At 64.2% G+C, this 44793-nt stretch carries 41 protein-coding genes, 2 tRNA genes and 1 pseudogene (1 of these 44 only partly in view); 17 read left to right on the forward strand and 27 right to left on the reverse strand.

Annotated features, from left to right (window positions below):
• Positions 1 to 750, forward strand: the 3' portion of a protein-coding gene (locus tag HF690_RS03765) for an EAL domain-containing protein (RefSeq protein WP_168608471.1). 4020 nt of this gene lie to the left of the window's left edge; the window shows 750 of its 4770 coding nt (coding positions 4021-4770); its start codon lies beyond the left edge, outside the window; it ends in the stop codon at positions 748 to 750.
• Positions 751 to 811: 61 nt separating this feature from the next.
• Here HF690_RS03765 and HF690_RS03770 read toward each other — a convergent pair.
• Together HF690_RS03770 and uvrB are read right to left on the reverse strand one after the other, a co-directional pair.
• Positions 812 to 886 (reverse strand) — tRNA-Val (locus HF690_RS03770).
• Between the two features lie 46 nt (positions 887 to 932).
• Positions 933 to 2951 (reverse strand): excinuclease ABC subunit UvrB, encoded by a 2019-nt coding sequence (uvrB, locus tag HF690_RS03775; RefSeq protein ID WP_168608472.1) that lies wholly within the window; start codon positions 2949 to 2951, stop codon positions 933 to 935.
• A 149-nt stretch (positions 2952 to 3100) separates the two neighbouring features.
• Between uvrB and HF690_RS03780 the strand changes: the two genes are divergently transcribed.
• Positions 3101 to 3631 carry a GspH/FimT family pseudopilin gene (locus HF690_RS03780; RefSeq protein ID WP_168608542.1) on the forward strand — a complete coding sequence of 177 codons (531 nt, stop codon included), beginning with the start codon at positions 3101 to 3103 and terminating at the stop codon, positions 3629 to 3631.
• 222 nt (positions 3632 to 3853) lie between these two features.
• Here the strand turns inward: HF690_RS03780 and HF690_RS03785 are convergent.
• The 7 genes from HF690_RS03785 to grxD form a co-directional block, all read right to left on the reverse strand.
• A tRNA-Asn gene (locus HF690_RS03785) sits at positions 3854 to 3930 on the reverse strand.
• A gap of 37 nt (positions 3931 to 3967) precedes the next feature.
• Positions 3968 to 5383: a nucleotide 5'-monophosphate nucleosidase PpnN gene (gene ppnN, locus HF690_RS03790; protein ID WP_168608473.1), complete on the reverse strand. Its 1416-nt coding sequence runs from the start codon at positions 5381 to 5383 to the stop codon at positions 3968 to 3970.
• 188 nt (positions 5384 to 5571) lie between these two features.
• Positions 5572 to 8814: a TonB-dependent receptor gene (locus HF690_RS03795; RefSeq protein ID WP_168608474.1), complete on the reverse strand. Its 3243-nt coding sequence runs from the start codon at positions 8812 to 8814 to the stop codon at positions 5572 to 5574.
• Positions 8815 to 9038: 224 nt separating this feature from the next.
• The gene (olsF, locus tag HF690_RS03800) at positions 9039 to 10754 is read right to left on the reverse strand and encodes a bifunctional ornithine lipid synthase OlsF (RefSeq protein ID WP_113066018.1); all 1716 of its coding nucleotides are present in this window, start codon (positions 10752 to 10754) and stop codon (positions 9039 to 9041) included.
• Positions 10755 to 10914: 160 nt separating this feature from the next.
• A complete protein-coding gene (locus tag HF690_RS03805; RefSeq protein ID WP_113066019.1) occupies positions 10915 to 11514 on the reverse strand; it encodes a YhgN family NAAT transporter in 600 nt (199 codons plus the stop codon).
• Between the two features lie 97 nt (positions 11515 to 11611).
• On the reverse strand, positions 11612 to 12403 hold the full coding sequence (locus HF690_RS03810; RefSeq protein WP_338042869.1) for an SDR family NAD(P)-dependent oxidoreductase: 792 nt from the start codon (positions 12401 to 12403) through the stop codon (positions 11612 to 11614).
• Positions 12400 to 12741, reverse strand: coding sequence for a Grx4 family monothiol glutaredoxin (gene grxD, locus HF690_RS03815; protein ID WP_113066020.1), 342 nt, complete (start codon positions 12739 to 12741; stop codon positions 12400 to 12402). Before grxD ends, HF690_RS03810 begins: the two co-directional genes overlap by 4 nt.
• A gap of 131 nt (positions 12742 to 12872) precedes the next feature.
• Here grxD and HF690_RS03820 point away from each other — a divergent pair, with 131 nt between their 5' ends.
• Positions 12873 to 13451, forward strand: coding sequence for a superoxide dismutase (locus HF690_RS03820; protein ID WP_113066021.1), 579 nt, complete (start codon positions 12873 to 12875; stop codon positions 13449 to 13451).
• A gap of 76 nt (positions 13452 to 13527) precedes the next feature.
• On the opposite strand, the gene HF690_RS03825 is transcribed toward HF690_RS03820, so the two are convergent.
• A complete protein-coding gene (locus HF690_RS03825) occupies positions 13528 to 14682 on the reverse strand; it encodes a 5-(carboxyamino)imidazole ribonucleotide synthase (RefSeq protein ID WP_168608475.1) in 1155 nt (384 codons plus the stop codon).
• On the reverse strand, positions 14679 to 15185 hold the full coding sequence (purE, locus tag HF690_RS03830; protein ID WP_113066023.1) for a 5-(carboxyamino)imidazole ribonucleotide mutase: 507 nt from the start codon (positions 15183 to 15185) through the stop codon (positions 14679 to 14681). Before purE ends, HF690_RS03825 begins: the two co-directional genes overlap by 4 nt.
• Positions 15186 to 15219: 34 nt before the next feature.
• Between purE and HF690_RS03835 the strand changes: the two genes are divergently transcribed.
• From HF690_RS03835 to HF690_RS03850, 4 genes are all read left to right on the forward strand, one after another.
• Positions 15220 to 15483, forward strand: coding sequence for a Trm112 family protein (locus HF690_RS03835; RefSeq protein WP_113066024.1), 264 nt, complete (start codon positions 15220 to 15222; stop codon positions 15481 to 15483).
• Positions 15484 to 15608: 125 nt separating this feature from the next.
• Positions 15609 to 17924, forward strand: a complete 2316-nt coding sequence (locus tag HF690_RS03840) for a DUF1631 domain-containing protein (RefSeq protein ID WP_168608476.1) — start codon at positions 15609 to 15611, stop codon at positions 17922 to 17924.
• Positions 17921 to 18790 (forward strand): carboxylating nicotinate-nucleotide diphosphorylase, encoded by an 870-nt coding sequence (nadC, locus tag HF690_RS03845; RefSeq protein ID WP_168608477.1) that lies wholly within the window; start codon positions 17921 to 17923, stop codon positions 18788 to 18790. Before HF690_RS03840 ends, nadC begins: the two co-directional genes overlap by 4 nt.
• A 40-nt stretch (positions 18791 to 18830) precedes the next feature.
• Positions 18831 to 19205: a DUF3301 domain-containing protein gene (locus HF690_RS03850; protein WP_168608478.1), complete on the forward strand. Its 375-nt coding sequence runs from the start codon at positions 18831 to 18833 to the stop codon at positions 19203 to 19205.
• Between the two features lie 36 nt (positions 19206 to 19241).
• Here HF690_RS03850 and HF690_RS03855 read toward each other — a convergent pair whose 3' ends face one another.
• The 5 genes from HF690_RS03855 to petA all read right to left on the reverse strand — a co-directional run bounded on the left by HF690_RS03855 (position 19242) and on the right by petA (position 23034).
• Complete coding sequence (locus HF690_RS03855) at positions 19242 to 19676, reverse strand: ClpXP protease specificity-enhancing factor (protein WP_113066028.1); 435 nt, start codon at positions 19674 to 19676, stop codon at positions 19242 to 19244.
• Between the two features lie 31 nt (positions 19677 to 19707).
• A complete protein-coding gene (locus HF690_RS03860) occupies positions 19708 to 20331 on the reverse strand; it encodes a glutathione S-transferase N-terminal domain-containing protein (RefSeq protein WP_168608479.1) in 624 nt (207 codons plus the stop codon).
• Positions 20332 to 20400: 69 nt separating this feature from the next.
• On the reverse strand, positions 20401 to 21144 hold the full coding sequence (locus tag HF690_RS03865; protein WP_113066030.1) for a cytochrome c1: 744 nt from the start codon (positions 21142 to 21144) through the stop codon (positions 20401 to 20403).
• Positions 21137 to 22429 (reverse strand): cytochrome b, encoded by a 1293-nt coding sequence (locus tag HF690_RS03870; RefSeq protein ID WP_113066031.1) that lies wholly within the window; start codon positions 22427 to 22429, stop codon positions 21137 to 21139. Before HF690_RS03870 ends, HF690_RS03865 begins: the two co-directional genes overlap by 8 nt.
• The gene (gene petA, locus HF690_RS03875) at positions 22429 to 23034 is read right to left on the reverse strand and encodes a ubiquinol-cytochrome c reductase iron-sulfur subunit (protein ID WP_168608480.1); all 606 of its coding nucleotides are present in this window, start codon (positions 23032 to 23034) and stop codon (positions 22429 to 22431) included. The genes HF690_RS03870 and petA overlap by 1 nt, the downstream gene beginning before the upstream one ends.
• A gap of 188 nt (positions 23035 to 23222) precedes the next feature.
• Between petA and HF690_RS03880 the strand changes: the two genes are divergently transcribed.
• Complete coding sequence (locus HF690_RS03880; protein ID WP_113066032.1) at positions 23223 to 24458, forward strand: S1C family serine protease; 1236 nt, start codon at positions 23223 to 23225, stop codon at positions 24456 to 24458.
• An 8-nt stretch (positions 24459 to 24466) separates the two neighbouring features.
• Here HF690_RS03880 and HF690_RS03885 read toward each other — a convergent pair whose 3' ends face one another.
• On the reverse strand, positions 24467 to 25306 hold the full coding sequence (locus HF690_RS03885; protein WP_240151539.1) for a lytic transglycosylase domain-containing protein: 840 nt from the start codon (positions 25304 to 25306) through the stop codon (positions 24467 to 24469).
• Between the two features lie 314 nt (positions 25307 to 25620).
• Between HF690_RS03885 and miaB the strand changes: the two genes are divergently transcribed.
• A complete protein-coding gene (gene miaB / locus HF690_RS03890) occupies positions 25621 to 26967 on the forward strand; it encodes a tRNA (N6-isopentenyl adenosine(37)-C2)-methylthiotransferase MiaB (RefSeq protein ID WP_113066033.1) in 1347 nt (448 codons plus the stop codon).
• Between the two features lie 151 nt (positions 26968 to 27118).
• Here miaB and HF690_RS03895 read toward each other — a convergent pair whose 3' ends face one another.
• The 4 genes from HF690_RS03895 to HF690_RS03910 are packed head-to-tail and all read right to left on the reverse strand — an operon-like array spanning position 27119 to position 30847.
• On the reverse strand, positions 27119 to 28231 hold the full coding sequence (locus HF690_RS03895) for an ABC transporter permease (RefSeq protein WP_113066034.1): 1113 nt from the start codon (positions 28229 to 28231) through the stop codon (positions 27119 to 27121).
• Positions 28228 to 29181 carry an ATP-binding cassette domain-containing protein gene (locus tag HF690_RS03900; protein WP_168608544.1) on the reverse strand — a complete coding sequence of 318 codons (954 nt, stop codon included), beginning with the start codon at positions 29179 to 29181 and terminating at the stop codon, positions 28228 to 28230. The genes HF690_RS03895 and HF690_RS03900 overlap by 4 nt, the downstream gene beginning before the upstream one ends.
• A gap of 20 nt (positions 29182 to 29201) precedes the next feature.
• Positions 29202 to 30176 carry an HlyD family secretion protein gene (locus tag HF690_RS03905; protein WP_168608482.1) on the reverse strand — a complete coding sequence of 325 codons (975 nt, stop codon included), beginning with the start codon at positions 30174 to 30176 and terminating at the stop codon, positions 29202 to 29204.
• Positions 30173 to 30847 (reverse strand): TetR/AcrR family transcriptional regulator, encoded by a 675-nt coding sequence (locus tag HF690_RS03910; protein WP_168608483.1) that lies wholly within the window; start codon positions 30845 to 30847, stop codon positions 30173 to 30175. The genes HF690_RS03905 and HF690_RS03910 overlap by 4 nt, the downstream gene beginning before the upstream one ends.
• A gap of 119 nt (positions 30848 to 30966) precedes the next feature.
• Between HF690_RS03910 and HF690_RS03915 the strand changes: the two genes are divergently transcribed.
• The 5 genes from HF690_RS03915 to corA all read left to right on the forward strand — a co-directional run bounded on the left by HF690_RS03915 (position 30967) and on the right by corA (position 35894).
• The gene (locus HF690_RS03915) at positions 30967 to 31950 is read left to right on the forward strand and encodes a PhoH family protein (RefSeq protein ID WP_168608545.1); all 984 of its coding nucleotides are present in this window, start codon (positions 30967 to 30969) and stop codon (positions 31948 to 31950) included.
• Between the two features lie 5 nt (positions 31951 to 31955).
• Positions 31956 to 32432, forward strand: a complete 477-nt coding sequence (gene ybeY / locus HF690_RS03920; RefSeq protein WP_168608484.1) for an rRNA maturation RNase YbeY — start codon at positions 31956 to 31958, stop codon at positions 32430 to 32432.
• Positions 32433 to 32651: 219 nt separating this feature from the next.
• Positions 32652 to 33506, forward strand: a complete 855-nt coding sequence (locus HF690_RS03925) for a CorC family transporter (RefSeq protein WP_113066038.1) — start codon at positions 32652 to 32654, stop codon at positions 33504 to 33506.
• Positions 33507 to 33513: 7 nt separating this feature from the next.
• A complete protein-coding gene (locus HF690_RS03930; protein WP_168608485.1) occupies positions 33514 to 34755 on the forward strand; it encodes a lipoprotein N-acyltransferase Lnb domain-containing protein in 1242 nt (413 codons plus the stop codon).
• A 113-nt stretch (positions 34756 to 34868) separates the two neighbouring features.
• Positions 34869 to 35894, forward strand: a complete 1026-nt coding sequence (gene corA / locus HF690_RS03935) for a magnesium/cobalt transporter CorA (RefSeq protein WP_168608486.1) — start codon at positions 34869 to 34871, stop codon at positions 35892 to 35894.
• A gap of 4 nt (positions 35895 to 35898) precedes the next feature.
• Here corA and tsaB read toward each other — a convergent pair whose 3' ends face one another.
• The 3 genes and pseudogenes from tsaB to HF690_RS03950 form a co-directional block, all read right to left on the reverse strand.
• Positions 35899 to 36600, reverse strand: a complete 702-nt coding sequence (gene tsaB, locus HF690_RS03940; protein ID WP_168608487.1) for a tRNA (adenosine(37)-N6)-threonylcarbamoyltransferase complex dimerization subunit type 1 TsaB — start codon at positions 36598 to 36600, stop codon at positions 35899 to 35901.
• Between the two features lie 66 nt (positions 36601 to 36666).
• Positions 36667 to 36954, reverse strand: a pseudogene (locus HF690_RS15270) (DUF4440 domain-containing protein); the annotation flags it as partial.
• A 107-nt stretch (positions 36955 to 37061) separates the two neighbouring features.
• Entirely contained in the window at positions 37062 to 37436 is a 375-nt protein-coding gene (locus HF690_RS03950) for a VOC family protein (RefSeq protein WP_168608489.1), read from the reverse strand.
• A 104-nt stretch (positions 37437 to 37540) separates the two neighbouring features.
• Here HF690_RS03950 and HF690_RS03955 point away from each other — a divergent pair, with 104 nt between their 5' ends.
• Entirely contained in the window at positions 37541 to 38206 is a 666-nt protein-coding gene (locus tag HF690_RS03955) for an O-methyltransferase (RefSeq protein ID WP_168608490.1), read from the forward strand.
• Between the two features lie 7 nt (positions 38207 to 38213).
• Here HF690_RS03955 and yoaA read toward each other — a convergent pair whose 3' ends face one another.
• Positions 38214 to 40127 carry a DNA repair helicase YoaA gene (gene yoaA / locus HF690_RS03960; protein ID WP_168608491.1) on the reverse strand — a complete coding sequence of 638 codons (1914 nt, stop codon included), beginning with the start codon at positions 40125 to 40127 and terminating at the stop codon, positions 38214 to 38216.
• Positions 40128 to 40171: 44 nt separating this feature from the next.
• Complete coding sequence (locus HF690_RS03965; protein WP_168608492.1) at positions 40172 to 41170, reverse strand: integron integrase; 999 nt, start codon at positions 41168 to 41170, stop codon at positions 40172 to 40174.
• Positions 41171 to 41354: 184 nt separating this feature from the next.
• Here HF690_RS03965 and HF690_RS03970 point away from each other — a divergent pair, with 184 nt between their 5' ends.
• Entirely contained in the window at positions 41355 to 41801 is a 447-nt protein-coding gene (locus HF690_RS03970) for a hypothetical protein (RefSeq protein WP_168608493.1), read from the forward strand.
• A 90-nt stretch (positions 41802 to 41891) separates the two neighbouring features.
• Positions 41892 to 42347, forward strand: coding sequence for a hypothetical protein (locus tag HF690_RS03975; RefSeq protein ID WP_168608494.1), 456 nt, complete (start codon positions 41892 to 41894; stop codon positions 42345 to 42347).
• A gap of 1850 nt (positions 42348 to 44197) precedes the next feature.
• Here the strand turns inward: HF690_RS03975 and HF690_RS03980 are convergent.
• On the reverse strand, positions 44198 to 44793 hold a 596-nt coding region (locus HF690_RS03980), incomplete at its 5' end, for an IS110 family RNA-guided transposase (RefSeq protein WP_168608495.1).

Here is a 44793-nt window from a genome sequence, read left to right on the forward strand (position 1 = left end):
CCCGATTGCCCGGAATGGGTGGCCGAAGCCCTGGAACGGCACGGTCTGGCACCGCAACGCCTGATTCTGGAGATCCTGGAAAATCAGCGCGTCGACCGGGAAGCGCGCGATGCCGGCGTGAAACGCCTTGTGACACTGGGCGTGCGCTTTGCCATTGACGACCTGGGCTCGGGCTACAGCAGCCTGCGCCGACTGGCCAGCCTACCCTTCGACGCGGTGAAGATCGATCAGGATCTGCTCGCGCGCCTGCATGTCGATCCGGTGCAGTCGATCACCCTGATCAGCGCCGTGGTACAGATCGGTCGGGATTTCGGCTGCAAGGTGATCGCAGAGGGCCTGGAAGACCCGGGCATGATCGAAGTCGCGCGGCTGCTCGGCGCGAGCATGGGACAGGGCTATGCCATCGCCCGCCCCATGCCGGCCGCCGACCTGCCTGCCTGGAGCCGGCAGTTCGTGCTCGATACCGGCGATGACGGCCCCAAGACGCCGCTGGGCGGCCTGGCGTTCCAGTGGATTTCCGTGCGGCATGGCTCACTGCACACGAAGACGCTGGAAGACTGCCCGCTCACGCGTCTGATGCAGTGCCACAATCAGCATGCCGGGGATGCGAAGGCGCTTCATGCGGCCGTGCACGCCGACCCGCAAGACGCACGAGCCGCGCACCGCCTGCTGGAGTGGATGCAGGCCTGCATCCTCGGCCCGGACGCCGCGCTGCGCTGCGAAAGGCAAGAAAAAGGCCGCCCCGACTAGTGCAGGGCGGCCTTTTCGAACGCTTTCCGCGACCCGGAAGCACCGGAGCACGAAACAAATGTGGTGGGCGGTACAAGGATCGAACTTGTGACCCCTTCCATGTCAAGGAAGTGCTCTACCGCTGAGCTAACCGCCCAAGAGCCGCGCATTGTAGCCGAGCCGAACGGAGGCCACAAGCGCTTTCAGTGCAGCGCTTCCTCCTTGATCCGGGCGATCTCGTCGCGGACCTTCGCGGCGGCTTCGAACTCCAGATCCTGGGCGTGCTGGTACATGCGCGATTCCAGCTTCTTCAGCTGCGCGGCAACCTGCGTTGCGCTCATCGCTGCGTAATCCGGCCGCTCCTCCGCCACCTTGCGCATGGCCTCGCGGCCACGGCCGCGCTTGCGGCCGGAGTCGCCGTGGGCGCCTTCCATAACGTCGGCGATGCGGCGCACGATGGTCTTCGGCGTGATGCCGTGCTCGGCGTTGTAGGCCAACTGCTTCTCGCGGCGGCGAGCGGTCTCGTCCATCGCCGCCCGCATCGAACGGGTGATCTCGTCGGCATAGAGGATGGCCTTGCCGCGCACGTTGCGGGCGGCGCGGCCGATGGTCTGGATCAGCGAGCCGGTGGAGCGCAGGAAGCCTTCCTTGTCGGCGTCGAGGATCGCCACCAGCGACACCTCGGGCATGTCCAGACCCTCGCGCAGCAGGTTGATGCCGACCAGCACATCGAATTCGCCCAGACGCAGGTCGCGGATGATCTCGACGCGCTCGACGGTGTCGATGTCCGAATGCAGGTAGCGCACGCGGACGTCATGCTCGGCCAGGTACTCGGTCAGGTTCTCGGCCATGCGCTTGGTCAGCGTGGTGATGAGCACGCGATCGCCGTCGGCCACGCGCTTGCGGATCTCACCCAGCACGTCGTCGACCTGGGTGCGCACCGGACGCACCTCGACCTCGGGATCGATCAGGCCGGTCGGGCGCACCACCAGCTCGACCACGTTGCCGTCATCGTGCGCTTCCTCGTAACGGCCCGGCGTGGCGGAGACGAAGATCCGCCGCGGCGCGCGCTCCTCCCACTCCTCGAAGCGCAGCGGGCGGTTGTCCAGCGCCGACGGCAGACGGAAGCCGAACTCGACCAGGGTCTCCTTGCGCGAACGGTCGCCCTTGTACATGGCGCCGATCTGCGGAATGGTCACGTGCGACTCGTCCAGCACCAGCAGCGCATCCGGCGGCAGGTAGTCGAACAGGGTCGGTGGCGCCTCGCCGGGTCCGCGCCGGGTCAGGTGCCGCGAGTAGTTCTCGATGCCCTGGCAATAGCCGACCTCGGCCATCATCTCGATGTCGAAGCGCGTGCGCTGATCCAGGCGCTGCGCCTCGACCAGCTTGTTGGCCTTGTACAACTGCTCCAGGCGCTCCTTGAGCTCTTCCTTGATGGTATCGATGGCGTTGAGCACGCTCTCGCGGGTGCTGGCGTAGTGCGTCTTCGGGTAGACCGTGTAGCGCGGCACCTTGCGCTGCACTTCGCCGGTCAGCGGATCGAACAGGGCCAGGTTCTCGACCTCGCCGTCGAACAGCTCGATGCGCAGCGCCTCGGTGTCCGACTCGGCCGGAAATACGTCGATGATCTCGCCGCGCACACGGTAGGTGCCGCGGCGCAGTTCCATCTCGTTGCGGGTGTACTGCAACTCGGTCAGCTGGCGCAGCAGCTTGCGCTGGTCGATGTGCTCGCCGACCGACAGGATCAGGCGCAGGCTCAGGTAGTCCTCGGGATCGCCCAGGCCGTAAATGGCCGAGACCGTGGCCACGATCAGGGCATCCGGGCGCGACAGCAGTGACTTGGTCGCGGCCAGACGCATCTGCTCGATGTGGTCGTTGATCGAGGCATCTTTCTCGATGAACGTGTCCGACGCCGCCACGTAGGCCTCGGGCTGGTAGTAGTCGTAGTAGCTGACGAAGTATTCCACCGCGTTGTGCGGGAAGAATTCCTTGAATTCGCCGTACAGCTGCGCGGCCAGCGTCTTGTTCGGCGCCATCACCAGGGTCGGCTTCTGCACCTGCTGAATCACGTTGGCGATGGTGAAGGTTTTGCCCGATCCGGTCACGCCCAGCAGCGTCTGCGCGGCCAGGCCCGCCTCGAAGTTCGCCACCAGCTTGTCGATGGCCTGCGGCTGATCACCGGACGGCTGGTAGGGCGAAACCAGTTGGAAACGTTCGCTCATGCCCACGGACCTGCGTCAAAGGACTTCAATTATACGGAACCTTGCCTACACGCCTTTGCGCCGCCCCCGACGAACTCGCCCGTTCGGTGCCGATATCGCTCCATGCCCGCCTGGCGCAGCATGGGTCCCGGGTCGCACGAAATACGCACATGCCCGGAAACAAACGAAAATCGCGTGGATTCACGCTCATCGAACAAATCGCCGCGCTGGGCATCTTCGCTGTCCTGATCGGCGTCGCCGTGCCATCGATGCAAGGTCTTCTGCATCGCAATCAGGCGCATGTCGCCATGGATGCACTGAGTCGCGCGCTCCATGCAACCCGGATGCTCGCCATCGAGCGGCAGCGCCACGTCCTGCTGTGCCCGAGCGCCGACGGGCGTCGATGCAGCGGCGGGCACCAATGGCAGCACGGCTGGGTGATCGCGCTGGACCGGGACAACGACGGACAGCCCGATGGAGACGTCTTCTCCAGCCAGGCCAGCCTGCCCGGCGTGCGCATTCTCGGCGGTCGCAACCGTACGCATGTGCGCTACCACGCCGACGGCAGTGCACCGGGCAGCAACCTTACGCTGGTGATCTGTCCAACTGGGGATATCGGCTCGACCGTGGATGCCCTGGTGGTATCCAACGTGGGACGCATCCGTTCCGGGCACGTCCCCGCAGCTCGGTGCCGACGCTGAGACGCACGCCGCGGCGATACCACTCGACCGAGCCGACAAAAGCACACCCTCGCTGCGAACGCGTGCGCCCCAAAGGCACCCAGCATCGAGGCCTTGTCGAACAGCATCCGCATGCACTGCGCAACGCGGTGAAGCACAGCGCTCCGGCAACAAAAAGCCCCGCACGATGGCGGGGCTTCCTGATTGTCGCGCAGACGCGAGAGGCATCGCGCAGACTTCGTGTGGCGCCCGAAGTAGGACTCGAACCTACGACCCCCTGATTAACAGTCAGGTGCTCTAACCAGCTGAGCTATTCGGGCAGCGAGCTGCGCATTTTTGCTTCCGAGCGTCGATCTGTCAAGCCGAAGTTGCACTTTCTCCTTGCGCGACGTGATAGCACGGCTCGTAGGCGGTGCCTCCCGGCAACTTCATGCGCTGCTGTTCCACAAACGCCTTCAGCAGCGTGTCCAGCGCGCGCATGATCTCCGGGTCACCATCGATGTGGAACGGCCCGTGCTGCTCGATCGCGCGCATGCCCTCTTCCTTGACGTTGCCGGCCACGATGCCCGAGAACGCGCGGCGCAGATCCGCCGCCAGCTCGTGCCGTGGACGATCCCGGTGAATGCGGAGGTTGGCCATGGCCTCGTGGTTCGGCGCGAACGGCTGCTGGAACTCGTAGGGGATGTGCAGCGACCAGTTGAAGAAGAATGCGTCCTTGGTGTCCAGACGATAATTGCGCACCTTCTCCAGCCCGCGAACCATGCTGCGCGACACCGCCGCCGGATCGTCGATGATGATCTCGTAGCGTTCGGCCACGGCGTCGCCCAGAGCCAGACGCAGGAAGCGATCGATCTGCTCGAAGTACGCCGCCGAACGAGCCGGTCCGCTGAAGATCAGCGGGAACGGAATCTCGCGATTCTCCGGGTGCAGCAGGATGCCCAGCAGATACAGGATCTCCTCCGCGGTGCCGACGCCCCCCGGGAACACGATGATGCCGTGCCCCGTGCGCACGAAGGCCTCCAGGCGCTTCTCGATGTCCGGCATGATCATCAGATGATTGACGATCGGGTTCGGCGACTCCGCCGCGATGATGCCCGGCTCGGTGATGCCGATGTAGCGGTTGCGGCGGCGGCGCTGCTTGGCGTGGGCGATGGTCGCGCCCTTCATCGGCCCCTTCATCGCGCCCGGACCGCAGCCGGTGCAGATGTCCAGCATGCGCAAGCCGAGCTGATAGCCGACCGCCTTGGTGTAGTCGTACTCGTGACGCGAGATCGAGTGCCCGCCCCAGCACACGACCAGATTCGGATCCATGTGCGTACGCAGAATGCGGGCGTTGCGCAGGATCTCGAACACGATCTGGGTCAGCCCTTCCGAGCCGGCCTCGGTGAATTCGCGCGGCGCGATCTGGGTGGCGACGTAGACGATGTCACGCACCACGGCCACCAGCAGTTCGTTGATGCCGCGGATGATCTGCCCGTCGACGAAGGCCTGGGCCGGCGCGTTGCTCAGTTCGATCTTGATGCCGCGCTCCTGCTGCAGCACCTCGATATCGAAGTCGGGGTACAGCTCCAGCATGCTGCGCGGATCGTCGCTCAGACTGCCCGAAGTCAGCACCGCCAGCGCGCAGCGCCGCAGCAGCGCATGCAGGCCGGAACTGCTGGCGTCGCGCAGTCGAGCGACTTCGTTGCGGGAAAGGATATCAAGGCCGCCGGCGGGCGAGATGCGCGCGCTGACGGTATTGGAACCGGCCGAGCCGGTGTAGGAAACATTCACGGGTGTGGGACTCCTTGGACGCCTGCAGTGCACCGATGACCGTTCCGGCGCGACCGTGACGCCCCGCAAGCTTTGCGGGCGAATCGGCCGAGGTCAAGCGCCCTCGCCGATACATGGCGACGGACATCCGGACAAAAAAATGCCGGCGCCCTTGCGGACGCCGGCAGATGGACTACGAGAAGTCCTGTTTAGAACGTGTACTTCAGCGTCAGCATGGCCGACCAGCGCGAAACCACGCGAGTCGGGTTGCCACCGGCATCGTACGTCTCCAGCTGCTGAGGCTGGAAGTTGCCGTTGCTGTCGGTCGGCAGGTTGTACACGTACTGACCCTGCGCATTGATGCCGCCGTAACCGCTCAGCGTGCGGGTGTCATATCCACCGACGTAACGGACATCGCCCCACTTCTTGTTAAGCAAGTTCAAGAAGTTGTAGATATCGAGGCGAATGATGCCCTTGTTGCCCTTGAAGAAGCCCGGAACTTCCTGCTGGAAGCTCATGTTCATCGTGTTCACCCAGGGCATGCGGGCTTCGTTGATGCCGGCAATCTGGCCACGATGCTTGGCCAGGTAGGCATCGCTGTCGATGTAGTTCTGGAACTGCTGAACCAGCTTGGCGCTGGCCGAGCCGTAGCTCACCTTCGGATCGTTCAGGGTCGGGATGTAGATCGGATCCTCGTAGCTCACGCCGTCACCGTTGACATCACCCGAGAAGATCCAGGTATACGGCAGACCGCTGTGGCCCGTGTAGAACGCCGACACCATGGTCTTGTAGTCGCCGAAGAAGGCATGGCGCCAGGTCACGCCCAGCTTCAGGCTCTTCGGAATGTCACGCTCGGCGACACTGGCGATCTCCTGGTTCGGGTTCACGCGCGCCCAGTACTTGTAGCCGGAGGACGCCTGCGAGCTGCCCGCCGGGTTGACCTCGGTGGCATGGCTCAGGGTGAACGCCGCACTGGCCGACCAGTCGTTGGAGAACGGCTTGGACAGGGCCAGGGTCAGGCTGTCGGTCTTGCCCTTGCTGGTGTTGCTCAGCTCGGTCGACAGGCTGTAGAACGACGGATCGGCATTGGCGTAACGGCTACCCGAACCGGTGGCCGGGTCGGACCAGAACTGCTGGCGGCCATCCGGCAGGGTGCCGGTCGGGGCGCCGATGTTCAGCGCGCGATAGAAGATCGCGTTCTTGGCCTGCGTGTGCTGGTACTCGATCGATCCGATCATGCCCCACCACGGCAGCTCGCGGTCCAGGGCCAGGCTGGCTTTCCACACCGTCGGCAGCTTGAAGTTCGACGAAATGGTGTCGACGTCCATCTGCGAGGCACTCGGGCCACCGGCCGGGATGTTCTGGTTGAACGCATCCGGGCTGAACGCCGCCTGCGACGGGTCGTACACGCGGTACGTGGAAACCGTCATGCCGTTGTTCTGGTACGGGTTGGTCAGCCACACCGACGGCGGGAAGGTCTGGAACAGACCGAAACCACCACGCAGCTGGGTCATGCGCTCGGAGTCGAAGGTGTAGTTGAACGAGAAACGCGGCTCAACAACCTTGTTCTTCGAACCCAGCGTGTTGTTGTTCGGATAACCGAAGGTCTGCTGGAACTGCGGGTTGTAGATCGGCTTCTTGTTGGCCTTCGGAATGTTCACGCGCACGCCATACTGGATCGACAGGTTGTCGTTGACCTGCCAGGTATCCTGGATGAACGGGCTGTACTGGCTGTACGTCCACTGCGCGGCTACGTCATTGATCGTGTAGCCCGCGGCCGGCTGGTACAGGTTGTACGAATAGTAGTTGCCCGCAGCGAAATCGGCGATGCTGCTGAACACGTAGGCGCCGAACTCGGTACGACCGAACAGGTTGTAGATCTTGTTGCGCTCGGCGTAGATGCCGCCCTTGATCGTGTGATCACCGGCGTAGTAGGTGCCGGCCCAGTAGAACGTGGTCTTCTTCGTGTCGATCTTGTTGTAGTGGCGGTACTGCTCCTCGCCCAGATACACGCTCGGCGAGCTGTAGCGACCGTTCACGTACACCTGGACCTGTGGCGCCTGGTAGGGCACCTGGGTGTCCTGCGTGTAGTGCTGGTAACCGATCTTGGTCTCGGTGGAGAAGTTGTCCGACCAGTCGTCGAAGAACTGCAACGAAACGTTGTCGGTCTTGATGGCCTTGGTGTACATGTAGGTACTCAGGCCGATCGAGTTCGACGAATTGCCGAGGATCTGCGGCAGCGTTTCCTTGGTCTTGCTGAACGACAGGCTCGCACGATGGTTATCGGTGATGTTCCAGTCGATCTTGCCCAGATAACGCTTGTCTTCGAGGGTCACGCCACTGGCGCCGCCGAAGCCGCCGGCCTGCAGGCCCAAACCATTCGCAGCGTTGATGACTTTCTGCACGTCGCCCGGCGACAACTTGTTGGACGTGGACGGACCATCACCCAGGCTGTAGTCCAGACCGTTGGTGGAATCCGCGCCGATGCCGGTGACTTTCTGCTTTTCCGCCGACAGGAAGAAGAACAGCTTGTCCTTGACGATCGGACCGCCAATCGTGAAGCCCGCGGTCGTGTTCTTGTCGAAGCCGTTGTACTTGTAACCCGGGTTGTTGGAGTTCAACCAGCCCGCGTCACCGACCATCTTGTCGGCATTCTGGTAGACGTAGTAGACCGAACCGTGGAATTCGTTCGTGCCCGACTTGGTCACCGCGTTGATGTCGGCGCCGACGGTGTCGGAGGCCACATCGTAGTTCGACGTCGAGATGTTGTACTCGGCGATGGTGTCCTGCGAGATCGGCGAGTTCTGGTACGGCAGACCGTTGGCGTTCAGGCCGAACGGGTCGCCCACGCCGACACCGTCGACCTGGATGTCATTGAAGCGGTTCGGCAGACCCATCGCCGAGATCGAGCCGTCGCCCTGGTTGGTCACGTTGATGCGCGGATCCAGGCGCGCAACGTCATCGATGGAGCGGTTGGCGGCCGGGTTGGCCTCCAGCTCCTGCTGCGAGACGTTGGTCGACAGACCCTTGTTGTCCGGGTTGAACGTCTGCGTCAGCGCGGAATCGGTCACGGTGACCGAACCCAGCTGCTGCGCGTTGCTGACACCGGCACCCAGCGTCAGGTTGACCGCGGAAACCTGACCCAGCTGCAGGTAGACATTGTCCTTCTCACCCTGCGCCATGCCCGACTTGGACACGGTGATGTCGAACGGACCGCCGACGCGCAGACCCTGCGCGGCGTAGCGACCGTCGGCATTGGTGGTGACGACCTTGGTGGTGCCCGACGGCTCGTGCACGATCTGCACGGTCGCGTTGGCGACAGGCTGCCCCTGAGCATCAACGACACGACCGTTGACACCGGCCGAAGTGACGTTCTGGGCCATCGCCGGCGCTGCCGCCAGCAGCGTCGCGATCGCCAGCGGCAACGCACGCGCTCGAATGTTTCTCATCATTGTGATTTCCCCACTCGCAACAAGAAGCTGGACTCGAAAAAAATAAAAACCAGGACAGCGGCTGCGACGGCATCCGCCTGCACGACCTTGCACCTGTCCCCGTAATGGCACCTGCACGGTGCCTTTCACCCGCGCTGGTTAATGGTAGTTTAACAGCAACGGCATGACATTTTTATGTCGATCTGCAACCCGGCTCCGGGCACATCCATGCGGCGTTTTGACGCTCAGCGCTTACCCAGATAGCGCGAACGCTTGGCTGGCTTGAGGTGAGCCAAGTCGAGCATGACCAAGCCGTCCACGCACCCCGAAAATCCCGGATCTTCGCCGAAATCCAGGAACTGGACCCCTTCCGGCTCGACCAGATCGACATATTGGCGATACAGAACCGGCATGCTGACGCCCAGCGCATCCAGATGGTTGCGCAGACGCCCCAGGCCGATGCTCGGCTCCAGCCCGTCCAGTTCCTTGCGCACACCGTCCACGATCTCCGGGGAGATCACGAAGGGGCGTCGCGCGCTGGCCAGACCGGCGCGGCCGAAGTAATGCTGATGCGCGGCCACGATCCACTCACGCGCTTCGCGCGGCAGACTGACCGACATGCTGACCGGGCCGAACAGGAAGCGCAGCTCGGGATGTTTCTGCAGGTACAGGCCGATACCGCGCCAGAGCTGATCCAGCGCGCGCGAACGCCAATAGGCCGGCGCGATGAAACTGCGTCCGAGTTCCAGACCCTGCGACAGGTGCGGCTCGCTCAGCTCCGTGTAGTCGAACAGGCTGGCGCTGTAGAGACCGTTGAGACCGCGCTCGGCGAGAATGCGGCCGCCATGACCGAAGCGGTAGGCGCCGACGACCTTCGAGACCTCCGGATCCCAGAGCACCAGATGCTCGTACCAGGCGTCGTACTGATCGAGATCGCAGCGCAGTCCCGTGCCCTCGCCGACACGACGGAAGGTCAGTTCGCGCAGCCGCCCGATCTCGCGCAGCACCGCGCTGTCCTCGCTGCCTTGCAGCAGCCAGGCCTGCTTGCCGTCTGGAAGATCGGCCAGCAGCTCGCCCCGCGCGGCCAGCTCCCCGGCGATGAGCTCGACCGGCTCGGCATGCGCCAGCGGTGCCTGGCCGCCGAAAATCAGGCCACGGCCGCGCGCCAGACGGTAGACATGACGCCGCATAAGCCGAGCCGCGACTTTCGAGTCGTCTTCGCTGCGCTGCTTCAGTTCCTCGGCATCGACTAGCGGACCGATGCTCAGACCGATGCGACGCTGACGACGTCCAACCACCGCCTCGCGCGGCAGCATCGCCGTCGCCAGCGGCTTGGCCAGCATCGACATGCCATAAAAGGCGGCGGAATTGCGTGCGGCGATGTGCACCGGAAGCACCGGCGCGCCACTACGACGCGCGATGCGCGCGAAACCGTCGGACCAGGCACCGTCGCGCACGCCGGCCGGCCCCATGCGCGAGACCTCCCCGGCCGGGAAAACAATCAGCGCCTGCCCCTCCTCCAGCGCGCGGTAGATGCCGCGCAGGCGCGAAGCCGCGCCCTTGCCGAAGACATCCACCGGCAGCAGCAGCGGCTTCAGAGCCGGCATCATGCCGAGAATGTCGTTGCCGAGAATGCGTACGTCGCGGCGTACCGAGCCAACCGTTTGCATGAGTGCCAGCGCATCGATCATGCCCAGGGGATGATTGGCGACAATCAGCACCGCCCCTTCGGCAGGTACGTGCTCGAGTTCGCGCGGGGTCACACGGCAGGTCACGCCCAGATCACGTAGACCCTGGTCGACGAAATCGAAGCCTTCCAGGCCCTCCAGCGCACGCAGGACCTGATTGAAGCGCTCCTCGGCCGCAAGCCGGCCGAGCAGACCCGCCACGGGCTTGCGGATGCGCGGATGACTCGCCAGCCAGGGCAGGCGTGACTTCAGGGTTTCTTCAACGCTGAGCATGACCGTACCTCCCAATCTGCACAGCTACTGTGACGATGCCATGTTACAGAAGCTCTACAGCCGACGGGACCGATTATGACAGTCCTGCGGGCCTCTCCATACGGCCCAGTATGCACGAGCCCCGAGGGTCCGATCCAGCCCCTGGAAGAACGCGTCGTCGCTAGAAGCCGGCCGCCTTGAAGTACGCCGCGACGCCGGCCAGGAACATCTGCACGGACAGCGCGATCAGCAGCATGCCCATCAGCCGCTCCAGCGCGGTCAGCACGCTTTCGCCGAGCCAGCGGAACAGATAGGTGGCGCTGAGCAGGATCACCGAGGTCGCCAGCCAGGCCAGGAACAGCGCGATGCCCCACTCCATCAGTCGGCCCGGCTGGTTGTTGGCCAGCAGCAGCAACGCCGCCATCGCCGAAGGACCGGCCACGCCGGGAATCGCCATCGGCACGATGAACGGCTCGCCCTCGCCCGGCTTGCCGAAGATGCCGCCGTCGGCCGGCGGGAACACCATGCGGATACCGATCAGGAACAGCACAATGCCGCCGCCGATGCTGACCGACTCCTGCTTGAGTTGTAGCAGATTGAGGATGTACTGCCCGCCGACCAGGAACGCCGACAGCACCGCCAGCGCGATCAGCAGCTCGCGGATCACCACCCAGCGGCGCCGCTGCGGCGGCACGTGCTTGAGCAGACTGAGGAAGAACGGAATATTGCCCAGCGGATCCATGATCAGGAACAACAGGAGTCCGGCGGACAGCGGGGTCATGTGAGCTTCCATGGACGTTTCCGCAGGTAGTAGGCGATCAGGAGTGGGTTCGCGGCGCGCACGCGCCATCCGAAGATACGCGGGCCGCCGCCGGAAATCAGGCGGCGTCGGTGACTTGAGCGTCCGGCGCCGGGCGCAGGTCCAGAGTCCGGCCGCGTGCGGACGCGCCCTGGGCGGAAAGCAGGAAGACCACGGCTTCGGCCGTGGCGTCGGGCGTCGGATGCTTCATAGTGTCCTCGCCGAACCAGGCCATGCGCCGCAGCGACGTACGCATCGGACCCGGCAGCAGGGTGTGCACGCGCAAGGAAGAATCGTCGGTCTCGTCGTGCAGGATCGCCGCCATGCGCTCGACCGCAGCCTTGCTGGTGCCATAGGCACCCCAGTGCGCACGCTGCATGCGTTCAGGATCGTCGGTGACGAAGATCACGGCGCTGTCCGCGGCTTCCTGCAACACCGGCAGGCATGACTGGGTCAGAGCGAAGGGCGCGGATACGTTGACCTGCATCACCTTCAGCCACTCGTCCGGCTTGTGCATCGCCATCGGCGTCAGGCCCTCGAACATCACCGCGGCGTGAACCAGACCGTCGAGCCGCCCCAACTCACGCTTGAGCGCGGCCACGATCTCGTCGAAATCGTTGGGTGTGGCCGTCTCCAGGTTCATCGGCGCGATGGCGGGCTGCGCGCCGCCGGCCTCGATCAATGCATCGTAGAGCTTTTCCAGCTCACGCTTGCGCTTGCCGATCAGCACCGGCGTCGCGCCGGCGGCGGAAACCGCATGCGCCACCGCGCTGCCGAGACCGCCGGTGGCGCCGGTGATCGCGATCACCCGACCGTCGAGCGGCTTCTCGCCCAGTTGCAGGTCCGCGGGCAAGCCGATCATCGGCATCATGCCGGACGCTCCGCTTCCATTGCCGCCGACTGCAGGTCGTTCACCATCCGCCCCAGCTGGCCCGATGCCTTCAGGTCCTCGATGATGTCGCAACCGCCGATCAGTTCCCCCTGGATATACAGCTGCGGAAACGTCGGCCAGTTGCCGAAGTGCGGCAGGCTGGCGCGCACACTGGGATCTTCCTGCACGTTCACGGCGTGGAACTGCGCGCCGACGCTCTTCAGCGCCTCCGCCGCACGGCTGGAAAATCCGCACATCGGAAATGCGGGCGTGCCCTTCATGAACAGCACGATGGGCTGTTCGTCGACAAGGGCCTTGATGCGATCGAGAACGTCCATAGATTGATTAGTCTTACAATGACCGACGGGCGCCACGCGCCAAAGGCATCATTGTATCGCGGCCGGCCCGCCTCTGCGCAGCCCGCCACGATGCCGCATCGATCCATTCAAGCCCAAAAGGAGTAGCCAGCATGGCGATCGAGCTTCCCCCGCTTCCCTACGAAAAGAACGCCCTTGAGCCGCACATCTCGGCCGAGACCCTGGACTTCCACTACGGCAAGCATCACCAGGCCTACGTCACCAAGCTCAACGGCATGATCGAAGGTTCCGAGTTCGCCGACATGGGCCTGGAAGACATCATCAAGAAGTCCTCCGGCGGCATGTTCAACAACGCCGCCCAAGTCTGGAACCACACCTTCTACTGGAATTCGCTGAGCCCGAATGGCGGCGGCGACCCGTCCGGCAAGCTGGCCGACGCGCTGACCAAGACGTTCGGCTCGGTGGAAAAATTCCGCGAGGAATTCAGCACCGCCGCGGCCGGCAACTTCGGCTCGGGCTGGACCTGGCTGGTGCAGCGTCCGGACGGCTCGCTGGCCATCGTCAACACCTCGAACGCGGCTACGCCGATCACCGGTGACGACAAGCCGCTGCTGACCATCGACGTATGGGAACACGCCTACTACATCGACTACCGCAACGCCCGTCCGAAGTACGTCGAAGCGTTCTGGAACCTGGTCAACTGGGAATTCGTCGCCAGCAACATGGCCTGATTCCGACGACATTCCGCACAACGAAAAAACCGGCCTCGCGGCCGGTTTTTTCGTGTCGGAAGACGCGCCACGATGCTCAGGACACGGGAAGCTCGAGCAATGGAGCGGCCTGCTCAACGCGTCCCAGCGCCTCCGCTAGCGCCTGCACGCGGGCACGGACGGTGGCGAAGTCCGGACCACAGACCGTGGCATGGCCAACCTTGCGTCCCGGACGCGGCGACTTGCCGTAATCGTGCCAGTGCACGTCGTCCACAGCCAAAGCGGTCGCCATGTCGGGCATCGCGCCGATCCAGTTGAACATGACGCTGCAGCCCCGCACTGCGGTATCGCCCAGTGGCAGCCCCAGCACGGCGCGCACGTGGTTCTGGAACTGGCTGGTCACGGCGCCGTCGTAGGTCCAGTGCCCGGAATTGTGCACGCGCGGCGCCATCTCGTTGCCAAGCACACGCCCATCCTTCACGAACAGCTCCAGCGCGAACACGCCGACGTAGCTCAGTCGCTCGGCCAGCGTACGCGCATGGGCGAAGGCGGTGTCGGCAATCGCTTCCGTGCCCGGCGCGGGGGCCAGACTAAGCGAAAGAATGCCGTCGGCGTGCCAGTTACGCGTCAGTGGCCAGGTGCGGAAATCGCCATCGCGCCCGCGCACCGCAATCACCGAGACCTCGTAATCGAACGGCACGAAGGATTCGAGAATCAAGCCGTGCTGCGCCGCCTGCTCGCCCAGCGCGTCCCATGCCGCGTCCGCATCGGCCACGTCGCGCAGCCGGAACTGGCCCTTGCCGTCGTAGCCCAGCCGACGCGTCTTCAGGATCGCCGGCACGCCGATCTCCTCCAGCGCTCGATCCAGGTCGGCACGGGTATCGATCGCCGCGAACCGCGCCGTGTCCAGACCGATCTCGCGGAACAGGGTCTTCTCGGCCATGCGGTCTTGCGCGACCGCCAACGCCTGCGGCCCCGGATGCACACGCACGTGCTCGGTCAACCACTGCGCGGTCTCGGCCGGCACGTTCTCGAAGTCGAAGGTGGCCACGTCGATGGCCTCGGCGAACGGCGCGAGCGCCTCGAGATCGCGCCAGTCGGCGCGCTCGGTTGGGGCGAACTGCGCAGCGCAGGGTGTTTCCGCGGTGTCGACGATACGGAAAGCGGCACCCAGCGGCGCCCCCTCCAGCACCATCATCCGCGCCAACTGCCCGCCGCCGAGAATACCGATGACCTGCTTTTCGTTGCTCATGCCGGCCTCGGATCAGGGTGAGCCAATACGTTCTGCGTCTGCTCGGCGCGGAAGGTCTCCAGCGCCGAAGCCACGTCCGCGTCATGCAAGGCCAGCACGGAAGCCGCCAGCAGAGCGGCATTGCCCGCGCCGGCCTTGCCGATCGCCAGCGTGCCGACGGGAATGCCGGTCGGCATCTGTGCGATCGAAAGCAGGGAATCCATGCCGCTCAGCGCCTTCGACTGTACCGGCACGCCGAACACCGGCAGTCGCGTCTTAGCTGCAAGCATGCCCGGCAGATGCGCCGCGCCGCCGGCACCGGCGATGATGATCTGGATACCGCGACCGGCCGCCTGCTCGGCATATTCGAACAGCAGGTCCGGCGTGCGATGCGCGGACACTACGCGGGTTTCATGGGCAATGCCAAGCCTTTCAAGCATGGCCACGGCGTGCTGCATGGTTTCCCAGTCGGAACGGGAACCCATGACCACGCCGACACGGGGAGCGGGTGGGGTCGAGTTCATGGTCGGTCCATCCAAAAGAAGCTATTGTAATGGCATGGACAAACACCTGCTCGACATCCTTTGCTGCCCGGTCAGCAAAACGCCGGTTCGCCCTCTGCAGACAAGCGAACTGGACCGTCTGAACCAAGCCATTTCGCGCGGAGAGATCGACACCGTCGCGGGCGTGCGCGTGGAAGCCGCTCTTAAGGCGGCCCTGGTGACCACCGACGGCCGTGTGATCTATCGCATCGAGGACGACATTCCAGTGATGCTTCCCGAGGAAGGCATCGGCACCACTCAACTCGGCGAGAGCCTCTGAGCGGGGCTTTCGAGGAAGAATCCGGATCCCTGACAGGACAACGTGAACGGCCTCACGTTTTGTGAAAACGGTTGGACGACAATGTTACCCATGGGCGCATGTGCGGCGTCCCAATGGAATCCGTCATGAACAACGTCAACGAACGCAGCAATCTCAGCAACATCGTCGATCTGGCCGAACGCAGCGGCAGTATCGCCAGTGACCCGCGCAATGAGCGCGTCGGCGAGTTGCTTGCTTCGGTGCGCGGCATCGGCACGCGTCGGCTGATGAGCCTGATGGGCGGCATGTTCGACAATGTGGACGACGCCCTGTTCGATCTCGCCGAAAAGGCCGAGAACAACGCCGTGCAGACCCAGTACTTCGATGGCATGCGCGACGTGCGCAAAAAGCGCCCGCTGATCGAGCGCAGCTTCATCGACATGATCACCGGCGCGTTCTCCCGACTGGCCGGCGGCCATCGCCAGGAGCACGGCGACTCGCAGAACGAGCATCGCGGCTTCGGCGGCGCGCCGGAGCTGTCGCTGGTCGACGAGAGCGATCTGGAAGAATCGCTGGCCGTCACCAGCATGACCAGCAAGGCCGAAGGCCGTCTTTCGCACAGTCTGTTCGCGGTGAACCAGCGCCTGACCGTGATCTGCGGTGGCACCAAGGTCGACAATGCCGACAACCCCATCGGGCCGGCCCTGCTGACCCGTTCCTTCGGCGAGGCCATGAATGAGCTGAAGGTCGAGGTCCGTGTCAAGCTGATCGTGCTCAAGCTGTTCGAACGCTACGTCCTCAACAACCTCGAACCGCTGTACGAAGAGATCAACCACGCGCTGATCCAGGCAGGCGTCCTGCCCCAGTTGCGTACTCCGGGCGCCAAGCGATCCAACACGCCGACCCGCAACGCGGCCGGCAGTGCCGACGCGCAGCAAGATCAGGAAGACGAACAAGATCCGTCGATGCTGCGCACGAAGCTGGTCGAAACACTGCAGTCGCTGCTCGCCGAACGTCGTCAGAGCTTCGGCTACGCGAATGCCTCGATGGGCAACAGCGGTCCGTCGCTGAGTCCCGCCGAGCTGCTGGGCGCGCTGTCCGTGCTGCAGGGCGAGGTGGCCCGCAGCACGGTATCGATGCCAGCGCAGATTCCCGCCGACACGGTACTTTCCGCCGAAGACGTGCGCCTGCTCAAGGAACAGCTGGTCCGCCAGATCAGCCATCTGCGCGGCGAGGCCAAGTCCTACGTCTCGGGCGCCGACGAGGACACCATCGACCTCGTCAGCATGCTGTTCGAGTACATCCTGCAGGATCACAACCTGCCGATGGAAATGCAGGTGCTGCTGGCTCGTCTGCAGATCCCCTACCTGAAAGCATCGATCCTAGACCGGCGCCTGTTCGCGCACGCCAACCATCCGGCGCGCCGCCTGCTCGACGAACTGGCCGAAGCCGCCAAGGGCTGGTCGGCCGAATCCGATCGCGATCAGCGTCTGCTGAACAAGGTGCGCAGTGTCGTCGAGACACTGCTGTCGGACTTCGATGACGACATCGAGGTCTTCAGTCAACAACTGGACGACTTCCGCAAGTTCCTCGACAACACCAATCGCCGCGCGCAGCTGGCCGAGCAGCGTGCCGCCGAGGCCACGCGCGGTCGCGAGAAACTGCAGCAGGCGCGCCGACGCGCCGCGCAGGAAATCCTTTCGCGCATCGATGGACGCGAGCTGCCGGCCCTGGTCAATGGCATCCTGACCCGTGCCTGGGCCAACTATCTGGTGCTGACGCTGCTGCGCCACGGCGAGGAATCCAAGGAATTCCGTGTCGGCCTGCGCTTCGTCGACGACTTCGTGTGGAGCGTCGGCCCGATCCACGGCGACGCCGAACGCGCCCGGCTCAACCAGTTGCTGCCACTGCTTGAGAAATCGCTGCGCCATGGTCTGGCGACGGTCGCATTCCAGGATGGCGACGTCGAAAACCTGATGCGGCAGCTGAACACGCTCTACAACGGCCAACTCAATCTTCGCGAAGAACCGGAGCCGACGGCGGCCGTCGTCGAAGAAAACATGCCGATTCCCGAGAGCATGGAAGCCATTGCCACACCGGAGACGCTGAGCGAGACCGAGACCGCCAAGCCGGCCACCGAAGCCGACAGCCCCGAGGTGCAACGCGTGCGCGCCCTCAAGGTCGGCACCTGGGTCGAGTTCCAGGCGGACAGCGAGCGACCGGAACGCGCGAAGCTTTCGTGGATCAGCCCGATCAGCGGCAAGTACCTGTTCGTCAATCGACGCGGCCTGAAGGTCGCCGACAAGACGCTGGAACAATTTGCGGCCGAACTGGCTTCCGGTCAGACCGTTGTACTCGAGGAGCTTCCGTTGTTCGATCGCGCACTCGATGCCATCGTCGAACGTCTGCGCAATTCGCAGACCGAATCCGACGCCGACAACGCCCCGCAACCAAACGCATGACCCGAACCGACAATCACCATGCGCCCGCCCTGCCTGCGGGCGATGTCATCGCGCGCGACGTGGAACGCGCACTCGATGAAGACCTGGGAAGCGGCGACGCCACGGCCGACCTGCTCGACGCACACGCAGTGGCCCGCGCCGAATTGCTGTGCCGCGACGAGGCCATCGTGGCCGGCATCGCCTGGTTCGACGCCTGCTTTCACCGGCTGGATCCGAGCATCGCCATCGACTGGTCCGTGCGCGACGGCGAACGAGTCGCCGCCGACAGCGTGCTGTGCCGTCTTCGCGGCAATGCCCGCGCGCTCGTCAGCGCCGAGCGCACCGCGCTGAACTTCCTGCAAACACTGTCCGGCACCGCCACGCGCACGGCCCGCTACGTCGCCGCCGTGGCCGGCACGGGAACCCGCATCCTCGATACACGGAAGACCCTACCCGGTCTGCGCATGGCTCAGAAATACGCGGTCCGATGCGGCGGCGGGCACAACCATCGCATTGGCCTGTTCGACGCCATCCTCATCAAGGAAAACCACATCGCTGCCGCTGGCGGATTGCGCGAAGCCGTTGTTGCGGCACGCGCGCGTCACCCGGACCTGATGCTGGAAGTCGAAGTCGAAAATCTGGATGAACTCGAACAGGCACTGGATGCCGGCGTCGACCGCGTCATGCTGGACGAATTCGGCCCGGAGATGCTCGACCTCGCTGTGGCCCGCGCACAGGGCAAGGTCGAACTGGAAGTCTCCGGCGGCATCGACCTGGATTCGATCGGCGATGTCGCTCGACGCGGCGTGGACTACATTTCGATCGGGGCACTGACCAAGCACGTGCATGCGGTGGATCTGTCGTTCCGCGTGCACATCCCGCGCTGACGCACTTGTCGTCGCCTCTGGGCGTACCCAGAATAAGTCCATGATCAACGAATGGCTGTTTCTGCTGGGACTCATGGCCGCGATCGGTTTGTGGCTGGCGGCCATGCGCAACCGAGAGCGCGCGCTGCATGCCGCACGCGGCATCTGCAAGACGCAGGGCGTGCAACTGCTGGATGAGAGCGTCGGGCTGTCCGGCCTGCGCCTGCGTCGGCACGACGGTCTACCGCAATGGATGCTCCGCTATGCCTTCGAGGTCAGCCTGGACGGCCAGGATCGCCATACCGGCCACCTCTGGATGGCCGGCGGGCGCGTGACGGGATTGCACACAGGCTGGCCGCAACGAACCCTCGAAGAGGTGGCAGACCCGGATCACGCGGTCGTCGACCTGTTGCAGCGCGCGCGCAGACTGCACTGATGCCGCCAGGCGTCTGGCGGCGATCAGGAAAGGGAATTACTTGATGACGCGCAAGTGCGGGGCACCGCGACGAGGCTTGCCCTCGCCATCGTCACCGCTGGCCTGCTCCGAATCGGCATCCGGCGCCGATTCCACCACGCCGTCATCCGGCGGCGGCGGATCGGCATCCTCGGGAAACATCATGCCCTGACCATTTTCCTGCGCATAGATCGCCAGCACCGCCGAAACCGGAAAGCTGACGGCCTGACTCACGCCGGAGAAGCGCGCGCTGAACCCAATGCGCTCGTTGCCCAGGTCCAGGTTCGCCACCGCGCGCATGGCGATGTTCAGCACCACTTGGCCGTCCTTCACGACGTGCGGCGGCACCTGCACACCGGCGCGCGTGGCGTCGACCAGCACGTACGGGGTCAGCCCATTGTCCGTGACCCAGTCGTAGATCGCCCGCAGCAGGTACGGACGGTTGGAACTCATGCCGTGGTTTTCGCTTGTCTTGCTCACTTGCTCACTCGGCCATCGCCCGTTCTTCGTCGCTCAAACTGCGAGCAAAACCCGGGCTGTGAAAAATGCGGTCGCCGTAATCCGTGATGACCTTGCCTTCGCGACCCAGCTTCACGCCCAGCGTCTTCAGACGCCAGAGTACGGGCACCACCAGGCAATCGGCCAGGCTCAGTTCCGGATTGAGGAAATACTTGGCGGCCTGGAACAGCGGACGCGCCGACAGCAACTGCTCGCGCAGATGCTTGCGCGCGGTCTCCGCCTTGCGGCCGCCCTGCCCGATGGTCTCGATCAGCGGCAGCCAGTCATGCTCGATACGCACCATCGCCAATCGCAAGCGCGCCCGTGACAGCGGATCGATCGGCATCAACGGTGGGTGCGGGTAACGTTCGTCCAGATACTCGCAGATCACCGACGTGTCATGCAGCACCAGATCGCGATCGACCAGCGTCGGCAGTGTGCCGTAAGGATTCAGGTCGAGCAAATCCTCCGGCAGCTTGTCTGGACTCACCTCGACCCGGTCGTAGACCACGCCCTTGGCGGCCAGCACCATGCGCACCCGATGACACTGTACCGCGTCGTTGGTGGTGAACAGTGTCAATACGGTTCGATTGCGTACGCTAGAGACCATGGTGACCTCCCCCTCGAAGAAAACAGATCGACGCCTCGGCACTCCCCCGCACCAAGGCGTCGCCGTCGATCAGTGGACGTCCTTCCAGTACTCGTGCTTGAGCAGGTACGCCAGGAACGTGAATGCAGCCAGATACAGCAGAACCCAGATGCCCATCGATTCGCGCTTCAGCGCTGCCGGTTCCGACACATAGGTCAGGAAGGCGGTCAGATCGCGCGTGGCCTCGTGGAACTGCTCCGGCGACATGCGGCCGGGCTGCTCCAGCTTGAGGTGCTCGACGACCTCGCTGCCGTCTTCCGCCTTGCCCTTCTCGGCCACCTGCAGTCCCTGCAACTCCCACAGCGGATTCGGCATCGAGGCGTTCGGGAACACGACATTGTTCCAGCCCACCGGACGCTCGGGATCCAGGTAAAAGGAGTTCAAGTAGCTGTAGACGTAGTCGGAGCCCTTTTCCGCCACCTTCAGCGAAAGATCCGGCGGTGCCTTGCCGAACCACTTCGCCGCGTCCGCCTCGTGCATCGCCGCAATGGCGTGTCCGCGGAACTTGGCGCCGGTGAAGTTGAGGTTGTTCATCACCTCTTTCTCGGTCAGGCCGAGATCCTTGGCCATGCGCGAGTAACGCATGAAGTGCAGCGAATGGCAGCCCGAACAGTAGTTGAAGTACAGGCGCGCACCGCGCTGCAGCGAAGCCTTGTCCTTCAGATTCACGTGGGCCGACATCAGCTCGGCGCCACCCTCTGCAGCCTGCGCGGAAACCGCGCCGACCAGCAGGGAAAGCGTCAGGGCAATGGAAAAGAAAACGCGCTTAGTCATGTGTCGTCACCCGTTCCGGAACCGGCTTGGTCTTTTCGAGGCCGAAGTACGTGTAGACCCAGAGGAAGACGAAGAATCCGAAGTACACCAGCACCCAGAAACGTCCGAAGAGGTTCTCGATGGAAGTGATGTCCGCGTTCGCACCGAAGATCATCGGAATGGCCTCGGCGGTGACTTCCGCACCGACCAGTCCCAGACTGATGAACGAGAGCGCAAACAGCGTCAGCGCCACCTTGTAGCCGGTGCCGCGATAGCGGATCGACTTGACCTGACCGCGATCGATCCACGGCGTCAGGAACAGCAGCACGATCGCGCCGAACATCGTCAGCACGCCCGGCAACTTGAACGGGATCATGCGCAGAATCGCGTAGAACGGCGTGAAGTACCACACCGGCTTGATCGCCGCGGGGGTCACCAGATGGTTGGCCGGGATGTAGTTGTCATGTTCCAGGAACCAGCCACCCATGCTCGGCGCAAAGAAAATGATGAATGCGCAGATCAGCAGGAACATTCCGACGCCGAACAGGTCCTTCACCGTGTAGTACGGATGGAACGGGATGCCGTCCAGCGGAATGCCCTTCTCGTTCTTCTTCTTCTTGATCTCGACGCCGTCCGGATTGTTGGAACCGACCTCATGCAGCGCAGCCAGATGCAGAACCACCAGCAGCAGCAGCACGATGGGCAGGGCCACCACGTGCAGCGAGAAGAAGCGGTTCAGCGTGGCGTCGGCTGGCGAGAAGTCGCCCATGATCCAGTGCACCAGCGTCTCGCCGACGACCGGAATCGCGCCGAACAGCGAGATGATCACCTTGGCACCCCAGAACGACATGTTGCCCCACGGCAGCACGTAGCCCATGAAGGCCTCGGCCATCAGCACCAGGAAGATCAGCATGCCGAGGATCCACACCAGTTCGCGCGGCTTCTTGTACGAGCCGTACATCAGGCCACGGAACATGTGCAGGTACACCACGACGAAGAACATCGATGCGCCGGTGGTGTGCATGTAGCGGATCAGCCAGCCCCAGTCGACGTCGCGCATGATGTAGTACACGGACGCGAAGGCTTCGGAGGTTCCCGGGAACACTTCCAGCGCGCTGGGCTTGTAGAACATCGCCAGGAAGATGCCGGTCAGGATCTGGTTGACCAGCACCAGCATCGCCAGCGACCCGAAGTAGTACATGACGTTGAAGTTCTTCGGCGCGTAGTACTCCGTCATGTGCTTGCGGTACATCGGCGCAAGCCCGGGAGCGCGCTCGTTGAACCAGCGTGCGATTGCTCCGGCCATCAGGAAGCCCCCTTCGGATTGACACCAATCTGGATGTGCGTGTCATCCATGAAGTGATACGGCGGGATGACCATGTTCAACGGCGCCGGCACACCGTCGTATACACGACCGGCGATGTCGTAGCGCGATTTATGGCACGGACAGTAGAAACCGCTCTTCCAATCCGGGTCGAACGGCTCGGGCCCGACCTTCGGCTTGTAGTCCGGCACGCAACCCAGGTGGGTGCAGATGCCGATCATGACCAGCCACTCGGGCTTGATCGAACGATGCGGATTCTTCGCGTAGGCAGGCTGCTGGCTGGTGACGTCGCAGTTCGGATCCTTCAGACGGCTTTCGACGTCCTTCGTGGTCAGCGTGGCCACCTGCTCCTTGGTGCGGTTGACCACGAACACCGGGACGCTGCGCCAACCGTAGCGGACCATCTGCCCCGACTCGACCTTGCTGATGTCGGCGACGACTGGTGCACCGGCGGCCTTGGCGCGCGCGCTGGGTTCCCACGACTTGATGAAAGGCACGGCTGCCGCCACGACTCCTGCTCCACCCACCACGGCTGTGGTGGCAGTCAGGAACCGGCGACGACCGTGATCGACGACTTCATTCGCCATCAGGCTCTCCGGAACTTGTGCCATTGAGGTTAAGTTTTGGGACGCTCCCCAAAATCGCGTTAGTGTAGCGTCAGGGTCAGGTGCGTACAATCGGACCCCGCTTTCTGACTGTATACGATGCGGCTTTCAGGGTCCGGTCGATAGCGCGCAGAACGTACGTTTTCTTTCACAAGCTGTTGTCCGCACGCATGAATCGAGCCGCCCACACGATTACCTTTATTGCCCGTTTCGTCGTAATCGGACTGGCGCTCGCATTCGTTATTGCATTGATTTGGCCGCAAAGCGGTGACGCATTGCGCGCCCGACTCGGGCTCGCGCCTGCCGCACCGGCATCCACCGCCCGGGCGGCCTCTGCCGGGCATCCTGCTGCGGCACCGTCGCACAATGCTCCGTCGGCACCCAGCTCCTATGCCAATGCCGTGGCGCGCGCCGCGCCGTCCGTGGTCAACATCTACGCCAATCGCGTGGTCACCGAACAGCCGGTGCTGCGTTACTCGGACCCGTCCTTGCAGCGCATGCTGGGCGACATCCCGACGGGGCCCGCGCAGCGACGCCGCGAACAGAATCTGGGGTCGGGCGTGATCCTCGACAGCAAGGGATACGTGCTGACGAACAACCACGTCATTGCCGGCGCGCAGAACATCCAGGTGCTGCTCTACGACGGTCGCGTGGCCGAGGCCAGCGTGGTCGGCTCGGACCCGGACACCGATCTTGCGGTGCTGAAGGTCAACGCCAGCGACCTGCCCGCGATCCATCTCGCCAGTCGCCCGATCCGCGTCGGCGACGTGGTGCTTGCCATCGGCAATCCGTTCGGCATCGGCCAGACCGTGACCATGGGCATCATCAGCGCCATCGGTCGCCAGCTCAATGCAGTCAGTCCGGAAGATTTCATCCAGACCGACGCAGCGATCAACTTCGGCAACTCCGGCGGCGCGCTGGTCAATGCACGCGGCAACCTAGTCGGCATCAACACCGCCCTGCTCGGGCGCGCCAGCGGTGCCGAAGGCATCGGCTTCGCCATTCCGGCTTCCACGGCCAAGAATGTGCTGGATCAGATCATCGACACGGGCCATGTCGTGCGCGGATGGCTCGGCATCGAGTACACCAGCGTGCCGATCAGCGCCAACAGCGGACTGCCGCCGGCGGCGCGCGGCGTGTGGGTGACCGATGTCTACCCCGGCGGTCCGGCCGCCGAAGCCGGCATCCACGCCGGCGACGTGCTGCTGCAGATCGGCGACAAGGACATCGTCGACCCCTCGTCGCTGCGCCACCGCGAGATCGCCATGAAACCGGGCACCAAGGTGAAAGTGTCGGGGTTGCGCGCGGGCCGTCCGTTCAGCACCACGTTGACGCTCACGCAGCGTCCGCCGCTCAGTGTGCTGGCGCCGCAACAGCAGCAGTCGCAGCAGGGGCAGAATCCATAGGGCCTGTTTTAGCCGGCGTGACCGGCACCGGCGGAAGCCACCGCGTCGTTGTGCTGCATGGCTTGCCGATAACGACGATGCAGCGTCGTGACGCGCTGCACGTAAACTTTGGTTTCCGCATAGGGCGGCACACCGCCGTATTTCTGCACCGCATCCGGACCGGCGTTGTACGCCGCGGCAGCCAGGCGATCGTCACCATTGAAAGTCTTCAGCAACTGCGCCAGGTAACGCGCGCCGCCCTCGATGTTCTGCGTGGCATCGAACGCATCGTGCACGCCCATGTCGCTGGCCGTGGCGGGCATCAACTGCATCAATCCCTGCGCCCCCTTGGCCGAGACCGCGCGCGGATTGAACGCACTCTCGGCGTGAATGATCGCGCGCAGCAGCGCCGGATCGACGCCATAGCGACTCGCCGCCAGCCGGATCGCGCTGGCATAGACCGACAACCGCAATGGCACGCGGGACCAGTCAATACGCGAATGCACATCGCAGGCCGCGCAGGTGGCGATGTAGGTGAACAACGTCCGGGTGCGCGCATGCCGCGCCTTCTTTCCGCGCGGGCGCACGTTCGTGTATTCGATGCTGCCGTCGGCGTGTACCACCTTGTAGACCGCGCCGCGCAGAACACGCACACCCGCCTGCTTGTCGGCAGCGGGCAGCGAGGGTGCCTTGGCCGCCGTCCCCTCGCGATACTGCCACCCGGCCGCAGCTTTACTAGCGGACTTCTTCGCGGCCGGCGCATGCCGCGAAACCTTGTCATCCGCCAGCCGGATGCGGTGACAATCGCGATATCCCGCCTTGCTGGTGGTGAAGACCGTTTCGCCACTGGTGCCGGTGCAGCGGTACATGTTCGTCGCCTGCGCCGGCAGCGTCCACACGCACGCGAGCAGAAGCACCGCCTGCAGCAGACGACGACAACGAAGCGAGAAAAGGGGGGCCGGGCGGCCGCCGCTTCCCCCATGGCGAACGGCAGTGACCATGCGCCAAGTGTGCGCTTTCACTGGTATTTTGCCAAGTGCAGCCGATCACGCTTCGCGCACGGCATGAGCGCTTCGGGGTCGAGGGGAGCCGCAACGCGCGAACCCGCACACGATGCCGCCACTGGCGGAGCCTGTGCACCCGGCGTACACTGCGCTGTTCACTGATAACCCATTGAATCGCCATGAGCGGCAAGCTTTTCATCAAGACCCACGGCTGCCAGATGAACGAGTACGACTCGACCAAGATGGTCGACGTACTGAAGGCCGCCCACGGGCTGGAACTGACCGACGATGCCTCCGAGGCCGACGTCATCCTGATCAACACCTGCTCGATCCGCGAGAAGGCGCAGGAGAAGGTGTTCAGCCAGCTCGGCCGCTGGAAGCAGCTCAAGGCGAAGAATGACAAGGTCGTGATCGGCGTCGGCGGCTGCGTGGCCAGCCAGGAAGGCGACGCCATCGTCAAGCGCGCGCCGTTTGTCGATCTGGTGTTCGGCCCGCAGACGCTGCACCGCCTGCCGGAGATGATCGAGTCGAGCCGCCGCGAACGTCAGCCGCAAGTCGACATCTCCTTCCCCGAGATCGAGAAGTTCGACGCGATGCCCGAGCCGCGCGCCGAAGGCCCGACCGCGTTCGTGTCGATCATGGAAGGCTGCTCCAAATACTGCAGCTACTGCGTGGTGCCCTACACCCGCGGCGAGGAAATCTCGCGCCCGTTCGACGACGTGGTCGGCGAAGTCGCGATGCTCGCCGAGCAGGGCGTGAAAGAAGTGAACCTGCTGGGCCAGAACGTCAACGCCTATCGCGGCCCGATGCACGACGGCGGCATCGCCGACCTGGCACTGTTGATCCACGCCATCGCCGAGATCGACGGCATCGGTCGCATCCGCTTCACCACCTCGCATCCGGTCGAGTTCTCCGACTCGCTGATCGAGGCCTACGCCAACGTACCCAAGCTGGCCAACTACCTGCACCTGCCCGTGCAAGCCGGCTCCGACCGCATCCTGGCGGCGATGAAGCGCGGCTACACCGCGCTGGAGTACAAGCAGCGCATCCGCAAACTGCGCCAGGCGCGTCCGGACATCTCCATCAGCTCGGACTTCATCGTCGGCTTCCCCGGCGAGACCGACCGCGACTTCGAGCAGACCATGAAGCTGATCGAGGACATCGGCTTCGACAACAGCTTCTCCTTCATCTACTCGCGTCGCCCTGGCACGCCGGCCAGCAACCTGCCCGACGACACCACCGACGCGGTCAAGAGCGAACGCCTGCAGCGCCTCCAGGCCGCCATCAACGCCAACGCCAAGACCATCAGCGAAGGCATGGTCGGCACGGTGCAGACGGTGCTGGTCGAAGGCCCGAGCAAGAAGAGCCCGAACGAGATGACCGGCCGCACCGAGAACATGCGCTTCGTCAACTTCCCCGGCGACGCACGCATGAAGGGCCAGTTCGTCGACGTGCTCATCACCGAAGCCATGGCCAACTCACTGCGCGGACGCGTGCATCTGGGCGACGACCAGCAGGTCGCCTGAAGTCCCGTACCAGAAAGAAGTTGGTCGTCATCCCGGCGCAAGCCGGGATCCAGCGACGGGTTCCGAAGCGAAGGCACTGGGTTCCGGCTTGCGCCGGGATGACGGTACAAACAGGTGGCGATCCAATCTGGACACCACGTTCGAACTGCCGCTAATCCAGCCGCTTGCGGAACTGCGCAATCGCCACGGTCATCATGACCGCGGTAAAGCCGACCAGCGCCAGCACGTCCGGCCACAGCTCCCACAGCCCCGCGCCGCGCAGCATCACGCCGCGGATCAGGCGCAGGAAATGCGTCAGCGGCAGCACCTCGGCGATCCATTGCGCCACCTTCGGCATGCCGGCGAACGGGAACATGAAGCCCGATAGCAGGATCGACGGCAGGAACACGAAGATCATCATCTGCGTGGCCTGGAACTGCGACTTGGCCTTGGTCGAAATCAGCAGACCCAGCGCAAGGTTGGCGACGATCAGCAGGATCGCGGCAACGAACACGTCGACCAGCCAGCCGCGCACCGGCACCGCGAACAGCCACACGCCCAGCGCCAGAATCAGGCAGGTCTGCACCAGGCCGATGATGACGTACGGCAGCACCTTGCCCACCATCAGCTCGCTGCGCGTGAGCGGCGTGGCGATCAGCAGCTCCATATTGCCGCGCTCGCGTTCGCGCACGATGGCGATGGCGGTGAACAGCACCATGGTCATGGTCAGGATCACACCGATCAGGCCGGGCACGATGTTGACCGCCGAGCGCCGCTCCGGGTTGTAGAAGGCGACCACACGGATGCGTCCTTCCCGTGGCGTGCTGGTCGGCGGGGCGCGCAGGTCGGGCAACGTGTCGTCGGTGATCGGCACCTGCGCCAGCTGCCGCGCCGCGCTCTGCACCGCGGTGTCGCTGCCGTCGACCAGAATCTGCGCCACCGCGCGTCCCTCCGCGCGACGCCGTTCGTAGTCGCGCGGAATCACGATGCCGACACTGATGCGCCCTTTGCGCAACAGCGTCATCAGCTGTTCGGGCGTGTCCGCGCGCGCGGTGGCCTTGATGACGCCGGTCGCCAACATATCCATGACCAGCGCGCGCGAAGCGCTGGTATGCGCCTGATCCACGATGCCCGCGTCCAGACCGCGCAGATTCAGATTGATGGCGTAGCCGAACAGGATCAGCTGGAAGATGGGAATGCCCAGGATCATCGCCAGCGTGATGCGGTCGCGACGCATCTGGCGCAGCTCCTTGAGGACGATGGCCCAGAGCCGGCGCATGTTCATGCCGCGGCCTCCCGCTGCGCACGGCCATCGTGCGTGGCCGCCACGAAGACATCCTCGAGATTCGGCTCGGCGGGCGCGAAACGCGCCTTCGGATCGACCTTGTGCACCGCGTCTTCGAGACGCGCGCGCAGCGAGTCGGCTGCCGCCTCACTCTCCACATCGGCCGCATCGGCCAGCACGCGCAGCGAAGCACCAATCTGCGCCGCACTGAGCACACCCGGCAGCGCCGACAGCGCGTGCTGCACGCGACGCGGCCGCTCCGAGATCACGACGAACGAGCGCCCTTCCAGCGCTGCAGTCATCTGCGCCGGCGTACCGTCGCCGACCAGCCGTCCGCGGTCGAGAATCGCCAGCCGGTGGCAGCGCTCGGCCTCGTCCATGTAGTGCGTGGAGACCAACAGTGTTGTACCGGCATCGGTCAGCTCGAACAGCTTTTCCCAGAAGTCGCGACGCGACTCGGGATCGACCGCACTGGTCGGCTCGTCGAGAAACAACAGCTGCGGCTCGTGAATCACCGCCGCGGCCAGTGCCAGACGCTGTTTCTGGCCGCCACTCATGGTGCCCGCCAGTTGTTTCTGGCGGTCCTCGAAATGGTATTGCTCGACCAGCGTGTCGATGCGCGCCCGCGTGCGCTCGCGTGGAACGCTCTGCACCGCGGCCATGAATTCCAGATTCTCGCGCACGGTCAGGTCCTCGAACAGCGAGAACTTCTGCGTCATGTAGCCGATGTGCCGGCGCAGCTCCTCGGCCTGGGCCGGCACGCGCAGGCCGAGCACTTCGATCTCGCCCTCGCTGGGCGTCAGCAGCCCGCAGAGCATGCGGATGGTGGTCGACTTGCCCGACCCGTTGGGTCCGAGGAAACCGTAGACGCGCTGCGGCGGCACCGACAGATCGACATGATCGACGGCCACCAGCTCGCCGAAACGACGCGTCAGGCCGCGCGCGCGGATGGCCGGTTCGACCTCCGCGCTCACCGTTTCGCCTCCGGCAGCGTCACGCGCACCGGCAGCCCGGCCGGCAGCTTTGCCGCGTCCGAGCCCAGCGTCACCTCGGCCAGGTAGCTCAGTCGCGCGGTGTCCTCGCCGTTGAGCGCGTAGTACGGCGTGTAGACCGGCTCGCGGCGGATCGTGCGTACATGGCCCGCGAGGGGCTTGTCGCGACCGTCGACGTACACCTGCACCGGATCGCCGTCATGCACGCTCGCACGCAACGGCTCGGGCACGTAGATGCGCGCGTACGGCGCCTTGCCCACCAGCATTACCGCCAGCGGCGCGCCGACCGGCGGCTGGTCGCCGAGACGGTACGGCAGACTGTCGACGATCCCGTCGCGCGGCGCGACGATGCGCAGCTTGTCCAGGTAGACCTGCTGCGCGCGCGCCTGCTGCCGGGTCGCCGCCAGCGTCGCGCGGGTCTGCGCGATCTGCTCCGGACGCGTGCCGTGCAGCAGCACATCCAGCGCAGCGCGCGCGGCGGCCACCTGCGCCGTGGCGCGGTCCATGGCGGCGCGTGCGTTGTCGACGTCCGAAGCGGACACGTAGTCGGAACCGCCCAGCGGCTGCACGCGGCGGTAGTAGTCGCGGGCCTGCTGCGCCTGTGCCTGCGCCGCCTTCAGATTGGCCCGGGCCTGCGCGATGTCCTCCTTGCGCGGACCGGCGACAAGCTGCTCCAGCAGCGCCTGCTGCTGACGGATGCGCGCCTCGTCCGCATCCAGCGCAGCCTGGGTCTGCGTCGGATCCAGTTGCAGCAACACTTGCCCCTTGTGCACGCGCTCGCCTTCACGCACGGCCACGCGCACCACTCGCTCGGAAGCAACGGCCGGCAATGTGATGCGATCGTATTCCAGCGTGCCCAGCGCGCGCGGAGACTCGCGGCTGCACCCGGACGCAAGCATGACGAATGCCACCGTCATGCCCACCACGACCGCTCCCATCGATCTGATGTTCATGCCCCGCCTCCGAGGTCCATTTGCAGCCCCTGCGAAAGCAGGCTCAACGCGTGTTCGGTCATGGCGTCGGTGGCCGACGCCTCCATATCGAAAACCTGCTGCCAGATCGGCGCGCCCGCGGCAGGAAATAGCGTCAGCCCCACCAGCGACACCACGACCATGCGCGGATCCAGATGCGCCGGCAAGCGCCCGGCCTTCTGCGCTTCCGTCAGACGCTCGGCCAGCATGCGGGGCAGCTTCGGCGCCACTTCGTGGAACAGCAACTGACGTAGCGCGCCCCCCTCGCACAACACCTCGCGCACCCACAGCGGCGGCAGCCAGGGATGCGTGCGGATCACTTCGCCGATCCCGCGCACGAAGCACTCGATCAGTTTCGCCGGATCGTCGCCGGCCGCCTGCATGCGTTCTTGCACCTGCGTCAGCGCCGGCGCCAGACGTTCGCCGATCAGCGCCTGCACCAAGCGTTCCTTGTCGCCGAAGTAGTAGTGCAGCATGGCCGGCGTCACACCGGCCTCGTCCGCGATCGATCGCAGCGAGGTCGCGCCGATGCCGACCCGCACGAACCGCTGGATCGCGGCATCGAGCAGGGCCTCGCGCAGATCGCGGTCCTCGCCGCTGGGACGGCCGGCGCCACGCGTGCGACGGCGATGGGAAGAAGTGGGCGTAGTCATGTGTACAAATTAATTCAATGATTAATTGAAAGCAATGACCCAATGCACCGTGCCGCCAAACCTCCGTCCGCCATGACGCCGATATGGCCCGCGTCGACGCCGCGCGCTACCCTCGCGGGATGACCAAGCTCAACCAACACGATTTCGCCCTCGATCCCGTCGACAACGCTCGCCTGTCCAACCTGTGCGGCCCGTTCGACGAACACCTGCGCCAGATCGAGCTGCGCCTCGGCGTGGAGATCAACAACCGCGGCAACATCTTCCGCGTGATCGGCGAGGATGCCGCCGCCAGCGCCGCGGAAAAGGTCCTGCGTGCGCTCTACGAAGTGACCGAGACCGAGTCCCTGACCGGCCCCATCGTCAACCTGCACCTGACTGAATCCGGCGTCGACGCGCTGAGCGATGACCTGGCCGAAGAAACCCAGGAAGTCGTCATCAAGGTCAAGCGCGGCGTGATCCGCGGCCGCGGCCCGAACCAGGCGCGTTACCTGCACGCCATCGCCACCAACGACATCAACTTCGGCATCGGCCCGGCCGGCACCGGCAAGACCTACCTGGCCGTCGCCAGCGCGGTCGAGGCACTGGAAGCCAACCGCGTGCAGCGCGTGCTGCTGGTGCGCCCGGCGGTGGAGGCCGGCGAGAAACTCGGCTTCCTGCCCGGCGACCTGAGCCAGAAGGTCGATCCGTACCTGCGCCCGCTGTACGACGCGCTGTACGAGATGCTCGGCTTCGAGCGCGTGGCCAAGCTGATCGAACGCAATGTCATCGAGATCGCGCCGCTGGCCTATATGCGCGGACGCACGCTGAACGATTCCTACGTGATTCTCGACGAGGCGCAGAACACCACCGTCGAGCAGATGAAGATGTTCCTGACCCGCATCGGCTTCGGCTCGGTCACGGTCATCACCGGCGACGTGACCCAGGTTGACCTGCCGCGCAATGCACGCTCGGGCCTGCGCCACGCCATCGAGGTGCTGCGCGGCGTCGACGGCATCAGCTTCACCTTCTTCACCGCCCGCGACGTGGTGCGCCATCCGCTGGTCGCGCGCATCGTGCGCGCGTACGAGGCGGCCGACCTCGCCAACGGCGACGAGCGGAACTGAGCCGCATGGCCACCGCCCCCACCGAACCGCTCGTCCACCTGGGCTACGCCGCGCCGCGCCGCGGCGTGCCCGCGCCCGCCAGCTTCCGCGCCTGGGTCGCTGCCGCACTGCGTGCTGTACATCGGCGCAAGCCGGCCGAACTGTCGATCCGCATCGTCGATGCGGACGAGGGTCGCGCGCTCAACGCCGCCTACCGCGGCAAGGACTACGCCACCAACGTGCTGTCCTTCCCCGCCGAACTGCCGCCCGGCGTCGACCTGCCGCTGATCGGCGACCTGGTGATCTGCGCACCCGTGGTCGTCCGCGAGGCCGCGGAGCAGAACAAGCCCGCACGCGAACACTGGGCGCACATGACCGTGCACGGCGTGCTGCATCTGCTCGGCTACGACCACATCGAAGACGCCGACGCAGTACGCATGGAAGCCCTGGAAACCCGCATTCTGGCGGACCTGGGCATCGACGATCCCTACCTGTCGCGCTGAGGGAGACTCGGATCTGGACAACCTGCCCCGGCCGACAGCGAGTGCGATGCCCCCGGCATGCTCAGCCGGATGCCATGTTCTGACGGCTCATACCCGGCCCATGCGATGCCTCGATCCGCGACCCGACCCACAATTCGCGATTGAACAGACGGTTAGGAGCCGTCATGGCTTTGCGCTAGAATCGACGACCACCTGCATACTAAGAACCGCGCGAAAGGCATGAACGAGGACCCCGGAAGTACCAACGGCCCGACCCACAAATCCTGGTGGGACCGTCTGGGCCATCTCTTCTCCGGTGAACTGCGCAGCCGCGATGAGCTGCTGGAAGAGCTGCGCACCGCACAGAACAACGGTCTGCTCAGCAGCGATACGCTGGGCATGGTCGAGGGTGCGCTGAAGGTGACCGAGCTGGACGTCGACGACGTCATGATCCCGCGCGTGCAGATGGTGATGATCCCGGCCAGCGCGCCGTTCAAGGACATCATCGACACCGTGGTCGAATCCGGTCACTCGCGGTTCCCGGTGCATGGCGAGGACAAGGACGACATTCTCGGCATCCTGCTGGCCAAGGATCTGCTCAAGCACGTCAGCGACGGCGAGCGCTTCGACATCCGCGCCCTGCTGCGCCCGGCCGTGCTGATTCCCGAATCCATGCGCCTGAATGTGCTGCTGGCCGAGTTCCGCCTCAGCCACAACCACATGGCGCTGGTGGTGGACGAATACGGCGGCGTCGCCGGCCTCATCACCATTGAGGACGTGCTGGAGGAGATCGTCGGCGAGATCGACGACGAGCACGACGACGAAGAGCCGCCAGTGATGATCCAGCCGCTGTCCGATGGCGGCTACCTGGTCAGCGCGCTGATGCCGATCGCCGACTTCAACGAGAGTCTCGGCACGGCGTTCAGCGACGAGGAATTCGACACCATCGGCGGCATGATCACCGCCGAGTTCGGCCATCTCCCCGAAACCGGCGAGGAAACCGAGCTCGAGGGACTGCTGTTCCACGTCACCCAGTCCGACGATCGTCGCGTGCACCAGTTCCGGGTGCAGCCGCAGACTGCGGAAACGGACTGACCTGCGCATGGCGTGCACATCGACTGACCGCACGCGCCTCCAGCCGCGCCGCTTCGCCCTGCCCCTGCTCTTTCTACTGGCGCTGTGCGCCGCACTGCCGGCCTGGAGCGGCGTGCGCGACGCGCCCGGCAAGGACCTGCGCGTATCCCTGGTCACCTACGGTCCGGGCGCAATCTACTGGGAACGCTTCGGTCACGACGCCATCGAGATCTATGACATCTCCAGCGGGCAGTCGATGAACTTCAACTACGGCGTGTTCGACTTCGACCAGAAGCATTTTCTGCTCAATTTCGCGCGCGGCCACATGACCTACATGATGGACGCCGAGCGCAGCGAACCGGAGATGATGTGGTACGCCCAGCAGGGCCGTTCCGTGCGCCACCAGACCCTGAATCTGACTCCCGAACAGGCCGCCCGGCTGCGTGACTTCCTGTTCTGGAACCTGCGGCCGGAAAATCTGCACTACCGATACGACTACTACACCAGCAACTGCACCACCAAGGTCCGAGACGCCCTCGATTACGCGCTCGACGGCCAGCTCAAGAAAGCCCTGCAGGCGCGCCCAGGCGGCCTGACCTATCGTCAGCAGACCGATCGCCTGATGGCCGCGCAACCCTGGCTGATGCTGCTGCTGGACCTTGGGTTGAGCCACTACGCCGACCGACCGCTCAACGCCTGGCAGGAGAGTTTCCTGCCGGTGGTGCTGGCCGATGAACTGACCCACGTCACGGTCACGGCCAACGGCCAGCGACGCCTGCTGCTGACGCAGGATACGAGGCTCTCGCCGAACCGGATCGAGACGCCCCCGAAGACGGCGCCGGACCTCCGTCTGCCGATGCTGCTGGTCGGCACGGCACTCGCCCTCGCACTGCTTCTTCTCGGTCAGTCCAAGCGCCCGGGCGCGCGTATCGGCTTCGCGGCGCTGTCCTCGCTGTGGCTGCTGCTGGCCGGAACCGCCGGCTTGTTCATGCTGGCGCTGTGGACCCTGACCGCACATGTCGCCGGCTGGGCCAATGCCAACCTTCTGCTGTTCAATCCACTGGCGTGGGGATTGCTGATCGCCGTGTGGCGAAAACGGACATCACGCCGCACCCACCTCATCGCCTGGATCGTCACGGCGATGGCCGCCCTGGCGCTGCTCGGCAACCTCACGCACCTGCTGGCACAACGCAATCTGCCCTGGATACTGCTCGCGCTTCCGGTGTGGGCCGCGCTGCTGCACACGCTGCGCAAACGCGCCGCGTCCTGATCCTACCCGCCGCCGCGATGGCGGAACAGGGCATCGCGCTGACCTGAACGCCAGGCAGCCCGCGCCGCGGTCCAGATTGCCATGCCGCCCCGCACGGCGGCATCATGGCGACCATGCCTTCATCGCTCGCCAACACTCCGCCCCCGGTCGCTGCGGACGGCGACCGCCCGTCCATCGTCAACTGTGTCGCCTACCATCGCACCGGCCGACGCATCGGCGATATTCCGCTGGATCGCATCGGCGAGACGATGAAGGACCCGGATGCGTTCGTGTGGGTCGGCCTGCACGAACCGGACGAGGATCTGCTGGAACGACTGCAGGAGGAATTCGATCTGCACGACCTGGCCATCGAAGACGCGCACTACGCGCATCAGCGCACCAAGATCGAAACCTATGGCGACTCGCTGTTCATCGTGGTGCAGACCGCCCAGCCACTGCAGGGCCGCATCGCCTTCGGCGAAACCCACATCTTCCTCGGCGCGCGCTACCTGATTACCGTGCGGCATGGCGCCTCGCTCAGCTACGCACCGGTACGCCGCAGCTGCGAAACCGCGCCGGAACTGCTCGCACTCGGCCCCAGTTACGGGCTGTATTCGATCCTCGACTTCATCGTCGACAACTACATGCCTATCGTGCGCGACTTCCGCGAGGAGCTGCAGGAACTGGAGCAGGACGTCTTCGCCGAGACCTACAAGCGCACCACCATCAAGCGCCTGTACGACATGCAGCGCGACCTGATGAATCTGCGCCTGGCGGTCGCACCGCTGCAGGACGTGACCAACCAGCTGGTGCGTCTGCACGCGAACCTGATCCACGAGGAGACGCGCGTGTACTTCCGCGACGTCTACGACCACGTATTCCGCGTCAACGAAGCCACCAACGCCATGCGCGAGATGCTCGGCGCCGCGATCAACGTGAACATGTCGCTGGTGACACTGGGCCAGAACGAGGTGATGAAGAAGCTGGCCGGCTGGGCCGCGATGCTGGCCACGCCGACGCTGATCACCAGTTGGTACGGCATGAACTTCCATCACATGCCCGAACTGAACAAGCCCTGGGCCTATCCCAGCATGATCGTGGTGACGCTGTCGCTGATGGGCGGCGTGTACTGGGCGCTCAAACGCGCGCGGTGGCTGTGACGTCTCAGGCCTTCGCTTTCGCCTCGGCGCGCTCGGCGATGGTCAGCGCCACCTTGTCGCGCAGATAAACCGGCAGGGCCTGCTCGGGAGCCAGCGTGTCGCCCGCGGCAAAGCGCGGAGCCGCCTGTCGCGCGACATGCCGCGCCTGCGGGTAGCACTCCGCTTCGGCACTGCGTGGCGTGCCCCATTTCTCCGCAAGCACATCGCCGTATGTGCCCCACCCCGTGCCGACCACATGGCATGACGTCAGATCGATGTCCGGTTGCCAGCGTTCGGGCGGGCAGACCGTTTCCTCGCCCACAAGGGTCAACTCACCGCCTTCTCCACGCTCGAACGTTGCCGCATAGATCTCGCCCATGCGCGCATCAATCAGCGCGACCACCGGCGCGCCGTCATGCGGAGCCTCCAGGGCCAGCGCCGCCAGCGAAGACACCGTGACCACCGGAAGATCCAGCGCCAACGCCAGCCCCTGCGCCATGGACACCGCCAGACGCACCCCCGTGAACGATCCCGGACCGCGCCCCACGGCGATCCCGTGCAGATCGGCGCGTGTCAAACCGGCTTCGCCCAGCACCGCATCGGCCATCGGCAGCGCGAGCTCGGCATGTCTGCGCGGAGCGATTTCGCTGCGCTCGAACAGATCGTCGCCGCGCAGCAGGGCAACGGAGCACGACTCGGTGGCGGTTTCCAGGGCAAGAATATTCATCGCGTTATTGTGGCACCGGCTCAGACATCCGCCCAGCACCGGTATGCACCCGACAGGCGTACAGAATCAGTCATCGGCTACCAGGGTCCCCTGGCGGTATGGCGCAACCCACCCTTGCGAGGCATGACGCCAGATCGTCGCCCGCCGCGTGACGCGCCCGCCTTGATCCAGCGCGTAGGTCAGCAACCAGGTCGACGGACCCAGCTCGCGGCAGGCAAAGTCGCTCGTCCGCCAGGCATGCGATTCCCTTTCGCCACGCCGATGTTCGAGCACCTCGAGCACGAAAGCACGCTCACAGCACCGCCCCGAGGCACCGACCTCCCAAAAATCCGGCGCCATCATCGCCTCGTAGTCCGCGCGCGTGCCCCTCGGTCAGGGCGGTGGAACACGGGTTTCCAGCACACGCAGGCGTCTCAAGCACCGTACCGCGCGCCGAAAGCTCCTCTTTCGCCATCCCGCAGTCAGCCTTCGACCGGCGGCTGCCACAGTTCGATGCGCGTGCCTTCCGGGTCCATGACCCAGCCGAACTTGCCGAACTCGCTTTCCTCGGTGCGCTCGTCGACGGGCTGACCGGCCTCGCGCAGCTGCGCCAGCAGGGCATCGAGATCGTCGACGCGGAAATTCACCATGAACGGCTTATCGCTCGGCGCGAAATACGTGGTGTCCTCCTTGAACGGCGACCACAGCATGTAGCCCGACCGCGAGGCATCCTCGGCGAACATCGCCCCGCCCCACTCGCCGATCTCCAGCCCCAGATGTTCGCGATACCACGCCGACAACGCCTGCGGATCGCGCGCCTTGAAAAAGATGCCGCCCAAACCCGTCACTTTTGCCATGACTGCATTCCTCGAACCGTGGTGTCAGGATGTCCCTTGCCTTATAGCCGAAACTCTCTGCACGTGCAGGGGGCAAGGTTTCATCATCGCCATAGGAATCCCGCATGACCGAACAGGATTGGAGCGCCGTCGACGCCTACCTGGCCGACCGCACCCACGCCACCGACGCCACGCTCGACGCCGTGCTGGCCGCCAACGACGAAGCCGGCCTGCCGGCCATCGACGTCTCGCCGCTGCAGGGCAAGTTTCTGCAACTGATTGCCCGCATGTGCGGTGCGCGCAAGGTGTTGGAGATCGGTACCCTGGGTGGCTACTCCACCCTCTGCATGGCGCGCGGCCTGCCCGACGACGGCCATGTGACCACCCTCGAATTCGAACCGAAGCACGCCGAAGTCGCACGCGCCAACCTGCAGCGCGCCGGCCTGGCCGAGCTCGTGGACGTGCGCGTCGGCGCGGCGCTGGACACGCTGCCGGCACTGGAAAGCGAAGGCGCGGGGCCCTTCGACCTGGTCTTCATCGACGCCGACAAGACCCACAACCCGGACTACCTGCAATGGGCCTTGCGCCTGTCGCGGCCGGGCACGGTGATCATCCTCGACAACGTGGTGCGCCAGGGACATGTATTGGACGCCGACAGCGATTCGCCGGCCGTGCGCGGTACGCGTCGGGCATTGGACCTCATCGCCGACGAGCCGCGCCTGACCGCGACCGTCCTGCAGACCGTGGGCGACAAGGGCTGGGACGGCTTCGCGATGGCGATCGTCGACTGAAGAGCGCTCAGGCGAAGAACGCCTGCACGTCCTCCACCGCATGCGTGCGCGGCATCGGCGGCAGGCTGGCCAGGAACAGTCGACCGTAGCCCTTGCTGCGCAGGCGCGGGTCGCACAGCACCAGCACGCCTCGATCATTCACGTCGCGGATCAGGCGACCCGCCCCCTGCTTCAGCGCAATCACCGCGCTGGGCACCTGCCAGCCCATGAACGGATTGACGCCGGCCTGCTGCATCGCTTCCAGACGCGCCTGCAGCACCGGATCGTCCGGCGCGGCGAACGGAAGCTTGTCGATCACCACCACCGACAGCGCCTCACCGGCCACGTCCACGCCCTCCCAGAAACTGGCCGCACCCAGCAGCACGCCGTGGCCGGAATGACGGAAATCCTCCAGCAGCTGATGCCGCGGCGCCGACCCCTGCACGAACAACGGCCACGGCACGCGATCGGCGAGAAGATCGGCTGCACGCTGCAATGCGCGATGCGAAGTGAACAGCAGAAAGGCGCGGCCGTTGGAAGCTTCCAGCACCGGCAGCACGGCCTCGATCACACGCTCGGTGTAGCACTCCTCACGCGGCTCGGGCAGGTTCTCCGGCAGGTAGCACAGCGCTTGCCGGGCGTAGTCGAACGGACTGTCCAGCGCCAGCTCGACCGGATCGACCAAGCCCAGTTGATCGGAAAAATGGCTGAAATCGCCCGCCACCGACAGCGTGGCCGAGGTATGGATCCAGGCCGCCTGCGACGCTTCGCGCATGGCCTTGAGCGGCGTCGCCAGATCCAGCGGCGTGGCGTGCAGCGCGAACCCACGCCCGCTCAGTTCGTACCAGCGCACCTCGCCCTCGCTGTCACGCTCGTCGATGCGCGCCAGTCGCGCCGACAGCGTCTCGGCGCGTTCGTGCACATTCGCCAGCCCGCGCGAACGCTCGGCCTGACTGGCCAGCGCGTCGGCCAGATCCTCCAGCGTATGCTGCAGTTTCTGCAGCGCCTCGACGGCGGCATCCTTGCGCAGCAACGTCGCCAACGCGCCGCGTGACGGCAGACGATCCACCGCCAGACGCAACGCGCGCACCGACTCCTGCAGCGCCTCGCACGGCTCCAGCAACACGCTGGTCGCGCCGGTCACGCCACCGCCTTCGGCCAACGCATCGCGCGCCAGCTCCGTCAATTGCCGCGCACTCACCGAATGCGAGAAGAACTGCCCGGCCAGCTCCGGCAACTGATGCGCCTCGTCCAGAATGAAGGCGTGCGCGCCCGGAAGAATCTCGCCGAAGCCCTCCTGCTTCAACGCCAGATCGGCCAGCAGCAGATGATGATTGACCACCACCACATCGGCGTCCGCCGCCTCGCGCCGCGCCTTGAAGACATGGCAATCGTCGAAGAACGGGCACTCGCTGCCCAGGCAGTTTTCCGTCGTCGAGGTCACCCGCGGCCACAGCGGCGACTCCTCCGGTACCTCGGCCAGCTCCATGCGGTCGCCGCGCCGCGTGCGTGCGGACCAGGCGCGGATCGTCGCCAGCTGCTGCGATTCGGTGCGACTGGCGAAACTGCCCTCGCGCACGGCCTGATCCAGTCGATACAAACACAGATAATTGGCGCGCCCCTTCAGCAGGCTGATCTTCACGCGCGCATCCAGTACCGAGCGCACGCGCGGCAGATCGCGGAAAAACAGCTGATCCTGCAACGCCTTGGTGCCCGTCGACACGATCACTCGCTTGCCCGAAGTCAGCGCGGGCACCAGATAAGCGAACGTCTTGCCCGTGCCGGTCCCGGCCTCGGCCACCAGCATCTCGCCCTGATCGATCGCTTCCGCCACCGCCCGCGCCATGGCCTGCTGCGCTTCGCGCGGCGCGAAATTCGGCACCTCGCGCGCAAACGGCCCGTCCGCGCCGAGCAGGCCGGCGATCTCTTCGTATGCATCCATCGCGCCAGTATCGCCGAGGCGTGCAAAACGCGAAACCATACGGGTCACATGCTGTCCAGCGGACTCAGCACACCACTGGCGTGACGCTGCAGAACGTGTGTGTAGATCTGCGTGGTGCGCACATCCTTGTGACCGAGCAATTCCTGCACGGTACGAATATCGTGGCCATTCTCGATCAGGTGCGTGGCGAAGGAATGCCGCAGCGTATGGCACGTGGCCAGCTTGCGAATATCGGCGCGACGACGTGCCGACTTCACCGCACGCTGCAACACCGACTCGTCCAGATGATGCCTGGCCACTCTGCCCGACCGAGGGTCCGTGGACAGTCGCTCGGACGGAAACAGGAACTGCCAACAGAATTCCCGGTCGGCATGACGGTATTTGCGCGCCAAGGCCTTCGGCAATACCACCGCACCGTATCCGTCGGAAAGATCCAGCTCGTGCTGAACACGTGCGCGCTCGATCTGACGCTCCAACGCCTGATTCAGACGTTGCGGCAAGGGAACATGACGATCCTTCGCACCCTTGCCCTCGCGAATCACGATCTCGCCACGCTCGAAATCCACGTCCTTTACTCGCAAGCGCAGACATTCCATGAGACGCATGCCTGTTCCATACAACAGCGCAGCCATCAACCAATGCTTGCCATCCAGACACCCCAGCAAGCGTTTGATTTCCTCCCGCGACAAGACAACAGGCAAGCGGCGCGATCTCCGTGCACGCACGATCGATTCCATCCAGGGAAGCTCGATACCCAGCACATCCCTGTAGAGAAACAACAAGGCGGCAAGCGCCTGATTCTGCGTTCCCGCAGAAACATTCCGTTCTACCGCAAGGTGGGTGAGAAACGCTTCCACCTCCGCACCACCCATGTCGCGGGGATGACGCTTGCCATGAAAGCGGATGAAGCGGCGGATCCAGGCCACATACGCCTGCTCAGTCCGCATGCTGTAGTGCTTCACGCGCAAACGCGAACGCACCATGTCGAACAATTTGAGTGGCTTACGCTCTGTTACACCCGCTGATCCGTCGACGTAACTCATACACCCTCCATGGCGTCGTATAACACCCCATAGAATGAACAGAACTTGCATCCAGCAAAAGAAGCCAACCCAATGATTTTATGTAGGGTTTCGCTGATTGCCCCCGAGGGGAGCGGCATGCATACTCGGTGCAACACCCCGTTTAGGGGGTCGAATTTAAGTTAGATTTCAGGGGTGGATTTTGGTGTGTTGGACGGAATACATTTCAGCAATCGGAATTCCTATCATCGCAGCCATTGCCGCGTGGATAGCGTTTCGCCAGTCTCAAATCGCACGCAACAAGCTGAAGCTCGATCTTTTCGACAAGCGCATGGAGGTGTATTCGGCAGTGCGAGAAGCACTCGGTTGCATCACGCGCCAAGGCAACTTAACGCAAGAGCAGCAGCTTCAGTATCTGCAGGGTACGCGCACGGCTCGTTGGGTATTTGGCATAGAGGTGGCCCACTACTTGGATGAGGCTCTCTGGCACAAGATCGTAGATTTGGAGCTGCACAACACGATGTCCAAAGAACCGTCTGGGCCGGAGCGCACCAAGCACATTCAGAAACGAGCAGAGGTATTTAAGTGGCTGGTTCAGCAATACAAAGACTTCGATGCTTTAGTCGCCGAGTATCTAGAGCTAAGGCACTGAAATCTAACAGTTCAGTCAACCGGACGCCAAAATCGCTACGCGATTTCGTCGCCGGTTACTTCAAGCGTTAGCCAACACGGGAGGTATCCAGTGGTTCAAACTTACGAACCTTGGTGGCCATTGGCGGAACAAGTAGAGAAGCGCTTTCTCTCAGCGGAGTTGGTCGTTGATTTCCCCGACGCCGTCGTTCGGCTCGACCAGGGCTACCGTGAAGGCGTGGCAATCGGTCCGAGTGTAGTGATCGAATTTCCGAATGTCGCTGCAACTGCGCTGCACGAAGAGTATGTACACCCTTGGAACGCCAACGACGATGAGCCCGTATGGCCTAAGCAGGCCCATGTGGCGATCGTGCAAGATTCCGTTTGGCTACAGTCATTCTCGTTGTCGCAACTCGCGATGTATGAGGCTCCCGTTCACTATCGCATTGTCACCGAGTTCCCAATCATCGACATCATCTGCACAGGTGCGCCGTTGGCCAGATACCAGCCCGCTCCTCCCCACCAGGAAGACTCCGTGGCTAACAGTTCATCCAAGCGGACCCGCTGACGCGGGCCGCTTAACTCCAGCGTTAGGGCAAAAATGTATCTCCTCGTCCATATAATTTTTTGGATCTCTATTGTTGGCTTTATCGTGTGCGTCTTCGCCGTAATTTACTTTTCGATCCGACTTCGCATGGCTAAGGACCAAACCAAATATTTCCGTGTGTGGGAAGTCAGATTTTCGGGGGAAAATTCCAGTGCGGAGCCGGCGGTGCGCTATACACGCAACTTCATGCGCTGCATGCTAGTTGGATTAGTTTTTTGGTGCATCGCGCTAGTAACCATGCTATTACCAGGCATCCTGCACTTAGGGCTGTCCTAACCACTCATTCAAGGCGGACACGCTGACGCGTGCCGCTTAACTCCAGCGTTAGCCGGCAGGGACAGCCATGGTGTTCACCCGAGAAAACTGCAAGCCGATTGAGTCGCCCACGGAGGCTCAAATTGCGCACGCGCTCTCGCTCACGAAGTCTTCCTACTGCGCCCTTAGCTCCGAGGCAGGCGCATACGTACAAGCCGCAGGTGGCCCCGGGCTGTTCCTCATCGAGTGGCGCAGCGCTTCTGGGCAGCACCATCGCGGCTCTCAAGCCACTCCCGTAGTTCCGTTCCCCAACGGCACCACCCTCTCGTTTAGCGCTGGCACCGTGGCACTAGCAAGCAACGAGTGGTTCCTTGCCAAGCAGGTCAAAGAGCTCTTCGCCACCTTCCTCGCTGGCCAAGCTTTCCCTTCCTGGGTGCAGTGGTCTCCGCTCTCAGCTGGGTTCGGCCGTGTCGGCTAACATCTCGTCCAAGCGGACGGCGTACCGCCGCCGCTTAACTCCAGCGTTAGGCGTCCAGGGAGGATCATGGCGAACAAGCAAGAACCATTGTTCTGCTCAGCAGCCTGCAAGGAGACGGAACTCGTAAGATCCGTGCGTGGTTGCACGCTATGCGGCTTAACGTGGAATAGCCAGAGCGATAAGAATTATTGCAATGGCTCCTGGGTTCTGTGCATCGACTGCGCAAGAGCTGAAGAGCGTTGCGTAGTTTGCGGAAACAAGGCACCACTCGCAGTGGCGGGTGCCTAACAACTCGTCCAAGCTGACCGCCCACTGGCTACGCCAGCGGCCGGCAGCTTAACTCCAGCGTTAGCCATGACTAAGAAGCCATCAGTCAACCCGGCAGTTATTGAGTCATGGGGACAACTATGCCTTCGTCACTCAAGTTTACGTCGCTGGCTCCGCACGGTTTTTTACTTGGGCATGATTCTCTTTGCCTCAACTATCGGCGCTTGGGTGCTTTTCAAACCAGCCGTGCCAACTATTGCCGTTGTTGTTTGCACGCTTGCCAGCTTTTCAGTTGCTCTCACCTGCCTTGTCATCAACAACGTTCTGGTCGGCCTTCCCGAGTGTCCATCGTGTAACGCTCCTATCAATCTTTGGTTCGGAAACGGCGGCTTTACAGTCGCAAACCCTGAAACGGTCGAGTGGTGTCCGCACTGCTGGGCATGGTTTCTGCATCCATGCACCGACCTAACAACTCCTTAGGAGACTCCCCGTCAATGCCGGGCGCATGATGCCTTTGCCCTGGGTTTTCGGGCCACTTCCGGTCTTACTTTTTGCGTGATACATGCCCGTGCTTTGCGGTTGCAACGGATGCCAGACTGCATTTCCTTAGACGGTCTTGTTGCACCGATACGGCCGGTGCGGACCAGGGTATAAACCGCACCCGGCGACCTCATTCATTCATCGGACTGTCCGGTGTGCGGGGATCGGCCGCAACACGGTTTGGACGTCCAGCTAGTTAGTCAGGTTCTCGCCGGGTCGGTCTGACCCGTTGTCTACCGCTTCGCGCTGGCGATGAATCGGTAACTTGCTATTACGCTGCTTGGCCTTCCTGATGCATGGGGTGCCGCAGACAGGCGTGCGGGTCGTAGTCCACCTCGCGCGCCAGCATCGCCCAGATCTGCCGCGCATGCTTGTTGGCAATGGCCACGATCACCTTGCCGAAGGGCAGACGCGCATCAAGCAAACGTATCCATAGCTGCTCGGGCGTGGCCTTCTCCATGGCGACCGCCTTGGCCCGCTGCAGGCTGCTGCGCGCGCCCTGGATCAGCAGGGTGCGCAGGTAGGCATCGCCACGGCAGCTGATGGTGCCCAATCGCGCATGTCCACCGCTGGAATGCTGCGTGGGCACCAGGCCCAGCCAGGCAGCCATCTGGCGCCCTTGCTTGAATTCACGGGCATCGCCTACCGTGGCCACCGCGGCATCGGCCGTGATCGGCCCGATACCGGTGATAGCCCGCAACCGCACGCAGCGCACGTCCTTGCTTGCGTGAAGCTCGATGCGGGCATCGCATGCATCGAGGCGTTCGCGCAGTTGCGACCAGTGCTCAGCCAATTCGCGCAGCAGTTCTTTGAACGATTCCGGTAGTGCGGCGTGCGCATCCAGATCGGCCAGCTCCCGACGCAGCG

This window comes from Oleiagrimonas citrea, from assembly GCF_012395255.1.
GTDB lineage: Bacteria > Pseudomonadota > Gammaproteobacteria > Xanthomonadales > Rhodanobacteraceae > Oleiagrimonas > Oleiagrimonas citrea.

Bases quoted from the DNA above. Each gene is read 5' to 3' on its own strand.
- uvrB (WP_168608472.1), bottom strand. From the start codon at position 2,951: ATGAGCGAACGTTTCCAACTGGTTTCGCCCTACCAGCCGTCCGGTGAT.
- HF690_RS03780 (WP_168608542.1), top strand. From the start codon at position 3,101: ATGCCCGGAAACAAACGAAAATCGCGTGGATTCACGCTCATCGAACAA.
- HF690_RS03795 (WP_168608474.1), bottom strand. From the start codon at position 8,814: ATGATGAGAAACATTCGAGCGCGTGCGTTGCCGCTGGCGATCGCGACG.
- olsF (WP_113066018.1), bottom strand. From the start codon at position 10,754: ATGCTCAGCGTTGAAGAAACCCTGAAGTCACGCCTGCCCTGGCTGGCG.
- HF690_RS03805 (WP_113066019.1), bottom strand. From the start codon at position 11,514: ATGACCCCGCTGTCCGCCGGACTCCTGTTGTTCCTGATCATGGATCCG.
- HF690_RS03810 (WP_338042869.1), bottom strand. From the start codon at position 12,403: ATGATGCCGATGATCGGCTTGCCCGCGGACCTGCAACTGGGCGAGAAG.
- grxD (WP_113066020.1), bottom strand. From the start codon at position 12,741: ATGGACGTTCTCGATCGCATCAAGGCCCTTGTCGACGAACAGCCCATC.
- HF690_RS03820 (WP_113066021.1), top strand. From the start codon at position 12,873: ATGGCGATCGAGCTTCCCCCGCTTCCCTACGAAAAGAACGCCCTTGAG.
- HF690_RS03825 (WP_168608475.1), bottom strand. From the start codon at position 14,682: ATGAGCAACGAAAAGCAGGTCATCGGTATTCTCGGCGGCGGGCAGTTG.
- purE (WP_113066023.1), bottom strand. From the start codon at position 15,185: ATGAACTCGACCCCACCCGCTCCCCGTGTCGGCGTGGTCATGGGTTCC.
- HF690_RS03835 (WP_113066024.1), top strand. From the start codon at position 15,220: ATGGACAAACACCTGCTCGACATCCTTTGCTGCCCGGTCAGCAAAACG.
- HF690_RS03840 (WP_168608476.1), top strand. From the start codon at position 15,609: ATGAACAACGTCAACGAACGCAGCAATCTCAGCAACATCGTCGATCTG.
- nadC (WP_168608477.1), top strand. From the start codon at position 17,921: ATGACCCGAACCGACAATCACCATGCGCCCGCCCTGCCTGCGGGCGAT.
- HF690_RS03850 (WP_168608478.1), top strand. From the start codon at position 18,831: ATGATCAACGAATGGCTGTTTCTGCTGGGACTCATGGCCGCGATCGGT.
- HF690_RS03855 (WP_113066028.1), bottom strand. From the start codon at position 19,676: ATGAGTTCCAACCGTCCGTACCTGCTGCGGGCGATCTACGACTGGGTC.
- HF690_RS03860 (WP_168608479.1), bottom strand. From the start codon at position 20,331: ATGGTCTCTAGCGTACGCAATCGAACCGTATTGACACTGTTCACCACC.
- HF690_RS03865 (WP_113066030.1), bottom strand. From the start codon at position 21,144: ATGACTAAGCGCGTTTTCTTTTCCATTGCCCTGACGCTTTCCCTGCTG.
- HF690_RS03870 (WP_113066031.1), bottom strand. From the start codon at position 22,429: ATGGCCGGAGCAATCGCACGCTGGTTCAACGAGCGCGCTCCCGGGCTT.
- petA (WP_168608480.1), bottom strand. From the start codon at position 23,034: ATGGCGAATGAAGTCGTCGATCACGGTCGTCGCCGGTTCCTGACTGCC.
- HF690_RS03880 (WP_113066032.1), top strand. From the start codon at position 23,223: ATGAATCGAGCCGCCCACACGATTACCTTTATTGCCCGTTTCGTCGTA.
- HF690_RS03885 (WP_240151539.1), bottom strand. From the start codon at position 25,306: ATGTACCGCTGCACCGGCACCAGTGGCGAAACGGTCTTCACCACCAGC.
- miaB (WP_113066033.1), top strand. From the start codon at position 25,621: ATGAGCGGCAAGCTTTTCATCAAGACCCACGGCTGCCAGATGAACGAG.
- HF690_RS03895 (WP_113066034.1), bottom strand. From the start codon at position 28,231: ATGAACATGCGCCGGCTCTGGGCCATCGTCCTCAAGGAGCTGCGCCAG.
- HF690_RS03905 (WP_168608482.1), bottom strand. From the start codon at position 30,176: ATGAACATCAGATCGATGGGAGCGGTCGTGGTGGGCATGACGGTGGCA.
- HF690_RS03910 (WP_168608483.1), bottom strand. From the start codon at position 30,847: ATGACTACGCCCACTTCTTCCCATCGCCGTCGCACGCGTGGCGCCGGC.
- HF690_RS03915 (WP_168608545.1), top strand. From the start codon at position 30,967: ATGACCAAGCTCAACCAACACGATTTCGCCCTCGATCCCGTCGACAAC.
- ybeY (WP_168608484.1), top strand. From the start codon at position 31,956: ATGGCCACCGCCCCCACCGAACCGCTCGTCCACCTGGGCTACGCCGCG.
- HF690_RS03925 (WP_113066038.1), top strand. From the start codon at position 32,652: ATGAACGAGGACCCCGGAAGTACCAACGGCCCGACCCACAAATCCTGG.
- HF690_RS03930 (WP_168608485.1), top strand. From the start codon at position 33,514: ATGGCGTGCACATCGACTGACCGCACGCGCCTCCAGCCGCGCCGCTTC.
- corA (WP_168608486.1), top strand. From the start codon at position 34,869: ATGCCTTCATCGCTCGCCAACACTCCGCCCCCGGTCGCTGCGGACGGC.
- tsaB (WP_168608487.1), bottom strand. From the start codon at position 36,600: ATGAATATTCTTGCCCTGGAAACCGCCACCGAGTCGTGCTCCGTTGCC.
- HF690_RS03950 (WP_168608489.1), bottom strand. From the start codon at position 37,436: ATGGCAAAAGTGACGGGTTTGGGCGGCATCTTTTTCAAGGCGCGCGAT.
- HF690_RS03955 (WP_168608490.1), top strand. From the start codon at position 37,541: ATGACCGAACAGGATTGGAGCGCCGTCGACGCCTACCTGGCCGACCGC.
- yoaA (WP_168608491.1), bottom strand. From the start codon at position 40,127: ATGGATGCATACGAAGAGATCGCCGGCCTGCTCGGCGCGGACGGGCCG.
- HF690_RS03965 (WP_168608492.1), bottom strand. From the start codon at position 41,170: ATGAGTTACGTCGACGGATCAGCGGGTGTAACAGAGCGTAAGCCACTC.